46 protein-coding genes (2 of these 46 running past the window's edge) are annotated in these 57,671 nt (G+C 72.6%); 23 read left to right on the top strand and 23 right to left on the bottom strand.

Going from position 1 to position 57,671, the window contains the following annotated elements:
• Positions 1-354, top strand: partial view of an aldo/keto reductase gene (locus tag VIS07_06430; protein ID HEY8515128.1) — the final stretch only. Its footprint begins 957 nt before the window's first position; the window shows 354 of its 1,311 coding nt (coding positions 958-1,311); its start codon lies beyond the left edge, outside the window; its stop codon occupies positions 352-354.
• A 50-nt stretch (positions 355-404) separates the two neighbouring features.
• Here VIS07_06430 and VIS07_06435 read toward each other — a convergent pair whose 3' ends face one another.
• The 4 genes from VIS07_06435 to egtB all read right to left on the bottom strand — a co-directional run bounded on the left by VIS07_06435 (position 405) and on the right by egtB (position 5,524).
• Entirely contained in the window at positions 405-1,259 is an 855-nt protein-coding gene (locus VIS07_06435; protein HEY8515129.1) for an SMP-30/gluconolactonase/LRE family protein, read from the bottom strand.
• A complete protein-coding gene (locus VIS07_06440) occupies positions 1,256-2,092 on the bottom strand; it encodes an SDR family oxidoreductase (GenBank protein HEY8515130.1) in 837 nt (278 codons plus the stop codon). Before VIS07_06440 ends, VIS07_06435 begins: the two co-directional genes overlap by 4 nt.
• 95 nt (positions 2,093-2,187) lie before the next feature.
• Positions 2,188-3,093, bottom strand: a complete 906-nt coding sequence (locus tag VIS07_06445) for a hypothetical protein (protein ID HEY8515131.1) — start codon at positions 3,091-3,093, stop codon at positions 2,188-2,190.
• Between the two features lie 154 nt (positions 3,094-3,247).
• Complete coding sequence (egtB, locus tag VIS07_06450) at positions 3,248-5,524, bottom strand: ergothioneine biosynthesis protein EgtB (GenBank protein ID HEY8515132.1); 2,277 nt, start codon at positions 5,522-5,524, stop codon at positions 3,248-3,250.
• Positions 5,525-5,918: 394 nt separating this feature from the next.
• On the opposite strand from egtB, the gene VIS07_06455 reads away from it, so the two are divergent.
• Together VIS07_06455 and ligA are read left to right on the top strand one after the other, a co-directional pair.
• Positions 5,919-6,455 carry a HEAT repeat domain-containing protein gene (locus VIS07_06455; GenBank protein HEY8515133.1) on the top strand — a complete coding sequence of 179 codons (537 nt, stop codon included), beginning with the start codon at positions 5,919-5,921 and terminating at the stop codon, positions 6,453-6,455.
• A complete protein-coding gene (gene ligA / locus VIS07_06460) occupies positions 6,452-8,521 on the top strand; it encodes an NAD-dependent DNA ligase LigA (GenBank protein HEY8515134.1) in 2,070 nt (689 codons plus the stop codon). The genes VIS07_06455 and ligA overlap by 4 nt, the downstream gene beginning before the upstream one ends.
• Before the next feature lie 105 nt (positions 8,522-8,626).
• Here the strand turns inward: ligA and VIS07_06465 are convergent, their stop codons facing one another.
• Both VIS07_06465 and VIS07_06470 read right to left on the bottom strand, forming a co-directional pair.
• On the bottom strand, positions 8,627-9,037 hold the full coding sequence (locus tag VIS07_06465; GenBank protein ID HEY8515135.1) for an Hsp20/alpha crystallin family protein: 411 nt from the start codon (positions 9,035-9,037) through the stop codon (positions 8,627-8,629).
• A gap of 49 nt (positions 9,038-9,086) precedes the next feature.
• Positions 9,087-9,539 (bottom strand): Hsp20/alpha crystallin family protein, encoded by a 453-nt coding sequence (locus VIS07_06470; protein ID HEY8515136.1) that lies wholly within the window; start codon positions 9,537-9,539, stop codon positions 9,087-9,089.
• Between the two features lie 165 nt (positions 9,540-9,704).
• On the opposite strand from VIS07_06470, the gene VIS07_06475 reads away from it, so the two are divergent.
• A complete protein-coding gene (locus VIS07_06475; protein HEY8515137.1) occupies positions 9,705-10,259 on the top strand; it encodes a thioredoxin family protein in 555 nt (184 codons plus the stop codon).
• 37 nt (positions 10,260-10,296) lie between these two features.
• On the opposite strand, the gene VIS07_06480 is transcribed toward VIS07_06475, so the two are convergent.
• Genes VIS07_06480 through VIS07_06490 form a run of 3 tightly spaced genes read right to left on the bottom strand, consistent with a single transcriptional unit; the run spans position 10,297 to position 12,740 of the window.
• The gene (locus VIS07_06480; GenBank protein ID HEY8515138.1) at positions 10,297-11,226 is read right to left on the bottom strand and encodes a cyclopropane-fatty-acyl-phospholipid synthase family protein; all 930 of its coding nucleotides are present in this window, start codon (positions 11,224-11,226) and stop codon (positions 10,297-10,299) included.
• 30 nt (positions 11,227-11,256) lie between these two features.
• Complete coding sequence (locus tag VIS07_06485) at positions 11,257-12,390, bottom strand: NAD(P)/FAD-dependent oxidoreductase (GenBank protein HEY8515139.1); 1,134 nt, start codon at positions 12,388-12,390, stop codon at positions 11,257-11,259.
• Positions 12,387-12,740 carry a hypothetical protein gene (locus VIS07_06490; GenBank protein ID HEY8515140.1) on the bottom strand — a complete coding sequence of 118 codons (354 nt, stop codon included), beginning with the start codon at positions 12,738-12,740 and terminating at the stop codon, positions 12,387-12,389. Before VIS07_06490 ends, VIS07_06485 begins: the two co-directional genes overlap by 4 nt.
• Before the next feature lie 132 nt (positions 12,741-12,872).
• Here VIS07_06490 and ettA point away from each other — a divergent pair, with 132 nt between their 5' ends.
• Positions 12,873-14,555 (top strand): energy-dependent translational throttle protein EttA, encoded by a 1,683-nt coding sequence (gene ettA / locus VIS07_06495; protein HEY8515141.1) that lies wholly within the window; start codon positions 12,873-12,875, stop codon positions 14,553-14,555.
• Between the two features lie 146 nt (positions 14,556-14,701).
• On the top strand, positions 14,702-15,766 hold the full coding sequence (locus tag VIS07_06500; GenBank protein ID HEY8515142.1) for a class I SAM-dependent methyltransferase: 1,065 nt from the start codon (positions 14,702-14,704) through the stop codon (positions 15,764-15,766).
• 77 nt (positions 15,767-15,843) lie between these two features.
• On the opposite strand, the gene VIS07_06505 is transcribed toward VIS07_06500, so the two are convergent.
• Entirely contained in the window at positions 15,844-17,103 is a 1,260-nt protein-coding gene (locus tag VIS07_06505; GenBank protein ID HEY8515143.1) for a M6 family metalloprotease domain-containing protein, read from the bottom strand.
• Positions 17,104-17,209: 106 nt separating this feature from the next.
• On the opposite strand from VIS07_06505, the gene VIS07_06510 reads away from it, so the two are divergent.
• The 6 genes from VIS07_06510 (at position 17,210) to VIS07_06535 (ending at position 24,889) form a co-directional block, all read left to right on the top strand.
• Positions 17,210-18,247 (top strand): glycosyltransferase family 2 protein, encoded by a 1,038-nt coding sequence (locus VIS07_06510; GenBank protein HEY8515144.1) that lies wholly within the window; start codon positions 17,210-17,212, stop codon positions 18,245-18,247.
• Positions 18,244-19,443 carry a glycosyltransferase gene (locus VIS07_06515; protein HEY8515145.1) on the top strand — a complete coding sequence of 400 codons (1,200 nt, stop codon included), beginning with the start codon at positions 18,244-18,246 and terminating at the stop codon, positions 19,441-19,443. The genes VIS07_06510 and VIS07_06515 overlap by 4 nt, the downstream gene beginning before the upstream one ends.
• Complete coding sequence (locus VIS07_06520) at positions 19,440-20,369, top strand: glycosyltransferase family 2 protein (protein ID HEY8515146.1); 930 nt, start codon at positions 19,440-19,442, stop codon at positions 20,367-20,369. The genes VIS07_06515 and VIS07_06520 overlap by 4 nt, the downstream gene beginning before the upstream one ends.
• Entirely contained in the window at positions 20,369-21,508 is a 1,140-nt protein-coding gene (locus VIS07_06525) for a glycosyltransferase family 1 protein (GenBank protein HEY8515147.1), read from the top strand. The genes VIS07_06520 and VIS07_06525 overlap by 1 nt, the downstream gene beginning before the upstream one ends.
• Entirely contained in the window at positions 21,505-23,406 is a 1,902-nt protein-coding gene (locus VIS07_06530; GenBank protein ID HEY8515148.1) for a hypothetical protein, read from the top strand. The genes VIS07_06525 and VIS07_06530 overlap by 4 nt, the downstream gene beginning before the upstream one ends.
• 70 nt (positions 23,407-23,476) lie before the next feature.
• Positions 23,477-24,889 carry an amidase gene (locus VIS07_06535; GenBank protein HEY8515149.1) on the top strand — a complete coding sequence of 471 codons (1,413 nt, stop codon included), beginning with the start codon at positions 23,477-23,479 and terminating at the stop codon, positions 24,887-24,889.
• A gap of 7 nt (positions 24,890-24,896) precedes the next feature.
• Here VIS07_06535 and VIS07_06540 read toward each other — a convergent pair whose 3' ends face one another.
• On the bottom strand, positions 24,897-26,585 hold the full coding sequence (locus VIS07_06540) for a CopD family protein (protein ID HEY8515150.1): 1,689 nt from the start codon (positions 26,583-26,585) through the stop codon (positions 24,897-24,899).
• A 3-nt stretch (positions 26,586-26,588) separates the two neighbouring features.
• The gene (locus VIS07_06545) at positions 26,589-26,969 is read right to left on the bottom strand and encodes a copper resistance CopC family protein (protein HEY8515151.1); all 381 of its coding nucleotides are present in this window, start codon (positions 26,967-26,969) and stop codon (positions 26,589-26,591) included.
• A 183-nt stretch (positions 26,970-27,152) separates the two neighbouring features.
• Here VIS07_06545 and VIS07_06550 point away from each other — a divergent pair, with 183 nt between their 5' ends.
• The 10 genes from VIS07_06550 (at position 27,153) to VIS07_06595 (ending at position 41,745) form a co-directional block, all read left to right on the top strand.
• Complete coding sequence (locus tag VIS07_06550; GenBank protein ID HEY8515152.1) at positions 27,153-28,097, top strand: glycosyltransferase family 2 protein; 945 nt, start codon at positions 27,153-27,155, stop codon at positions 28,095-28,097.
• Between the two features lie 13 nt (positions 28,098-28,110).
• Complete coding sequence (locus tag VIS07_06555) at positions 28,111-29,580, top strand: flippase (GenBank protein ID HEY8515153.1); 1,470 nt, start codon at positions 28,111-28,113, stop codon at positions 29,578-29,580.
• A gap of 129 nt (positions 29,581-29,709) precedes the next feature.
• Positions 29,710-30,429 carry a polyprenol monophosphomannose synthase gene (locus tag VIS07_06560; protein ID HEY8515154.1) on the top strand — a complete coding sequence of 240 codons (720 nt, stop codon included), beginning with the start codon at positions 29,710-29,712 and terminating at the stop codon, positions 30,427-30,429.
• Positions 30,430-30,460: 31 nt separating this feature from the next.
• Positions 30,461-31,666, top strand: a complete 1,206-nt coding sequence (locus VIS07_06565) for a glycosyltransferase family 4 protein (protein HEY8515155.1) — start codon at positions 30,461-30,463, stop codon at positions 31,664-31,666.
• A complete protein-coding gene (locus VIS07_06570) occupies positions 31,663-34,683 on the top strand; it encodes a glycosyltransferase family 39 protein (GenBank protein HEY8515156.1) in 3,021 nt (1,006 codons plus the stop codon). The genes VIS07_06565 and VIS07_06570 overlap by 4 nt, the downstream gene beginning before the upstream one ends.
• Positions 34,684-34,685: 2 nt before the next feature.
• A complete protein-coding gene (locus tag VIS07_06575; protein ID HEY8515157.1) occupies positions 34,686-35,555 on the top strand; it encodes a methyltransferase domain-containing protein in 870 nt (289 codons plus the stop codon).
• A 153-nt stretch (positions 35,556-35,708) separates the two neighbouring features.
• Positions 35,709-36,866 (top strand): amidohydrolase family protein, encoded by a 1,158-nt coding sequence (locus VIS07_06580; GenBank protein HEY8515158.1) that lies wholly within the window; start codon positions 35,709-35,711, stop codon positions 36,864-36,866.
• 8 nt (positions 36,867-36,874) lie between these two features.
• Entirely contained in the window at positions 36,875-38,416 is a 1,542-nt protein-coding gene (locus tag VIS07_06585) for a bifunctional glycosyltransferase/class I SAM-dependent methyltransferase (protein ID HEY8515159.1), read from the top strand.
• 250 nt (positions 38,417-38,666) lie between these two features.
• Positions 38,667-39,530 carry a class I SAM-dependent methyltransferase gene (locus tag VIS07_06590; GenBank protein ID HEY8515160.1) on the top strand — a complete coding sequence of 288 codons (864 nt, stop codon included), beginning with the start codon at positions 38,667-38,669 and terminating at the stop codon, positions 39,528-39,530.
• A 94-nt stretch (positions 39,531-39,624) separates the two neighbouring features.
• Positions 39,625-41,745, top strand: coding sequence for a hypothetical protein (locus VIS07_06595; protein ID HEY8515161.1), 2,121 nt, complete (start codon positions 39,625-39,627; stop codon positions 41,743-41,745).
• Between the two features lie 17 nt (positions 41,746-41,762).
• On the opposite strand, the gene VIS07_06600 is transcribed toward VIS07_06595, so the two are convergent.
• From VIS07_06600 to VIS07_06645, 10 genes are all read right to left on the bottom strand, one after another.
• Positions 41,763-42,494: a polyprenol monophosphomannose synthase gene (locus tag VIS07_06600; protein HEY8515162.1), complete on the bottom strand. Its 732-nt coding sequence runs from the start codon at positions 42,492-42,494 to the stop codon at positions 41,763-41,765.
• A 46-nt stretch (positions 42,495-42,540) separates the two neighbouring features.
• Entirely contained in the window at positions 42,541-43,311 is a 771-nt protein-coding gene (locus VIS07_06605; GenBank protein ID HEY8515163.1) for a class I SAM-dependent methyltransferase, read from the bottom strand.
• Between the two features lie 6 nt (positions 43,312-43,317).
• Entirely contained in the window at positions 43,318-44,634 is a 1,317-nt protein-coding gene (locus VIS07_06610) for an MBOAT family O-acyltransferase (GenBank protein HEY8515164.1), read from the bottom strand.
• A complete protein-coding gene (locus tag VIS07_06615) occupies positions 44,631-45,716 on the bottom strand; it encodes a hypothetical protein (protein ID HEY8515165.1) in 1,086 nt (361 codons plus the stop codon). Before VIS07_06615 ends, VIS07_06610 begins: the two co-directional genes overlap by 4 nt.
• A gap of 70 nt (positions 45,717-45,786) precedes the next feature.
• A complete protein-coding gene (locus VIS07_06620) occupies positions 45,787-48,030 on the bottom strand; it encodes a hypothetical protein (GenBank protein HEY8515166.1) in 2,244 nt (747 codons plus the stop codon).
• Positions 48,027-50,498 carry a sulfatase gene (locus tag VIS07_06625; protein ID HEY8515167.1) on the bottom strand — a complete coding sequence of 824 codons (2,472 nt, stop codon included), beginning with the start codon at positions 50,496-50,498 and terminating at the stop codon, positions 48,027-48,029. Before VIS07_06625 ends, VIS07_06620 begins: the two co-directional genes overlap by 4 nt.
• On the bottom strand, positions 50,495-52,582 hold the full coding sequence (locus VIS07_06630) for a hypothetical protein (GenBank protein HEY8515168.1): 2,088 nt from the start codon (positions 52,580-52,582) through the stop codon (positions 50,495-50,497). The genes VIS07_06625 and VIS07_06630 overlap by 4 nt, the downstream gene beginning before the upstream one ends.
• Positions 52,579-53,226 (bottom strand): class I SAM-dependent methyltransferase, encoded by a 648-nt coding sequence (locus VIS07_06635; protein ID HEY8515169.1) that lies wholly within the window; start codon positions 53,224-53,226, stop codon positions 52,579-52,581. The genes VIS07_06630 and VIS07_06635 overlap by 4 nt, the downstream gene beginning before the upstream one ends.
• A complete protein-coding gene (locus VIS07_06640; GenBank protein ID HEY8515170.1) occupies positions 53,223-53,657 on the bottom strand; it encodes a DUF2304 domain-containing protein in 435 nt (144 codons plus the stop codon). Before VIS07_06640 ends, VIS07_06635 begins: the two co-directional genes overlap by 4 nt.
• A gap of 30 nt (positions 53,658-53,687) precedes the next feature.
• Entirely contained in the window at positions 53,688-54,419 is a 732-nt protein-coding gene (locus tag VIS07_06645; protein HEY8515171.1) for a glycosyltransferase family 2 protein, read from the bottom strand.
• Between the two features lie 205 nt (positions 54,420-54,624).
• Between VIS07_06645 and VIS07_06650 the strand changes: the two genes are divergently transcribed.
• On the top strand, positions 54,625-57,024 hold the full coding sequence (locus VIS07_06650) for a hypothetical protein (protein ID HEY8515172.1): 2,400 nt from the start codon (positions 54,625-54,627) through the stop codon (positions 57,022-57,024).
• On the opposite strand, the gene VIS07_06655 is transcribed toward VIS07_06650, so the two are convergent.
• Positions 56,964-57,671, bottom strand: partial view of a hypothetical protein gene (locus VIS07_06655; protein HEY8515173.1) — the 3' portion only. Its footprint extends 144 nt past the window's final position; the window shows 708 of its 852 coding nt (coding positions 145-852); its start codon lies off the right edge, out of view; the stop codon is at positions 56,964-56,966. The two genes, VIS07_06650 and VIS07_06655, sit on opposite strands and share 61 nt — an antisense overlap.

The raw sequence follows: 57,671 nt of genomic DNA on the forward strand, positions 1-57,671 counted from the left end.
GCGCAGGTCGACGAGTATCTCGTCGCGTCCGGGCAGCAGCCGACCGACGCCGACATCGCTCTCCTCGAGCGCTACGACCGCCTGGTGCGCGCCGAGTACTGCCGTCCCGGCTGCGGCATCTGCCTTTCGTCCTGTCCGCACGGCGTGCCGATCGACGACGTGCTGCGCTTCGCGACCTACTACGAGGGCTACGGTCAGCAGCGCGTCGCGATGGAGGAGTACGCGCGGCTCTTGCCGGAGGCGAACGCGTCGCGCTGCGCCACGTGCGCGGCGCCGTGCGAGCCGGCGTGTCCCTTCGGGCTGCCGATCCGCCGCAAGCTGCGCGCCGCGCACGAGCTCTTGCGTCTCGCGTAGCTTCTACGGCGCGATCCCGCGCCGCCGCAGCTCGTGGCTATCGACGCGCGTCAGGGAATCCCCGCGCCCGCGACGTCGACGCGCGTCTTGCGGATCCAGCCGTTGCCGCGCTGCGGGTTCTTGTGCGGGCTCGAGTCGACCGCCTCGAGCAGGAACAGCGTCTTGCGATCGGCGCCGCCGAGCGCGCACGCGTAGCCCGCGTGCTGCGGCATGTCGATGCGGTCGACCACCTCGCCGCCTTCCTTGACGCGCAGAAAGCCGCCCGGCGCGATCGGGTTCGCGAGCCACACGCAGCCTTCCTCGTCGAGCGCGATGCCGTCGGGGTGCACGTCGAGGTTCGCCCAGACGCGGCGTCCGGCGAGCGTGCCGTCGTAGCGGATGTCGAACGCGGTGAGACGCTTGCCGAAGCTCTCGGCGACGATCAGCGTGCCGCCGTCGGGCGTCACCACGGAGCCGTTCGGGAACAGCATGTCGTCGGCGACGACGCTCGCGTGACCGTCCGGGCGGACGAGCACGAGGCAGGTGTCGCGCAGCTTGGCGCCGCCGTGCAGGTCGAAGCCGAAGTTGCCGACGTACGCGTTGCCGTGGCTGTCGACGACCATGTCGTTGAGGTGGAAGGGCGCCAGCTCCGAGAGGTCGGCGTGCACGACCAGGCGTCCGTCGTGCTCGCGGCGCAGCAGGCGACGATCCTCCATCGACACGATCAGCAGCCGTCCGTCGGGCAGCCAGCCGAGTCCGGAGGGGCTGTTCTCGAGCGTGACGATCGTCTCGCGACGCCCGCTCTCGTCGACCGCCACCACCTCGTGCGCGTGCATGTCGGAGAACCACAGCCGGCCGTCGTGCCAGCGCGGGCCCTCGGGGAAGATCAGATCGTTCAGCAGCAGCTGCGGCTCTTCGTGGCTCATCGCGCACCTGCCTGCTGACGCGCCCGGTACTGCTCCTTCACGGCGCGGCCACGCTCCTCGAGGATCGGCACGAGCACCCGCTTGAGCGCCGACAGCGCGCTGCCGACGCGCGCCATGTAGCCGGTGAGCACCGGGATCGTGCGCTCCGCGGCGCCGTCCTCGGCGCAGTCGAGGATCAATCTCGCGACCTCGTCGCAGGTCGACATCGGGTTCGCGAACACCAGGTCGGGGACGTGATCGAGGTCGTCCATGAGGAAGCTCGTGTCGACCGGGCCGGGCGACACCACCGACACCGTGATCCCCGAGCCCTCGAGCTCCTCGCGCAGCGCGAACGAGAAGGCGCGCAGGCCCGACTTGCTCGCCGAGTACGTCGCCTCGTGCGCGACCGGGATCTGTCCGGCGATCGACGCGACGTTGACGATCGCCGCGCGCTCGCGCCGGTGCAGGTAGGGCAGGGCGAGGCGCGTGAGCACGATCGGTGCGGTCAGGTTGACGTCGATGATCTGCGCGAGGTCCTCCGGGCGCTGGTCCTCGACGCGTCCGCGGTGGTTGGCGCCGGCGTTGTTGACCAGGATGTCGATGCCGCCGAAGGCGTCGGCGACGTCGCGCAGCAGGGCTTCGCACGCGGCGCGGTCGCGCACGTCGGCCGGGTAGGCGCGCGCGACGCCACCCGTGCCGCGGATCTCGCCCGCGACCCACTCGAGCGTCTGCGCGCCGCGCGCGACGAGCGCCACGCTCGCGCCCTCCGCGGCGAACTGGCGTGCGGCCGCGCTGCCGATCCCGCTCGACGCGCCGGTGACGATCACCACCTTGCCCGCGAAACGATCGCCCATACGTCTGATCTCTCCTGCCTCGTTCCGAAACCTGAACCTGACCGGGCGCGTCGCCCGGTGCAAGCGCATCCGGTCATCATCCTCGGCGACGCTGGTCAAGCGCCGAAGCCGGGACCTTCGCGTGGCGTGATGCGTTCCGGTCGCGCGGGAGGAGCGTCGGCGACGCCGATCGGCGCGACGTCGTTCGGCGCATCCGGGCAGAGCAGCGCGGCGAGCGCGTGGAGCTGCGTGCGTCCGACGGAGACCTCGAACATCCCACCAAAATAGCACACGACGCCGTGCGCTCCGCACCAGGCAATCGCATCGAGCGCTTCGAGGACGCCGCCCATGCGTGCGGGCTTGATGTTGATCGCGGCCGGCTTCACCGGCAGCGTCGCGAGCGTCGCCGCCGAGGTCACCGCAGCGTCGAGGGAGAGACGGGAGAGAAGCTCGGGCGACCAGCGTGCGTCGCCGGGCCGCGGATCTTCGAGCAGGGCATCGGGTACGAGACGGTGCACGCGCTCGTGATCGGCGACGTCGCCCGAGAGCTTGAAATCGAGCACCGCGGCGCGACGCAGCTCGGCGAGTCGTGCGAAGGTCTCGTCGCTCCAGGCGGGATCGACGTCGATCTTGAGGCCGAGCTCCGCACGCGCGGCGAGCTCGCGCCGGGCGCGCGCCACCGGATCGTCGCAGCGCTCGAACGACAGCACGTAGCGCACGGCACGCGGTGCGGCGCCGGCGAGGTCGGCGAGCGAGGCGTTCGCCTGGCGCAGCGCGAGGTCGATTGCCGCGGCCTCGAGCGCGGCACGGTCGTAGGCGTGCTCGAGCGTTCGACGCAGGGAACGGGACAGCTCGTCGAGCGTCGCGCAGCGCGCGAGGTCGAGCGTCGCGGCCCGCCGCGCGAAGGCCGCGTGCTCGTCGAGCGTCCAGCCGACGTGCTCGCCGCGTCCGCTCGCGCCGGGTCCGTGCAGCGTCACCACCGTGCTCGGACGCAGCTCGGCGCCGTACGACGGCACGGGCACGCCGCGCGTCTCGCAGCGCACCGCCTCGACGGCGATCGGCAGCGCACCGAGCGCCGCGCGCAGCCGCGCGGCGCGGCGCGCGGTCTCGGCGTGCGGCTCGCGCCGCGGCTCCCGGGGCGGCTCCGTGGCGTCTCGCCTCCGCGTGCTCGGTCGCCTACGCGTCCGCGGCGCAGCGGAAGCCGGCGAAGATCTGCCGGCGCTGCGGCAGGTCCCAGTTGCGGAAGGTGTTGCGGATCGCGACCGGTCGGGTCACGAACGAGCCGCCGCGCAGCACCTTGTACCCGTGGCCGAAGTGCACCTCGGAGTACTCGCGGTACGGGAAGGCGACGAAGCCCGGGTAGGGCGCGAAGTCGCTCGCGGTCCACTCCCAGACGTCGCCGATCATCTGCTCGCAGCCGAAGAAGCTGCGGCCGCGCGGGTAGGCGCCGATCGGCATGGGCGCGAACAGGCGCTGGTCGAGGTTCGCGTGCTCGTGCGTCGGCGCGGCGTCGCCCCACGGGTAGCGCCGCGCGATGCCGCGCTCGGGATCGATCGCCGCCGCGACCTCCCACTCCTGCTCGGTCGGCAGGCGCTTGCCCGCCCAGCGCGCGAAGGCGTCCGCCTCGTACCACGAGACGTGCACCACCGGACGCGTCGGGTCGAGCGGTGCGACGCGGCCGAAGCTGCGCTCGAGCCAGCCGTCGCCGTTCGCGAGCCAGCCGCCGGGGTGGCGGACGCCGCTCTCCTGCAGCCAGCACCAGCCGTCGTCCGACCACAGCTCGCGCCGCCGGTACCCGCCGTCGAGCATGAACTCCAAGAAGCTGCCGTTCGTGACCGGCGCAGCGTCGATGCGGAAGCGCTCGAGGCGCACGACGTGCAGCGGGCGCTCGTTGTCGTACGCCATCCGGCGATCGTCGGTGCCGATCGGGTAGTCGCCGCCCGGGACGAGGACCATCGTCCGATCGAGCCCGTGCGGCGGGACGACGCGCAGCCGCGCCTCGTCGTCGACGCGCACGTGCGGCTCGTAGTCGAGCGCCGCGAGCTGGATCGTCTGCAGGATCGTCTCCTGGTGCTGCGCCTCGTGCTGCGCGATCATCCAGAAGACGTAGCCGTGCGCGTTGAGCGGATCGTCGGCGTGCCCGAAGTCCGCCGTCGACAGCGTCAGGCGCGTTCGCTGCCGGACGCGCGCCAGATACGCGATGCACTCCTCGCGCGACGGCAGCGGCAGCGCCGCGCGCGTACGGCGCGGGTGGCGCATGGCGTCGTACAGGTGATCGCGGCGCGCGCGCTCGCCGTCCTGGCTCGCGTCGCGCAGCGCGCGCGCGACCCACTGCTCCTCGTAGTTCGCGATGTGCGCGAGGTCCCAGACGATCGGGCTCATGAGCGGGCTGTGCTGCCGCTCGAGGTCGGCGTCGCGCAGCGGCGCGACGAGGTCGAGCGTGCGCGCGCGTCCCGCTTCGAGCTCGCGCCAGACCTCGCGTCGCGCGCGCTCGGCGTCGTGCCGTGGCGCGGTGAGGCGGAAGAGCAGCAGCGCGAAGCGCCGCTCGTCGTCGGTGAACGTGCGCACGGTCTCGAAGCCGTGCCGCGCGAGCCGCTGCGCGACCTGCTCCGGACGAAACTTCCGGCTGATCTCCGTCTGCACCATCTCGCCGGCCGCGATGCGGAACGACTCGCCGAGCAGCGGCAGGTGCAGGACGGCTTCGCGTCGGAAGCGTGCGAAGATGTCGATGCGCTCCTTGCGCTCGTTGTAGTGCGCGACGTGCTCGATCGCGTCGAGATCGAGCTCGGTGCCGAGCTCGCGGTTCATCCGCTCGAAGAGGTTGCGGGTGAAGCAGGCGGTCACGCCGGCGGCGTCGTCGTACGCGGCCTCGAGCGCGCGCACGTCCTTCACCAGGTCGACGCCGAGCAGCAGCTGATCGCCCGGCGCGACGTGACGCGCGACGCGGTCGAGGAAGTCGTCGAGCTCGGCGTCGTCGAAGTTGCCGATCGTGCTGCCGAGAAACGCGAGCACCAGCGGCGACAGCGAGCCGAGCCACGGCATCGCTTGCTCGTAGGAGCCGACCACGCCGCGGACGTCGAGCTGCGGGTACTCGGCGCGCAGCGTGTCGGCGGCCGTTTCGAGCATCGGGCCGCAGATGTCGACGGCGACGTAGGTGCTCTTCGGATCGCGCCGCGTCCAAGCGTCGAGCAGGTGGCGCGTCTTCGCGGAGGAGCCCGAGCCGAGCTCGACCAGCGCGGTCGCGCCGGCGAGCGCGCGGATCTCGTCCGCGTGGCGCGCGAGCAGCGCGGCCTCGCTGCGCGTCAAGTAATATTCCGGCTGTCGGGTGATGGCTTCGAAGAGCTCGGACCCGCGCGCGTCGTACAGATAGCGGCACGACAGGCGGCGCGGATGGCGCGAGAGACCTTGCGCGACGGAGACCGCGAACACCTCGGTGTGGAGGCCGTCTTCCATCAGGCGAAGCATGCGCGGCAGGCGCCGGATCGGCGGCGGGGTGGGAACGGCGTCGCGTCTGCGCGGCCGGGGGCTGGTCGGCAAGCGCGCGAGGCTCATCGATGCCACTGCTCCGTAGGTGCGCTCCAGTGCATCACGGGGTTCCTCCCTGGACGAGCCGCGCTCGGCGTGCGGCGTGCCGTGCGGCGGGTTGCGGCAGGCGCCAGTTGATCACAGGTCGATGGTCATGCAAACCCGGGTCGTGCATTCGATCGGTCTTCGTCACGCGATGCGAACGTCACGCGCGCTCGCCGTGCTCGCGTTGGCGTCGCTCGCGCTCGCTTGCCAGGACGCAAACTCTCCCGCCGCGCGCGAAGCGCGGCGTGCCAAGGTCGAAGCGGCCTACGAACGGCTCGTGACGGGCGACGTCTACGAGCGTGGACGCGCGGCGCAGGAGCTCGTGGAGCTCGGCCCCGACGCGCTGCCGGCGCTCGACCGTGCTCTCGATCATCCGTCGACCGACGTGCGCGAGTCGGCGGTGCGCGCGCTCGCGACCATGGGCGGCCCCGGCGCGGTGCCGCTGCTCGGCAAGGCGCTCGCGGACGATCGCTCGGTGGTGCGCGAGCCGGCGGCCGCCGCGCTCGCGACCTACGGCGCGCAGGCGCTGACCGCGTTCGACGCGGCGCTGCGCAGCCCGAACCACTACGTCCGCGAGGACGCCGTCGACGCCCTCGGCGGCTACGGTCCTGAGGCGCTGCCGCTGCTGCGCACGGCGCTCGGCGATCACGACGTGCGCGTGCGCCGGCGCGCCGTCGAGGCGCTCGGGCGCATCGGTCCGGACGCGATGCCGCTCCTGCGCGAGGTCGAGGAGGGCGAGGACCCGGTGCTGCGCAGCGAGGCCGAGCGTGTCCTCGACCGCATGCGCGGCGATCCGCAGGACGCGCGCGCGTGAAGGACGAAGCGCTCGAGCGGCGCGCCGCGACGCTGCGCGCCGCGATCCACCACCACAACTATCGCTACCACGTCCTCGACGATCCGGAGATCTCGGACGCCGAGTTCGACGCGCTGCTGCGCGAGCTGCGCGCGCTCGAGGAGGAGCATCCGGAGCTCAGGACGCCGGACTCGCCGACCCTGCGCGTCGGCGGCGCGCCGCAGGAGCGCTTCGCCAAGGTGCGCCATCCGGTTCCCACGCTGAGCCTCGGCAACGTCTTCGACGACGACGAGCTCTACGCGTGGAACGAGCGCGCGCTGCGCCAGCTGCCGCAGGGAACGACGCTGTCGTACGTCGTCGAGCCGAAGATCGACGGGCTGAGCGTCGTCCTGCACTACGAGCACGGCGTGTTCGTGCTCGGCGCGACGCGCGGCGACGGCGAGGTCGGCGAGGACGTCACCGCCAACCTGCGCACGGTCGACACGGTGCCGCTCGCGATCCCGGTGGGTCGCGACCCGAGCGAGGCGCCGAAGCGGCTCGTCGTGCGCGGCGAGGTGTACATGCCGCTCGCCGACTTCGAGCGCTTCAACGAAGCGCAAGCGGCGCGCGGCGAGAAGGTGTACGCGAACCCGCGCAACTTCGCGGCGGGCTCGCTGCGTCAGCTCGATCCTGCCGTGACCGCGTCGCGACCGCTCCGTCTGTGGGCGTACCAGGTGCTGGCGCACGAGGGCTTCGAGGCGAGCACGCAGTGGGAGGTGCTCGAGCGGCTGCGCGCGCTCGGCTTTCCGGTGTCTCCGGAGTGCAAGCGGTGCGCGACGATCGAGGACGTCGCCGCAGCGGCGGCCGAGTTCCGCGAGCGTCGCTCCGAGCTGCCGTACGAGACCGACGGCATGGTGGTGAAGATCGACTCGCTCGATCTGCAGCGCCGTCTCGGCGCGGTCGGCAACGCGCCGCGCTGGGCGGTCGCGTACAAGTTCCCCTCCACCGAGGTCGTGACGAAGCTGCTCGACATCGGCGTCAACGTCGGGCGCACCGGCGTGCTGATGCCGTACGCGATCCTCGAGCCGACGGCGGTCGGCGGCGTGATCGTGCGCCAGGCGACGCTGCACAACGAGGACTACATCCGCGAGCGCGACATCCGGATCGGCGACCGCGTCGTGGTGAAGCGCGCGGGCGACGTCATCCCGCAGGTGCTGCGTCCGGTGCCGGAGCTACGGACCGGCGAGGAGCGCGAGTTCAAGCTGCCCGAGCGCTGTCCGGCGTGCGGTGAGGCGGTCTCGCGCGTCGAGGGCGAGGTCGCCACATACTGCGTCAACTCCGCCTGTCCCGCGCAGCTCGTGCGCTCGGTCGAGTACTTCGTGTCGCGCGGCGCGATGGACATCGACGGCTTCGGCATCCGTCAAGCGGAGCAGTTCGTCGAGGCCGGTCTGCTGCGCGACGTCGCCGACATCTTCTTCCTGCGTCCCGAGCAGCTCGAGGGCCTGCCGGGCTTCCAGAAGAAGCGCATCGACAACCTGATGGCGGCGATCGCGCGGGCGAAGGAGCGTCCGGTGTGGCGCGTGCTCGCGGCGCTCGGCATCCGCGGCGTCGGCGAGGTGGTGGCGCAGACGTTGATCGAGCACTTCGGCTCGATCGACGCGCTCGAGAAGGCGCGCGTCGAGGACTTCGAGGGCGTCGCCGGCATCGGCCCGATCCTCGCGCAGAACGTCGTCGACTGGTTCGCGAGCCCGCACAACCGGCAGATCATCGAGAAGCTGCGCGCCGCCGGCGTACGGCTGGCTCAGGACGCAGCCGATGCGGAGCCGAAGGGGCCGCAGACGCTCGCCGGGCTCACCTTCGTCATCACCGGCACGCTGCCGACCTACAGCCGCGAGGAGGCGGCCGCGATGATCAAGGCGGCGGGCGGCAAGGTGACGGGCTCGGTGAGCGCGAAGACGAGCTACCTCCTCGCGGGGGAGGCGCCGGGGAGCAAGCTCGACAAGGCGACGAAGCTCGGCGTGCCTGTGATTGACGAGGCGACGCTGCTCGCGATGATCAAGAACGGGCCGCCGGCGTCGGAGTCGTCCGAGTCGTCGTCGGAGGGGTGAGGCTGCCGCGGCCGGCAAGCGGCGCCGCGGCGGGGGAAGCCGACGCGCGGCCCCGGCCCGGGCCGGAGCCGCGGTCGAAGGTGCGCGCCGTACCGCGCGCCACGCTCACGCCGCCTGCACGGTGATGCGTCGCGGCCGCACGTCCTCGCGCTTCGGCAGCGTCAGGTAGAGCACTCCGTTCTCGAGCTTCGCTTCGATGCGGTCGCGGTCGATGTCGTCGGCCAGGCCGAAGCTGCGGCGGTACTCGCGGCTGCGGAGCTCGCCGAAGCGCAGGCGCATGCCCTCACGCTGCGGCATCTCGACGCGTCCGACGATGGTCAGGCGATCCTTCTCGACGCTCACGTCGAGGTCCTTCTCGGCGACGCCCGGTACGTCGGCGCGCAGGTGATAGGCGTCCTTGGTCTCGTAGACGTCGACGTACGGCGCGACGACGCGGACCCGCTCGCGGGGGCGCTCGACGGGGGCTGGCGCCCGGTCGCTGCTCAGATTCGCGGTCTTCTCTGCCGTGGTGCTCATGGGGTGTCGTTCCTCCGTGCTTTCGTTCTCTGCGATCCGAGCGCTGCCCTCACGCGGCGAGCACCGGGATCTTTCTCGGCTTGTCCGCGGCGGCCCGCGGCAGCGTGACCTCGAGGACGCCGTTGGTGTAGCGGGCGTCGACCGCGCCGACGTCGATGCGGAAGGGCAGGCGGAAGGTGCGCGAGAAGCGTCCGTAGCCGCGCTCGCGACGATGGAAGGTCGCGCCCTCGGGCACTTCGCTCGTGCTGCGCTCGCCCGCCAAGGTGACGGTGTCGTCGTCGACCGAGATGTCGATCTTGTCGGGCGCGACACCCGGCAGCTCGGCGCTGATCACCGCCTCGTCGTCACCCGTCCACACGTTCACCGGCGGGTAGCCGGGCGCGTACGAATCGTTCGCGGCCGCGAAGGAGCGCTCGAGCAGCCGCTCCATCTCCGTGTGAAGGCGGTCGAATTCCCGCCACGGGTCGAAGCCGAGCGGGCCAGCAAGATGGCTCCAGTTCATGGTCGTCGTTCTCCCTTCGGTTTCCATGTGGACCGGCGTTGCCGAGTCCAGCGAACTCTTGTTTGAGACGCTTTCGAGGTAAGCACGACCCCGAGAGCGTCAAGGGGACGACCTCGACCGCAGACCGCGTTGTCACCCGGGGAGCGGTCTCGTATCCTCGATCACATGGTGCTGCTCGAGTCGCAGTCGATCGAACTGGGTGCGCCCTGTCCGGACTTCGCGTTGCGGGGCGTGGACGGAAAGCGCTGGGCGCGGGACGACTTCGCGCAGAAGGACGTGCTGGTCGTCATGTTCATCTGCAACCACTGCCCCTACGTGAAGGCGGTGGAGGACCGCATCATCGCGCTGCGCAAGGAGTTCGCCGACCGGCCGGTCCAGTTCGTCGGCATCTGCTCGAACGACCCGACCGACTACCCGGACGACGCGCCCGCGCGGCTCGCCGAGCGCTGGCGCGAGAAGGGGTACGGATTTCCATACTTGATCGACGACACGCAGGAGGTCGCGCGCGCGTTCGGCGCGGTCTGCACGCCGGACATCTACGTCTACGGCCCCGACCGCCGGCTCGCGTACCACGGCCGCATCGACGACAACTGGAAGGAGCCGGACAAGGTGACGCGCCGCGAGCTCAAGGAGGCGATCGAGGCGCTCCTCGAGGGTCGGCGGCCGTCGGCCGATCAGAAGCCGACGATCGGCTGCTCGATCAAGTGGAAGAAGTCCTGACGCGGGACGCGTCGCGCCGACGCTCGGCGTTCAGCGCTCAGCGCATGCCGGACGCGCGCGCGAGCGGCACCTGCGCGGGCTCGGTGTAGATCGCTTCGCGCGTCGTCGGCACGGCGCGCACGCCGGGCTCGAGCTTGGCGCCGAGGATCTGGTGCAGGTTGATGCTCGCCTGCTCGAAGCCGAGCGAGGACGCCGTCAAGTAGAGCAGCCAGGTGCGGTACTTGCGCTCGCCGACGAGCTTGATCGCCGCGTCCTGGTTGGCCTTCAGGCGCTCGGCCCAGTGCCGGCAGGTGCGCGCGTAGTGCGCCCGCAGGCTCTCGACGTCCACCACCTCGAAGTGCGCGTCCTCCATCACCGACGCGATGTGGCTCACGTTGGTCAGCTCGCCGTTCGGGAAGACGTGCTCGATCAGGAAGTCCCACTGCGGCGTCTTCTTCCAGTAGCGGTTGCGCGTGATGCCGTGGTTGAGGAACAGCCCGCCCGGCTTGAGCAGCCCGTAGACCTCGTCGAAGTACGAGCGGTAGTTCGCGACGCCGACGTGCTCGATGATGCCGATCGCTGAAATTTTGTCGTACGGCTGCTCGTTGCCCAGGTCGCGGTAGTCGCGGTACTCGACGCGGCACACCTGCGAGAGGCCTTCGCGCGCGATCCAGTCCTGCGCGAACTTCGCCTGCTCCTTCGACAGCGTCACGCCGAGCGCCTGCACGCCGTAGTGCTTCGCCGCCCAGATCACGAGGCTGCCCCAGCCGCAGCCGATGTCGAGGAAGCGCTCGCCGGGCTGCAGGCGGAGCTTGCGGCACACGAGGTCGAGCTTGTCGCGCTGCGCCTGCGCGAGGTCGCCGTCCGGCGTCCGGTAGTACGCGCAGGTGTAGACCATCATCGGGTCGAGGAAGAGCGCGTAGAACTCGTTCGAGAGGTCGTAGTGGTGCTCGATGGCCTTCGCGTCGAACTCACGATCCTTGGACATCGTTTCCTCCGTTCGTGGCCTTCCCGCGGATCAGCCCATGCCGAAAGCGCCCTCGAAGAGCAGCCGGCGGCGTAGATACGGTGTGCGACAGACGAGACGGGCGATCGCCTCGGTGACGCGGTGGGGCAGGGACGAGAGCAGCCGCTCGGCGGCTCCCGGACGTCCCGTGCCGAAGCGCGCGTTGATCGCGTCGATGTGGCGCTGCGCGACGACCTCGCGCGAGCGCGTGCCGTTGGCGGAGAGGATCGCGTCGGCAGCCATGCGGCCGCTCTCCACCGCCGGACCGATTCCCTCGCCGCTGACGCCGCGCGCGAGCCCGGCCGCGTCGCCGACGAGCAGATAGCCTTCCCCCGCGACGCGTCGCGGGTGATCGATGCGGATCGCGTACGCGTGCCCGCGAAACGGCTCGAGCTCGAGCCCGGCCGGCAAGCGGCCGTCGGCGCGCAAGCGGTCGAGGAACGCGTTCGCGCGCCGGTGCAGGTCGCGTCCGTCGCCGAGGCAGCCGATGCCGACGTTCAGGAAGTCGCCCTTGGTGAAGTACCAGGCGTAGCCGCGGAAGTCGGGCTCGGCGAAGAGCTCCGGCGTGCCGTGGCGGCGCGTGAGCTCGCGCAGCAGCGACGCGCCGACGCGCGTCTCGCTCTCGCGCGTCACCACCACCGCCTCGCGCTCGTCGATCTCGCCGAGCGCGCGCGACACCGGACAGTTGTGGCCGCCCGCGCCGATCACGAACGGCGCGCGCAGCGGGCCCGCCGTGGTCTCGAGGACGACGTCGTCGCCTTCGCGGTGCGCGCCGGTCACGCGGACGCCCTCGCGCACCTCCGCGCCGGCCTTCTCCGCGCGACGCAGCAGGTACTCGTCGAACTCGCGCCGCACGATGCCGTAGCTGACGACGCGCGGCCAGGTCGTCTCCAGCACCTCGCCGTCGACGTCGAGCGTCGCCTGCGAGAACGGCTGGATGGTGAGCGGGTACGTGTTCGGATCGAGCTCGAGCGCGCGCCACACCTTCGGCGTCACCCAGCCGGCGCACAGCTTGACGCGCGGGAACTTCGCCGCGTCGACCAGCAGGACGCGCGCGCCGCCGCTCGCGAGGCGCCAGGCCGCGGTCGAGCCACCCGGCCCACCGCCGACCACGATCGCGTCCCAGGCGGCTGCGGCGGCCGTCATACGCGGCGCAGGTCCTTGTAGATGGCGAGCTTTTCGAGCAAGCCGAGCCGGAGATCCTCGAGCTGGTTCGCGACCCGCAGCGCCTCGAACAGGTCGCCGTCGACGTCGATCTTGTTGTCGATGAACGCTTCCGCCATCAGACGCGTGTTGTTGCTGCTGAACGCGCGGCGGAACGCCTCGCGGTCGCGAATCACCAGCGTGAAGGAGCCGTCCGGGTTGCCGATCTGGCCCTCGGTGCCGTCCCACAGGCGGTAGCGCACGCCCGGCTTGACGCCCCCGAACACCCGCCGCAGCACCCCGGCCGCACCCTTGCGGCTACGCGCGGCGGCCCTCTCGGATGTCGCTTCCATCACGGATGACCCTCCGATCGCCCCTGTTTTTGTCTCCTACGGAACTGGCGCCGAGGCAAGTCCGGCGCGCGCCGCGCGACGCTGCGCGCCGTCGACGTGCCGCGGTCACGAGCGTCCGTTATCGAGCGCGACGTGGCGAACTTCATCTACACCCTGCGCGAGCTGCGCAAAGTCTACCCACCCGATCGGGTGGTGATCGACAACATCTCCCTCTCTTTCTACTACGGCGCGAAGATCGGCGTGCTCGGCCTGAACGGCGCCGGCAAGAGCACGCTGCTGCGCATCATGGCCGGCCTCGACACCGACTACTCGGGCGAGGCGCGGCTCAGCGAAGGCTACACGGTCGGCTACCTGCCCCAAGAGCCGCAGCTCGACCCGACGAAGACCGTCCGCGAGGTGGTCGAGGAGGGCGTGGCCGCGACGCGCGCGCTGCTGACGCGCTTCGAGGAGATCTCGAACGCGTTCTCGGAGCCGATGTCGGACGAGGCGATGGAGAAGCTCCTCGCCGAGCAGGCGGCGCTGCAGGACAAGATCGACGCCGCCAACGCGTGGGAGCTCGACCGCACGGTGGAGATCGCGATGGACGCGCTGCGTTGCCCGCCCGCCGACGAGGGCACGCAGCATCTTTCGGGCGGCGAGCGTCGCCGCGTGGCGCTGTGTCGCCTGCTGCTGCAGGCGCCCGACCTGCTGCTGCTCGACGAGCCGACCAACCACCTCGACGCCGAGTCCGTCGCCTGGCTCGAGCGCTTCCTCGCCGAGTACAAGGGCACGGTCGTCGCCGTCACGCACGACCGCTACTTCCTCGACAACGTCGCCGGCTGGATCCTCGAGCTCGACCGCGGCCGCGGCATCCCTTGGGAGGGCAACTACTCGTCGTGGCTCGAGCAGAAGAAGCAGCGCCTCGCGCTCGAGGAGAAGCAGGAGTCGGCGCGCCAGCGCACGCTGCAGCGCGAGCTCGAGTGGGTGCGCATGTCGCCGCGCGCCCGTCAAGCAAAGGGTAAGGCACGTCTCGCGGCCTACGAGAAGCTCCTCGCCGAGGGCCAGACCAAGCGCGAGAGCACGGCCGAGATCACGATCCCGCCCGGACCGCGGCTCGGCGACGTCGTGGTCGAGGCGAAGGACATCAGCAAGGCCTACGGCGACCGTCTGCTGATCGACAAGCTGAGCTTCAGCCTGCCGCCCGGCGGCATCGTCGGCGTGATCGGCCCGAACGGCGCCGGCAAGACGACGCTGTTCCGCATGATCGTCGGCGAGGAGAAGCCGGACTCGGGCACGCTGCGCATCGGCGAGACGGTGCAGCTCGCCTACGTCGACCAGTCGCGCGACGCGCTCGACCCGAACAAGACCGTCTGGGAGGAGATCTCCGACGGCCAGGAGAAGATCCTGCTCGGCGGCAAGCGCGAGGTGAACTCGCGCGCGTACTGCGCGTGGTTCAACTTCCGCGGCGCGGACCAGCAGAAGAAGGTCGGCGACCTGTCGGGCGGCGAGCGCAACCGCGTCCACCTCGCGAAGCTGCTCAAGCGCGGCGGCAACCTGCTGCTGCTCGACGAGCCGACCAACGACCTCGACGTCGACACGCTGCGCGCGCTCGAGGACGCGCTGCTCGAGTTCGCCGGCTGCGCGGTCGTCATCAGCCACGACCGCTGGTTCCTCGACCGCATCGCGACCCACATCCTCGCCTTCGAGGGCGACAGCCACGTCGAGTGGTTCGCAGGCAACTACCACGACTACGAAGAGGACCGCCGCCGCAGGCTCGGCGCCGAGGCGGACCGTCCGCACCGCATCAAGTACCGTCCGCTGCGCCGCGACACCTGACGGTCGGACGCGGTCGCGACTCGGTAGTTTCTACAGCGCGCGCGGACGGACTTACCGCGAGTCCGTCCGCGTCGCGCGGCGCAGCGCGCTGGAGGCTCCGTGCGGCGCTGCACGGGCGCAGCACGGAAGTTGCTCGGCAAGCCCGCGTGCCGGGAACGCACGTCAGCGAGCTCGCCCCGCGCGGGCAGACGAACGGGCAGCGCGTCGTCCCCTGCGTCGCCTGCGGCGGGACGCAGGTGCGCGTTCTGCTGACGCCCGACGATCTGCGCGCCGAGCAAGCGTGGCTCGAGCGCTTCCACGCTGCGCGCGTCGACCGCCCGGCGCACGAGGCGAAGGACCTCGCGAGCTTCACGCAGAACGACGCGACCAACGTCGTCGCGTGCGTCGCCTGCGGCACGCTGCTGCGCGATCCGCAGCCGACCTGCGAGCTCCTCGGCGAGCGCTACTCCGACGACGAGTACGGACGCGAGACGCTCGAGGCGCTCGCCCGCAACCAGGACCGCTTCTTCGCAGCCGCGCTCGAGCGGCTCGCCGACGCGCTGGGCGAGCTCGACGCCGGTGCACGCGTCCTCGAGGTCGGAAGCTTCGTCGGCGGCTTCCTGCGCGCCGCCGCACGGCGCGGCTGGCGCACGACCGGGATCGACGTCGGCGAGGAGACGACGCGCTTCATGCGCGAGGATGGGCTCGACGTCCTCGCCGGCGATCTGCTCGAGCTGTCGCTGCCCGAGGGCGCCTTCGATGCGGTCTTCGTCTGGAACACCTTCGACCAGCTCTGCAATCCGACCGACGTCCTGCGTCGCGTGCACGCGCTGCTGCGTCCCGGCGGGCTCGTCGTGCTGCGCGTGCCGAACGGACGCTTCGAGACCGCGTGCCTCGAGCTGCGCGCGCGCAACCGCGGAACGCGGCGCGAGGAGCGAATCCTCGCCGCGCAGGCGTACGAGAACTTCGTCACCTTTCCGTACCTCGCGGGCTACACGCCGGAGTCGCTGTGCGGCTTGCTCGCGGCGCACGGTCTCGGCTGCGTCGCCGTGCGCGGCGGCACGATCCTCGACCTCGCCGACGAGAGCACGAAGTCGTTCGCCGTGGCGGAGGAGGCGCGCTCGAAGCGCGGCGTGCTGCGCGCCTGCCGCGCCGCGCAGGGCGCGACCGGGCTCTCGTTCCACCCGTGGATCGACGTCGTCGCGCGCCGCGGCCGGGGACGCGCGGCGTGACGCGCGCCGTGTGACGCGCGGCGTGACGCGAGCACGATGCACTCGAGCGCCGGCGCCCGACCGCGCCGCGCGATCGCTCAGCGACCCGAAGCCGCGTCGTCCTCGAAGATCACGTCGAAGGTCATGACCTCGCCCGGCGGCGAGATGTTCTCGATGCGGAAGCGGCCGCGCGTGCCGTCGTAGGCGTTGGTGCTGGGCTGGGTGTCGGGGCCGGGGCCGTGCTTGCGGTTCGCCCACGGGTCGCCCTTGTCGCCGCGGTTGCCGCCGTGCGCGTGCCCGATGTCGAGGTGCGACGGCCACGAGTCCGCGGTCAGCAGGTCGACGCGCTTGTGATTGACGTCGTCCTGCGAGCGACGGTAGCTCGTCAGGCGCTCGTCGACGTGCCAGATCAGCAGACCCGGCGCCGGGATGCGGCGGTCGGCGCCGCGCTGCTCGCGGTTCTCGATCAGGAAGTACTCCCAGGGCTCGTGCGGCCCCTTGGCGTAGATCTTCACGACCTGCGCCGAGCGCGAGACGCTCGGCAGCTCCACGCGCTGCGTGCGGTCGACGATGATCGGATCGACCCAGCCGAGCGTGAGCTTCGACCACGCGGAGAGGTGCGGCGGCGAGTCGCCGAGCCCGACCCAGGTGCCCTGACCCATGAGCCCCCAGATGCCGATGCCCTCGTGACGCTTGTTCGGCGCGTAGAGCTCCGGCAGCCCGAGCACGTGGCCGAACTCGTGCGCCATGACGCCGAACGGCGAGAGCGGCGGGAACGGGTCCTCCGCCACCACCATGCCGCGGCTGATCAGCTTGTCGCCGGCGCGCGCGAAGCCCGGTCCCTCGACCGCGTTCGACCACGGCAGACCCTTCGCCTGCTTCTTGATGTCGGACTCGGCGCCCGGTCCGGCGAACAGCACGACGACGATCTCCGGCCGCGCCGCGTGGACCAGCTCGCGCTCGCCCTTCGGCTCGGGGGCGCTCGCGAGCTCGAGCGCGTCGCGGATCATCGCGCCCGGCTGGCTCACGTACGCCGCGCGCTTGCGCGGCAGCGTGTACACCTTCTTCGCGACGATCGGCTCGATGTGGAAGCGGCGCGAGGAGACCTCGTCGTAGTACGAGACCAGGCGGTCGATGTAGCCGCTGCGGCTCGCGTTCTGGAAGTCGCTCCACGGCCGCGTCGACGGCTGGTCGGGGAAGTCGACGCGCAGGAAGAGCACGCGCGCGTTCGCGGGGACCGGCGTCCGGCGCGGGGTCGGCGCGGCGCTCGCTTGCGGATCGCCTTGCGCCGCCGCGGCCGCCGCGCCTGCCGACGGCGCTGCGGCCTGCGCCGTCGCCGTGCTCGCCGTCGCCAGCACGAGCGCCGCGACCAGCGCGGGAAACGCGCGCCGGAGGCCGCGTTGACAAGCTCTCCACCCGCATGCCAGCAACGCGACAGGACCGCAGGAGGAGTGCGGTCGCACGATGCCCAAGCTCATCATTCAGATTCCGTGTCTCAACGAGGCGGAAACGTTGCCCGAGACGGTCGCCGCCCTGCCGCGCAAGCTACCGGGCATCGACTCGATCGAGATCCTGGTCATCGACGACGGGTCGGAGGACGGGACGGTGGAGGTGGCGCGACGCCTCGGCGTCGACCACATCGTGCGGTTTCCGCAGCATCAGGGGTTGGCGAAGGCGTTCTCGGCGGGAATCGATGCAGCTCTCAAGCTCGGCGCCGACATCATCGTCAACACGGATGCCGACAACCAGTATGAAGCGCACGACATCCCGGCGCTGGTCAAGCCGATCCTCGACGGTCGCGCCGACATGGTCATCGGCGACCGCGGGCCGGAGAGCCTCGAGCACTTCAGCCCGCTGAAGCGCGCGCTGCAGTTCTACGGCAGCTGGGTGGTGCGCGGCCTCTCGGGGACCAACGTGCCCGACGCCGCGAGCGGCTTCCGCGCGCTGTCGCGCCGCGCCGCGCTGCGCCTCAACGTGATGTCGGACTTCACCTACACGCTCGAGACGCTGGTCCAGGCGGGCAAGAAGCAGCTCGCGGTGACGCACGTCCCGGTGCGCACGCGCAAGACGCGCCCGTCGCGCCTGTTCTCGAGCATCCCGACCTACCTGCGGCGCTCGTTCGTCACGCTGGTGCGGATCTACTCGCTGTACGAGCCGATCCGGGTGTTCTGGACGCTCGGCGCGGTGATGGTGTCGATCGGCATCCTGATCGGGCTGCGCTTCCTCTACTACTACTTCTTCGAACCCGCCGGCGCCGGCAAGGTGCAGTCGCTGATCCTCGCCGCGGCCCTGTCGATCATCGGCATGCAGACCATCCTGATGGGGCTCGTCGCCGACTTGATCGCCTCGAGCCGCTCGCTGATCGAGGACACGCTGCTGCGCGTGCGCAAGATGGAGCTGCGTCTCGGCGAGGCGCCCGACACCGAGCCGGGCTACCATCCCGAGCAGGAGGAGCTCGAGCCGCTCGAGGTGCAGCGGGGGACGGGCGCGGCGTCGCGGTGATCGCGCTCCTGTTCGGGACGTACAACTCGCGACACGCGGCGAACTCCCTCCTCGCGTCGGACCTGCGCGCGGCGGGATTCGAGGTGCGCGAGTGCCACGAGCCGCTGTGGGAGGCGACGCGCGACAAGGACGCGCCGTACTTCGCGCCGCTCGGTCTCGCGCGTCTCGCACTGCGCTACCTCGCCGCGGCTGCGCGTCTCGCGCGCCGCTTTCCGGCGAGCGCGCGCGGCGCGTCGCTCGTGGTCGCGGGCTTCAACGGCCAGCTCGACGTGCTGCTCGCGCGCGCTCTCGCCGGCGGGCGTCGCGTGCTGTTCGCGCCGCTCGTGACGGTCAGCGAGACGCTGATCGACGATCGCGCGACGTATCGCGACGGCACGCTCGCCGGACGTCTCCTGCGCGCGCTCGATCGCCGGACGCTGGCCGCGGCGGACGTCGTGCTGATCGACACCGCGGCGCACCGCGACTACCTGATCGCGCGCCTCGGCGCCGAGCCGGCGCGCGTGGTCGTGCAGTACCTCGGCGCCGAGCCGGCGTTCGCCGCGGCCGAGGCCGCAGGCGACGCCGCGGGGGAAGCCGACGTCGCGAACGCCACCGACGTCGCGAGCGCCGCGCGGCCGCTGCGCGTCCTCGGCTACAGCCAGTACCTGCCGCTGCACGGCAACGAGGTGATCGCGCAGGCGGCGCGCCTGCTGACCGACGACCCGAGCATCGCCTTCGAGCTCGTCGGCACCGGACCCGAGCGCGCCCGCGTCGAGCCGCTGCTGCGCGCTCTGCCGAACGTCACTCTCGTGGATTGGGTTCCCTACGAGGAGCTGCCCGCGCGCATCGCGGCGGCCGACGTGGCGCTCGGCGTCTTCGGCACGACCGACAAGGCGCGCATGGTGATTCCGAACAAGGTCTACCAGGCGGCGCAGGTCGGGCGGGCGATCGTCACGGCCGACACGCCGGCGATCCGCGAGGTGTTCGTGCACGGCGAGTCCGCCTGGCTCGTGCCGCCCGAGCCGCGCGCGCTCGCCGACGCGCTCTTGCGGCTCGCGCGCGATCCCGACCTGCGTGCGCGCCTCGGACGCGGCGCGCGCAGCGCCGTCGAGCGCGCGGCCGGACCCGCGGTGCGCGCCGAGCGGCTGCGCGCGGCGCTCGCGCAGCGCGGGCTCGTCGCGGCTGCGGCGCCGCTCGTGGAGGGAGTCGCGTCGTGAGCGAGCCGGTCGTGGCTGCGGTGGTGGTGACGTGGAACGGCGGCTCGACCACGGACACCTGCATCGAGACGCTGCGCGAGAGCGAGGGCGTGCGCCTGCGGATCATCGTCGTCGACAACGCGTCGCGCCCCGAGGAGCGCGAGCGCCTCGTCCGGCAGTACGGCCAGGCGAGCGACGTCGAGCTCGTGCTGCTCGACGAGAACCGCCACTTCGCGGGCGGCGTCAACGCCGGCGCGCGGCGCGCGCTCGAGGGCGAGGCGACGCACCTGCTGTTCCTCAACAACGACACCATGCTCGCGCGCGACTGCATCCGCCTGCTGGTCGAGACGGCGGAGTCGCACCCCGAAGCCGGCATCGTCGGGCCGGCGCTGCTCGACCTGAAGCCGCCGCACCGTCCACTGTCGCTCGGCGAGCGCTACGCCGCGTGGTCGCTCGCGGTGCCGCGCACGCTGCTCAAGGTGCGCTCGCGCGGCGACGGGTCGCCGTACCGCGTCGGCGGCATCATGGGATCCGCGATCCTCGTCACGCGCGAGTGCTTCGAGCGCGTCGGACCGTACCGCGAGGACCTGCTCGTCTACTACGAGGAGGTCGACTACTGCCTGCGGGCGCGCCGGCTCGGCTACCAGCCGCTGCTCGTGCCGGGCGCCATCGTGCTGCACGACGGCATGCGCGGCTTCGTGACCGGGCTGCAGCCGTACGCGGCGCACCTGAAGACGCGCAACCAGCTTCTCTTGATGCGCGACCACGGCAGCGCCGCCGCGTGGCTCGCGTTCGTGCCGATCTACCTCGGGCTCGTCGTCGGCAGCTCGGTGATCTACGGGCTGCGCGGCCGCAGCGACGTCGTCTCGGCGCTGTGGCGCGGCGTCCGCGAGGGCCTGCGTCACGTGCTCGGCCGGCCGGCGGCCGCCGCGGGCGACGCTGCCTGATGCCGCTCCACGTGGCGATCGGCGCCGTCGTCGGCGTCACCGGCGGTCCCGCGACGTACGCGGTCGAGCTCGTGCACGCGCTCGCGACGCTCGACGATGGGCCGGCGCTCGAGCTCACGGTGCTCACCGACCGCCCGGATCTGTTCGCCGATCTCGCGGGCGTGCGCGTGGTCGACGTCCCGCTCGCGTCGTCGTGGCGCCAGCCGTGGTGGGACAACGTCGCCGTGCCGCGCCACCTGCGCGCGCTCGCGCCGGACGTCTACCACGGCACCAAGCACGCGCTGCCGCTGCTCGCGACGCCTGCGCGGACGGCGCAGGTGGTGACGATCCACGACCTCGCCGTGCTCGCGGAGCCCGAGACCTTCGCGCGCGCGCAGCGTCTGCAGCTGCTCGTCCACCTGCGGCACGCCGCGCGCGCCGCGCAGCGCGTGATCTGCGTCTCGCGTCACGCCGCGGGCGACGTCGAGGCGCGCCTCGGCATCCCGGCCGAGCGCATCGCCGTCGTGCCGCACGGCGTGAGCGCGCGCTTCCGGCCGCTGCAGGACCAGCGGCGCCGCGAGGCGGTGCGGCGCGCCTACGGCGCGGCAGAGGGCTTCCTGGTCTCGTTCGTCGGCACCGCGCAGCCGCGCAAGCGCATCGAGGTGGCGGTCGAGGCGGTCGCGCGCCTGCGCGCGGAGGGGCTGCCGATCGTGCTCGTCATCGCGGGGCGCCGGCGGCCGGGCTACACCGCGCCCTGGCTCGAGCAGCCGCCGCCGTTCGTGCGCCTGCTCGGCGAGGTCGACGCCGAGCGGCTGGTCGAGCTCTATGGCGCGTCGGACGCGATGGTGAGCCCGTCGAGCTTCGAAGGTTTTGGCTTGACGTTCGTCGAGGCGATGGCGTGCGGCTGTCCGGTGATCGGCGTCGCGGCGACGTCGGTGCCGGAGGTGGTGGGCGAGGGCGGTCTGCTGGTCGAGCGTCCGGACGCGGGGCTGGTCGCGGACGCGCTCGCGCGCCTGCTCCGCGACCGCGAGCTCTGGGCCGCGAAGTCGCGCAGCGCGCTCGCGCGCGCGGGCGAGCTCTCCTGGCGACGCGCCGCCGAGCGCACGCGCGACGTCTACCTCGCCGCCGCGGCGGCGCGACGCGACGGGTCGCCGGCGTGAAGGGCGACGGGGCGCGCGCCGGAAGCGTCGTCCTCGAGACGGCGCTCGTCTTCCTCGCGACGCTCGCCTACCTCTGGCTCTTCCGCCTCTACGGCTTCGACCTGGTCGACGAGGGAACGCAGCTCGCGCAGATCGACCGCGTGGCGCGCGGCGCGCGTCCGTACCTCGACTTCGAGACCGGCTACACGCCGGGCTACTTCGCGCTCGCCGTCGCGGTGTGGCGCGCCGGCGCGGGCGAGCTGGTGGCGCTGCGGACGTTCGGCGTGCTGCTGCACGCGACCACGGTGGCGCTGCTGTTCGCGTGCGCGCGTGCGTGGCTCGGCCGCGGGCTCGCGGTCGTGCTCGCGGCGTTCCACCTCGCGTTCCTCCTGCCGGTGTCGCCGCGGCAGGGGGCGCCGTTCAACACGCCGTACCCCGGCTGGATCGCGGCCCCGCTGGCGCTCGTCGCGCAGGCGCTGGTGGCGGGCCTCGCGGCACGGCGCGCGCTCGGCGGGGACGTCACGGGTGTTGCTCGTACCACGAGCGTCGCGAGCGCGGCGCGCGTGCTCGGCGCCGGGGTCGCGGCCGGGGTCGCGTTCTCCGTCAAGCCAAACGCGGGGCTGCTCGCGCTCGCCGGCGCCGGGCTCGCGCTCGTCCCCGGTTGGCCGGCCGCGGAAGGCTTCTCGCGGTGTCTCGCGCTCGCCGTGCGCGCCGCGGCGGTGCTGTCGGCGCTCGTCCTGCTCGGCGGCGCGGCGCTCGAGCCAGGCTACACGCTCGCGCTCGTGCTGCCGGTGGTGCTGGCGGCGGTGTGGACGGCGCCGGTCGCGCCGCAGACGGCGTCGCGTCCGCTGCTCGACGCCGTGCTGCTCGTCGTCGGCTTCGTGCTGCCGGTCCTCGTCTGGCTGCCGCCGCTCGTGCACGAGCTCGGCTGGGCGCGCTTCGCGCGCGAGGTGCTCTTGCTCGACGGCGGCGGCGTGGTCGCGGCGTACCTGCTGCCGTTCGCGCTGCCCGAGGCTCCGGCCGCGGCGCTGTGCGCCGGCGTCGGGCTCGCGCTCGTGCTGCTGCGCGTGGCACCCCGCGCCACGGCGGTGGCGCTCGTCGTCGGTCTCGCGACGCCGCTCGCGCTCGACGCCGATGCGTCAGCGCGCATCGTCGCCGAGCAGGCGTGCCTGTGGCTCGGGCCCCTCGTGCTGGCGCTCGGGCTCGTGCTCGTGCCGTCCGCGCGCGACACCGCGGGGACGCACGCGCTGCTCGCCTTCGCGGCGCTGTTCGCACTGCAGCTCTTCCCGCGTCCCGATCTGATCCACGTCGCGATGAGCGCGCCCTCGGTGCTGCTCGCCGCGGGTGCGGTGGTGCAAGTGTTGCTGCGTCGGATGCCTGCGGATCGCGCGCGTGCGGAGCGTGCGCACCGCGCGCCGTGGCTGCGCGCCGCCGCGGCGGCGCTGGTGCTCCTGCTGTGCGCGGCGCGCGCGTATCCCGCGCTGCGCGCACGCCTCGCCGAGCCGCTCGCGCCGCTCGACCTCGGACCGCGCGCGCCGCTCGTGATCGCGGCGCCGTACCAGGCGCAGCACGCCTGGATCGGCGACGCGGCACGCGCGATCGCGTCGCGCACCGAGCCGCGCGACGCCGTCTTCTACTTTCCGGACCTGGCCGGGCTCGGCTTCCTCGCGGACCGACCGTCGCCGTTCTTCTACGTCTACTTCGTGCCCGGGCGCCCCGACCGCGAGGGCGAGCGGCGCACGCTCGACGAGCTCGAGCGCTTGGCGCCGCCGCTCGCGGTGACCGGCGCGCCGCGCGTCCCGGCGTTCGCCGGCGCCGAGCGCTACTTCGAGGCGATCGTCTCGTACCTCGAGCGCCGCTACGCGACGCCGGTCCAGGTCGGCGAGGTCGAGCTGCGCGAGCGCCGGCTCACCCCGTGAGCGGCGCGTTTGCGCGCACCCTTCCGAACAGTAAGACACGAGCCCTCATGAACGGGACGAGGCAAGGATCGTGAGCACGGAGCACTGGCGCGCGTCGGCGAGCGAGCTCGCACGACGCATCGCGGCGCGCGAGGCGAGCTCGCGCGAGGTCGTCGAGGCGCACCTCGAGCGCATCGAGAAGATCAACCCGGCGCTGAACGCCATCACCGTCGTTTTCGCCGACGAGGCGCTCGCCGCGGCCGACGCCGCGGACCGCAAGCTCGCGTCCGGCGAGCCGATCGGGCCGCTGCACGGCGTCCCGTTCACCGTCAAGGAAAACATCGACGTCGCGGGCTCCGCGACCACCGAGGGCGTCGCGGCGCTCGCCAACATGGTGCCGCCGATCGACGCGCCGATCGTCGAGCGCATGCGGCGCGCGGGCGCGATCCCGATCGCGCGCACCAACATGCCGGACTTCGGGCTGCGCATTCACACGCACAGCTCGCTGCGCGGCCTGACCAAGAACCCGTGGCATCCCGAACGCACGGCCGGCGGCTCGAGCGGCGGCGAGGCGGCGGCGCTCGCGACCGGGCTCACGCCGCTGGGTCTCGGCAACGACATCGGCGGCTCGCTGCGCAACCCCGCGCACTGCTGCGGCATCGCGTCGCTGAAGCCGACCACGGGACGTCTGCCGCGCGCGAGCGCCGGGCCGGTCGAGGATCCGACGATGTCCTCGCAGCTCATGTTCGTCGACGGGCCGATGGCGCGGCACGTCGAGGACCTGGGCCTCGCGCTGTCGGTGATCGCCGGGCCGCATCCGCGCGATCCGTTCTCGGTGCCGGCGCCGCTCGTCGGACCGCCGGTCGGCAATCGCGTGCGCGTCGCCGTGCTCGAGGAGTGGCCCGGCGGCACGACCGAGCCCGGCGTGACGGCCGCCGTGCGGCGCGCCGCCGACGCGCTCGCCGACGCCGGCTACGACGTCGCGGTCGCCACGCCGCCGCTCGTCGAGCGCGCGGTCGAGGTCTGGGGCGCCTGGCTGGTCAGCGAGCTGCGGCCGACGCTGCCGCTGCTCTCCGGGCTGATGGGCGAGGAGGGCCGCAAGGTGCTCGACTACTGCGCGCGCCGCTTCCCGCCGATCGAGCTCGACGGGCTCGTGCAGCTGCTCGCGGAGCGGCACGGCATCGCGCGCGCCTGGAGTGCGTTCCAGGTCGAGCGTCCGCTGCTGCTGTGGCCGGTGTGGACGCGCACCGCGTTCCCGCACGGCGCCGACATCGCGAGCGAGGAGGAGGCGTTCGCGACCTTCGACCTGCTGCGGCCGGCGCTGCCGCCGAACCTGCTCGGGCTGCCGGCGGCGTGCGTGCCGGCAGGCGTGGCGGACGGGCTGCCGGTCGGCGTGCAGGTGATCGGGCCGCGCTTCCGCGAGGACCTGTGCCTCGACGCCGCGGCCGCGATCGAGGCGCGGCTCGGGCGCTTGACGCCGATCGATCCGCGCACGGAGGTCTGAGCGCGCGCTAGACGAGCTCTCGGTACGACAGCGTCATGAACAGGCCGATCGCCAGCACCAGCGTCGGCCACAGGAACGCCGCGAGCCGCTGCGGCACGAGCTGGCGCAGCTGCAGCCAGCGCACCATGCCGGCGAGGACGCCGAGCCCGCCCAGCACCGCGTGCTGCACGTTGATCAGCGTGGTCAGCGAGTCGCTCGCCGAGAAGCTCGAGTGCGCGTGGCCGAGCAGCAGCAGGCTGCCGACCACCATGACGATCGGCAGCGCGTGCCCGAGCGGACGGTGGGGTCCGCCGCGCCGCGCCTCGCGCAGCCCGAGCCACGCCAGCACGACGATCATCAGCGCGCCGACGCGGTGCTCGAGCACGATCGGATCGGTGAGCGCGACGAGCGGGCTCACGGTGCCGAGCGGCCACACCTCGGGATCGCTCGCGATCGCGACGAACACCGCGAACGGGACGAACGCCGCCGGCCACACCCAGGCGGCGATGCGCGCCGCGAGGCTGTCGCCGCCGACCGACTGTACGAGCCAGGCGAGGCCGAGCAGGATGACGAGCGCGCCCGACCACTGGTGCATGAACTCGGAGTACTTGAGGTCGTCCTCGGTGCGCGTCGCGCTGCCGACCCAGGTCGACGGATCGACGATGTCGGTGCGTGGCATGCGCGGCTCGAGGATCGCCGCGGTCTGCGCCTCGGTGAGGCGACCCTCGCCCTGCGGCGTCGGCGGCGACACCGAGGCGAGGATGCCCGCGGTGATCACCAGCACCAGGCCGACGCTCACCTCGAGCTCGATCGTGCGCACCAGGCGGCGCAGCACCTCGGGCGGAGCTCCGGTCGTGAGCGGCCCGGTCGCGGACGGCTCGGCGAGGCGCAGCAGGGCAGGGCGTACGTAGCGGTAGTTCACGAAGCCGCCCGCGACGAGCGGGACGAGCAGCCCGAGCTTGGTCGCGAGCGTGAGCCCGTAGGCCGACGTCAGCACGGCCGTCGGCGTTCCGAGGTAGAGCCAGGTCGCGACGCTGCCGGTCACGAGCAGCGCGAGACCCGCGGTGAGCGCCATCGGCGAGAAGCGGCCGACGATCGCGGCGACGAGCCGCACCTGCTCGGCGTCGGTCGCGCCGAGCAGCGCGCGACGCGTGAGGAAGAGGTGGCCGAGCACGCCGAGCCAGCTCGCCGCCGCGACGACGTGCAGGAAGTGCAGCGCGATCGCGCCCTCGCGTCCGGTCGGCTGCGCCGCGGCGTGCGTCACCAGCGCCGTCGTCACGGCGGCGCCGATCCCGACCGCGAGCAGCGGCAGCCAGACGACCCGACGGCGCGCGCGCTCGACGTCGCGCGAGAGCCACCAGGCGAGCGCCGCCGCCAAGAGCAGCAGCGAGCCGCGCGTGACCGTCAAGCGTCCGACGGTGGTCGCGGTCGCGAAGCGGAAGACCAGCGACGGCTCCGCGCCGGCGAGCAGCGTCACTCCCTCGAACTCGGCGACCTGCACGATCAGGTTCAGGAAGCAGGCGACGCCGCCCACCGCGGCGACGAGCGCGGTGGAGCGCGCGGTGCGCACCAGCAGGTCGTCGTCGAGCCGTCCCGCGGTCGAGGTGAACGCGGCGACGTCGCGCGCCGGCAGCAGCACGATCAGCGCGAGAAGCGGGGCCGCGAGGGTGAGGAGCACGCCGACGAGCTGCGTCGCGTGCAGGGCAGAGTGCTCCAAGACTCAGTCCTGCTTGCCGACCGAGAAGCGGACCCGGCCGCGCGCGCTGTGCCCGTCACGCGACAGGACCTTCCACTGCACCACGTAGTCCCCCGGCGCGAGCGGCCTGAGGTCCGTGACCAGGTGGGTTCGGTCGCTCGGATCGACCTGGGGCTTTCCGGTCGCGAAGTTCTCGTCGTCGGCGGGGCCGCCGTCCGCGTTGGCGCGATGGACGGCGACGTCGTTGAAGTCGTCGTCGAGCAGCTCGTTGAACCAGAGGTCGATCTTGGCCGGCGGCGTGGCCAGCGACGAGCCGTCGGACGGCACGGCGCGCGTCAGACGGGCGTGCGCGGCGGCGTCGGTCGCGAATGCGAACGGCAGAGCGGCCGCAAGCGCGAGCAGCACGAGCGCACGGCACGAGCGACGGGCGCGTCGGGCGGCGCCCGCGAATGAGCGTCGTCGCGAGACGGCGAAGGTCATCCCACCTCGTTTGCCAATCGACCTGCGTGTCCGCAAGCCGCTCGCGCGCGCGGCCGGACGTCGTTCGCTCGCTTGACCGTCGTCGGGGACAACCCGTATCGCCCGGGCGTGGCAGGGGAAGGCGAGCGCGACGAGCGACCGCGGGTCGCCGTGGTGGTGCTCGACTGGAACGGCGGCGAGGACGCGCTGGCCTGCGTCGCGAGCGTTCTGGAAAGCCGCTACCGACCGCTCGACGTCTGGCTGGTCGACAACGCGTCGCGCGCGCCGGTGCTCGAGGAGGCGCGACGCCGTCACCCCGAGCTGCGGACGATCGCCAACCCGCGCAACCTCGGCTACGCGGGAGGCAACAACGTCGGCATCCGCGCGGCGCTCGAGGAAGGCGCGCAGTACGTGCTCGTGCTCAACAACGACGCGCGCGCCGAGCCCGACACGATCGCGGAGATGGTCGCGGTCGCACGGCGCGATCCGAAGATCGCCGCGGTCGGCGCCAAGGTGCTGCGTCTCGACGACCCGACGCGGCTCTGGATGGCGTGGGGCGAGGTGACCTACCGGCAGAGCCTCGTGCGGCTCGTCGGCGAGGATGCGCCGGACGGACCGCAGTTCGACGTGGAGCGCGACGTCGACTGGGTGTCGGGCGCCGCGATCCTGCTCGCGCGCCCGGCGCTCGAGGCGATCGGGCTCTTCGACGAGGAGTTCTTCGCCTACCACGAGGAGGTCGACTGGTGCGCGAGCGCGCGCGAGCGCGGCTTCCGCGTGGTCTACGCGCCGCGCGCCGTCGTGCGTCACCGCGGCGAGTCGAGCTCGGGCGGCCGCAGCTTCGTCAGCCGCAAGCAATACTTGACGGCGCGCAACATGGTGCGCTTCGTGCGCAAGCACGCGTCGCGCGCGCAGCGCTGGCGGTTCGCGGCGTTCGTCGCGGCGACGCTGCCGCTCTCCTACCTGCGACGCCTGCCGCGCGGCGAGGCGGAGGGCGTCGTGCTCAAGCTCCGCGGCTTCGCCGACGCGCTCTCCGGACGGCCGATCCCGCGCGCGCGGCTCGGGCTCGACGGTTGACGGGCGTCGTCTGATGGAGCTGCGCTCGTTCGCGCGCGGGGGGCTGCTCGGTCTGCTCGCGCTGGTGGTGGAGAAGGCGGTCGCGCTCGTCCTGGTGATCGGGCTCGCGCGGCTGCTGAGCCCGGTCGACTACGGCCGCTACAGCTTCCTGATCGCCTACCTGACGCTGTTCCAGGTGCTCGCGGAGCTCGGCACCGAGCAGATCTTGCTGCGGCGTCTCGGCGCGGCGCGCGAGCGCGCGGAGCGCGACCGGCTGGTCGCGGGCGCGCTCGGGCTGCGCGTCACCCTGGCGCTGGTCGCCTGTGCGTCGGCGGTCGCGCTGGCGCCGCTCGCCGGCGGCGGCGACCCCGCGCTGCTGCGGCGCACGGCGCTCGCCGGCGCGGCGCTGCTGTTCACCGCGCAGCCGGGCTACCGGGCGCTGTTCCGCGCCGAGCTGCGCATGGGCGCCGTGCTCGGCTGCGCGGTCGCGACCAACGCGCTCGTGCTCGCGCTGGTCGGCGTCGCGCTCGCGGCGGGCTTCGGGCTCGACGGCGTCCTGGTCGCGCTCGCCGCGGCGAACCTCGCGGGCTTCGCGGTCGCGGCGTTCGTCGGGCGCGACCTGTTCCGCTTGCGGCTCGCGGTCGACCTGCCGCTGTGGCGCGAGCTCGTGCACGACGCCTGGCCGGTCGGCGCCAACGTCTTCGTCATCACGCTCGCGCTGCGGATGGGGCCGCTGCTGCTGATGCGGCTCCGCGGCCCGGTCGAGGTCGGCTGGTTCTCGTCGGCGTCGCGTCTCGTCGACGCGCTGAACCTGCTGCCCGACGCCGCGATGCTGACCGTCTACCCGCTGTTCGTGCGCTTCGCGACGACGCGGCCGGACTCGCTGCGCGCGCTCGCGGAGATCGTCGCGAAGCTGCTCGCGGTGGCGCTGCTCTGTGTCATCGTCGTCGTGAGCCAGGTCGCGAGCGAGGTCATGGGCGGGCTCTTCCGGCCGGAGTTCGCGGTGGCGGGCGGCGCGCTCGCGCTGCTCTCGTGGTCGGCGCTGCTCGCGGCGCTCGGCGCGGTGTACGGGAATCTTCTGATCGCGGTCGGACGGCAGCGGGTGCTGTTCCGGGTGAACTGCGCCGCGGTCGCGCTCCAGATCGTGCTGCAGCTCGTGCTGATCCCGTGGCGCGGCGTCGACGGCGCGGCGCTCGCGGTCGTCCTGACCGCGGTCGCGAGCCACGCGACGCTCTACGCGCTCGCGGCGACGCGCACCTGGGTGCGGCCGTGCGTGCACGCGGCCGCCGCCCCGACCGGGCTCGCGCTCGTGCTGCTCGGCGTCGGGGGGATGCTGCCGGGCGGCTCGTGGGCGCGCGCCGCGGTGCTCTTGGCCGCGTTTCTCGCGCTGCTGCTCCTGACGCGCCTCGTCGGCGCCCGCGACGTCCGCGTGCTGCGCGAGCTCCTGCGGACGCACGACGAGGAGCCCGTCGCGACGCCGCCCGTCCCGGCGCTCGAGCCGTGAGCGCCCCGAGCAAAGATCCCCGCTTGGGTTGCGTCGGCGTCCTCTGCTAGGGACAAACCCCGTCCGTCCGTACGCATCCCTGCGCAGCGCGCGAATCCCACGAACTCTCCGAGGTCAGCAAGAGCTCCCGTGCCCGAGAAGATCGTCGTCATTCCGACCTACAACGAGCGCGGCAACATCGAGCGTCTGCTGCCGCAGCTCCTCGACTTCGACCCGGAACTGGAGGTGGTCGTGGTCGACGACCAATCGCCGGACGACACGGCGAGCGCCGCCGAGGAGATCGGCCGGCAGCGCGGTCGCGTCCACGTCGTCCGCCGCGGCCCCAAGCAGGGCATCGGGCCCGCCTACCGGGCGGGCTTCAAGCGCGCCCTCGAGCTCGGAGCCGAGTACATCGTCCAGATGGACGCGGACTTCTCGCACCCCATTGCCTCGCTCCCCGACCTGTTCGAGAACGCCAAGCGGGAGTACGACGTCGTCCTCGGCTCGCGCTACTTGGACGGCATCACGGTGGTGCGATGGCCGATCGAGCGCCTGCTGATCAGCTACTTCGGCAACTACTACGTGCGGAAGCTGACCGGGCTGCCGGTGCGCGACACGACGGGCGGCTTCAAGTGCTGGCGCCGCTCCGCGCTCGCCGCGATCGACCTCGATCAGGTGCGCTCGAACGGATACTCGTTCCAGATCGAGATGACGTACCGCGCGTGGTGCAAGGGCATGCGCATCCTGGAGGTACCGATCATCTTCATGGACCGTGAGGTGGGCACCTCGAAGATGTCGAAGAAGATCGGCCTCGAGGCGCTGTGGATCGTCTGGGAGCTCAAGCTGCGGCGCGCGCTCGGGCGCCTCTGAGGACGTCGGACCGGGTCGCGTGCGCGTCCTGATGCTCAACGAACGGGACCTGAGCCACCCGCTGGCGGGCGGCGTCGAGGTCCACCTCGAGGAGATCGCGAGCCGGCTCGCGGCGCGCCACGGCATCGAGATGACCGTGCTGTGCGCCGCATTCGAGGGCGCGATCCCGGACGAGCGGCGCAACGGCATCCGCTACGTGCGCTTCGGCGACCGCGGCTTCAGCTACTACGCGGCGCTGCCGCGGCGCGCGCGCGCCGAGCTCGAGTCGGGCGGCTACGACCTGATCGTCGAGAACCTCTGCAAGCTGCTGTTCTTCTCGAGCGTCTACCTGCCCGGCGTGCCGAAGCTCGCGCTGGTGCACCATCTCTTCGGGCTGAGCGCGTTCCGCCAGGTGTCGGTGCCGATCGCGAGCTACGTCGTCGCGACCGAGGCGCTGCTGCCGATCGCCTACCGCGGCTGGCCGTTCGTCGTGGTGTCGCCGAGCACGCGCGACGATCTCGTCAAGCGCGGAATTCCGCGGCGCAACATCCGCGTCGTGCCGAACGGGCTCGACCACGAGCGCTACCGGCCGGGCGCGTCCGTCCCCGAGCAGGACCTGGTGGTCTTCGTCGGCCGGCTCGAGCACTACAAGGGCGTCGACCTGCTGCTCGACGCGTGGCCGCGCGTGCTCGCGACGCGTCCCACGGCGCGTCTCGTGCTGATCGGCGAGGGCACCGCGGGTGCGGCGCTGCGCGAGCGGGCGCGCACGCTGCCGTTCCAGGACAGCGTCACGTTCACGGGGTTCCTGCCCGAGGAGGAGAAGGTCGCGTGGTTGCAGCGGGCGACCGTGCTCGTGCAGCCCTCGCGCAAGGAAGGGTGGGGGCTCACGGTGCTCGAGGCGAACGCGTGCGGCACGCCGGTCGTCGCGACCGACGTGCCCGGGCTGCGCGACTCGGTCCGTCACGGACGCACGGGGCTCCTCGCCGCGCCGAACGCGACCTCGCTCGCGGGCTCGCTCTCCGCCGTGCTCTCCGACGGCGCGCTGCGCGCACGCCTCGCGCGCGGCGCGCGGCAGTGGGCGCTGCGCTTCACGTGGGATCACGTCACCGAGGCGTTCGCCGAGATCCTGCGCGCGGCGGCGGCGCGCCAGCCGCTGCCCGAGGTGCGCGACTTCCTCGCCATGGGGCGCGACACCGACGAGCGCGCGCCGGGCGCCGACGCGGTCGCGGCGGTGGAGCGCGTGCAGGTGAGCGGATGAGCGGCGGCGCCGTCGCGGCGGCGCCCGAGCGGCGCTGGGCCGACGCCGTGCGCGCGGGCTCCGCCGAGAGCGCCGCACACGGCGCGTGGGCCGCGACGCTCGCGGTCGGCGGGCTCAGCGGCGCGCTGTTCCTGCTCTTCGTCGGCTACGGCTACAACCTCGAGGACGAGGGGACGGTCCTCTACCAGATCCTCCGCACCTTCCGCGGCGAGCGTCCGTACCTCGACTTCCACACCGGCTACACGCCGGCGGTGTTCTACCTGAACGCCTGGCTGTTCGAGGCGTTCGGCGTCTCGGTGCTGCCGATCCGCGTCGTGCTCGCGGCGGTCAACGCGATCGCGGTGATGCTGATCTTCCGGCTGTCGCTGCGCGTCGCGCCGCCGCTCGAGTCTGCGCTCGCGGCGCTGACCTACGCGATCTTCATGCCCTTCTTCCAGGGGCAGTTCGCGTCGTTCAACATCCCGTACCCCGCCTGGTACGCGGTCGCCGCCTGGCTCGGGGCGCACCTCGCGAGCGTCAAGGCGGTCGAGAGCGGGGGCTCGCGCGGCTGGCTCGCCGCGGCGGGCGCGCTCGCGGGCGTCGCGTTCTCGTTCAAGCCGAACACCGGCGTGCTCGCGCTCGGCGCGGTCGTGCTGGCGCAGATCCTGGTCGCGGCACCGCTCGCCGGCGCGCTCGGGCGCGCGCTCGAGCTGCTGGTCCTGGCGGTCGCCGCGTTCGCGGTCTTCGCGGTGCTCGCCTTCGACGTCGTGACGCCGCAGTTCGCGCTGCTCGGCGGGCCGATCCTGGCGCTGGCCGCGGCCGGCATCTGGATGCGCTGGACGCGGCGTCCTCCGGGGCGCGAGCGCACGCTCGGCGCCGGCGTCGTCGACGCGTGCGTGATCGTCGCGGCGTTCGTCGCCGTCAACCTGCCGTGGCTCGCGTACTTCCTGCCGCAGCTCGGGCTCGCGGGCTTCGCGCGCGAGGTGCTGCTGCTCGGCGCGGGCGTCGAGCGCATCTACCTGCTGTACTTCCCGCGTCCGAGCCCGTGGGGCGTGGCGGTGATGATCGGCCTCGTCGTGGTCGCGGTGCTGCCGTGGCTGCTCGCGCGCGGCACGGTCGGCATGCGCACCGTGGTGGCGCTCGCCGCGATCGCGACGATCGGCGGCGTCGCCGCGCTCGCCCTCTTCGGCCTCGCGCCCGAGGGGCTGCTGGTCTCGATCATCCTGCAGCTCGAGGTGCTGAGCTTCCACCTGATCCCGCTGCTGCTGTGGACCGCGGTGCTGGCGATCGTCTGGCGTCTGCGCTCGCTCGAGCGGGCCGACGACGGGCGCTTGCCGCAGACCTTCGCGGTCGGCGTGGTCAACGCGGTGTTCGCGCTGCTGCTCTTCCTGCAGCTCTTCCCGCGCATCGACTTCATGCACGTCGTGATCAGCATGCCGTCGGCGCTGGTGGTCGGCGCGGGCGCGCTCGCGCGGCTCGAGCGCTGGTGGGGCGAGCAGCTCGGCGGCGCGTACGGCTGGGACGAGGCGCGCCGCCGTCGCGCGGCGCGCTGGACGCGGCTCGCCGCCTGCGCGCCGATCGTGCTCGCGCTCGTCATCCGCGCGGTGCCGTTCGCCGACGCGCGGCTGCGCGTCACGCCGGACGTCGCGCTGCGCGCGACGACGTCGCTCGGGCAGGACGCGATGCCGATCGTGATCGAGGAGGACCGCGACCGCGACCTGCGCGAGCTGCGCGCGGTCGCCGACTTCGTCGCCGGCGCGACGCGGCCCGACGAGCCGATCTTCGTCTTCCCGGCGCTCGCGATGGTGCCGTTCCTCACCAACCGGCACACGCCGGTGCCGCACGACTACTTCTTCGCGGGGCGTCCGTCGCACGCCGACGAGGCGGCGATGGTGGCGGCGATCGAGCAGGCGAAGCCGCCGCTCATCGTCACGCTGAACGACCGTCTCGGCTACTTCTCGTCGTCGCCCGCGTACTACTTCATCCTCCGCGACTACGCGCAGCGGAACTACCAGCTCGTGCGCCGCATCGGGCGCTACGACGTGCTCGCGCGCCGCGACCTGCTCGACGCGCACCCCGAGTGGCGCGAGCCGGTGCAGGAGGCGGGTCTCTTCGACGCGACCTACGCGCGCGGCAAGTACGCGAGCGAGCTCGCGGTCGCGGGTCGCATCGCGGAGAGCGGCACGCCGCTCGACTTCGCGGGCTTCGCGCCGCGGCTCGCCGACGTCGATCGCCGCGTGCGGCAGGCGGTGGCGGCGGCGATCGACGCCGTCGCGGCGCGCGACCCGGGCGGCTACGCAGCGATCGAGGAGGTCATCGCGACCACGCGCTCGGCGAAGCTGCTCTATCTCCGCACGCTCGGCGAGTACGGCGCGCCGGCGGCGCTCGGCTACCTGCAGGACGTCTTCCTGCGCGAGCGCGGCCGCATCCGCTGGGAGGCGGCGCGCTCGATCAACTTTTTGCTTGCAAGGCAGCTCTCGGCGCGCTTCAACCTGGTCGAGCCGGTGCGCGGGCCGCTGCTCGAGCTGCCGCCAGAGCTCGCGGTCGACGCGCTGGTCGCGCCGATCGACGACTTCGTCGAGCGTCAGCGCATCGGCCCGCTCGCGGCGCTGGCGGCGGCGCGCGCCGGACGGCAGGACTTGAAGCCGCAGCTCGACGGCTACTGGGACCGCGACGAGACCACCTGGTGGAAGATGCTCGCCGCGTTCGCGCTGTTCCAGCTCGGCGACGACCAGCGTCTGGTCACGCTGTTCGATCTGATGAACGAGGGCACGCTGCCCGGGCAGTTCGTGCCCTCGATCCTGCTCGATCCGCAGGTCGTGGCGCCCGACGTCGCGGCCCGAGCGGTCGTCGACCGCATCGCCAACGGCAGCGCGGAGGAGCGCGAGACCGCGGTCTGGATGGTGCCGTTCCTCGCCGCGAACGGCGCGGACGGCGCCTGGGCCGCGGTCGAGAAGGCGGTCGGCGACCCCGACCCGTGGGTCCGCAACGCGGCGCGCTGGGCGCTCGAGCAGCGCGCCGCGAAGGAGGGATCTTGAGCGTGCAGCAGCAAACCGGCGGCGCCCCGGCCGCGGACGCGACGGCGGCCGCCGCGGCCGCGCGGGCGTCCGCGTGGCAGGTGCCCGAGGCCTACACCGGCGAGCGGCTCGCCGCCGAGGACGCGCGCTTCGCGCCCGACATGGCGCGCCACCTCGCGGCGTACCACCTGGTCGCGCCGTTCGTCGCGGGCAAGCACATCATGGAGGCCGGCTGCGGCGAGGGCTACGGCGCGGCCTTGCTCGCGCAGCACGCCGCGCACGTCGTCGGCGTCGACTACGACGCGGACGCGCTCGCGCTCGCGCGCAAGCGGCATCAGGCGCCGAACCTCGAGTTCCGGCACATCAACCTGCTCGAGCTCGCGCGCCGTCAGCCGGGCGAGTTCGACGTCGTGACCAATTTTCAGGTGCTCGAGCACCTCGACGATCCCACACCCTTCCTCGAGGCCGCCGCGGCGTGTCTCAAGCCGGGTGGGCTGCTCGTCCTGACCACGCCGAACCGGCTCGCCAGCGTGTCGGAGAACCCGTACCACGTGCACGAGTACGTGGCCGACGAGCTGCGCGCGCTGCTCGCGCGCTTCTTCGCGCACGTCGAGGTGCGCGGCATCGTCGGCAGCGAGCGCGTCTACGCGTTCGAGCGCGCGCGCGGCGCGCAGGCGCAGCGCATCCTGCGCCTCGATCCGCTCGGCCTGCGCAAGCTTCTCCCGCAGCGCTTCGTGCGCTGGGCGTTCGCGCGTCTCGCGCTCCTCGTGCGCTCGCGCGTCGCCGCGCAGAACGCGGATCTCGTCCAGCTCACCCCCGCCGACTTCACGATCGCCGAGTCCGAGCCGCCGCAGTGGATCGATCTCCTGGCGCTCGCCCGTCGGGGGTCTTGACGCGCGGGCGAGGCGCGGGCAACAAACGTTCGTTCGCCTTTCGCGGGCGGGGGCGCCGGCACGCCGCGTCCAGCGCTTCGCTGGAATTCCAAGGGAGACACTGTACCCTCGCGTCTCAGCGACCGAAGGGACGTATCGGGAGAAGGAAGGGAAATGGACGCCAATCAGCTCATCTCGGCGGACTCGCACGTCGTCGAGCCGCCCGACCTCTGGAAGAAGTGGCTCGCGCCCGAGTTCCTCGATCGCGCACCGAAGCTGGTGAAGGACTCCGCGGGTGGTGACGCGTGGCAGTACCGCCCGGGGACGCCGCCCGTGCCGCTCGGGCTGGTCACGACGTACCGCGGTCGCACCTACGAGTCGTTCCGCTGGGAGGGCGCGCGCTACGACCAGGTCAACGCGGGCGCCTGGGACGGCGCGGCGCGCCTCAAGGAGCAGGACGAGGACGGCGTCTCGGCCGAGGTGCTCTACCCGTCGCAGCGCACCATGCGGCACTTCATGCTCGACGACGACGACGAGTTCCACCTCGCCGGCATCCAGGCGTACAACAACTGGATGGCGAAGGAGTTCATGGCGGCCGACCCGAAGCGCCTGATCGGCCTCGCGCAGATCCCGAACCTCGGCGTCGAGGCGGCGATCAAGGAGATGCGGCGCGCCAAGGAGCTCGGCATGCGCGGCGTCATCCTGTCGTCGTGGCCCGCGGGCGCGCCGTCGCTGTCGAAGGAGGACGACGAGTTCTGGAAGGCCGCGGTCGAGCTCGACATGCCGTGCTCGATCCACCTCGGAACGGTGTCGAAGGCGTCGGCCGCGAAGGCGACCACGACGACCGGCAAGTTCGAGCCGACGGGGCTCCTCACCTCGGGCCAGAAGACGGTCGCGACGTACTCGATCGCCGGGCTCGACTCGATGCCGCCGATCATCGCCGAGACCATCATGTCGGGCCTCTTCGACCGCTTCCCGAACCTGATCTTCGTCTCGGTCGAGGCCGGCGCGGGCTGGGTACCGTTCCTGCTCGAGCAGATGGACGACCGCTGGTGGCGCAACCGTCACTGGGCGAAGGTCGAGCTCGAGATGCTGCCCAGCGAGTACTTCCGGCGGAATTGGCGCTTGACGTTCGTGCAGGACTTCTACGGCGTCCGCAACCGGCACGACGTCGGCGTCGACAACATGATGTGGTCCACCGACTATCCGCACCACATCTCGGACTGGCCGTACTCGCGTAAGATCGCGAACGAGATGTTCGCCGGCGTGCCCGAGGAGGAGCGCTACAAGATCTGCGCGGGCAACGCGGCGAAGCTGTACAAGCTGATTTGAGGCGGCCGATGCGTGCCGCGTCCTCCATCGTGACGGGCGCGGCACGCGCCGCCAGCGACATGGAGCCGAACCAAGTCCTCTCCGCAGCACCGCGCCGGCCGACGTTGAGCGTCATCGTGCCGGTGTACAACGAGCGCGCCACGATCCGTGAGATCCTGCGCCGTGTCGCGTGCCGTCCAGAGGTCGACGAGCTGATCATCGTCGACGACTGCTCGACCGACGGCACGACCGAGGTGCTGCGCGACGAGCAGGCGGCGGGCTGGCCCGCGCTGCGCGCGCCGAACCGTCCGCTGCCGCGCATCAAGCTGTTCCACCACGAGGTCAACCAAGGGAAGGGCGCCGCGCTGCGCACCGGCTTCAAGCACGCGACCTGCGACGTCTTCCTGACCCAGGACGCGGACCTCGAGTACGACCCCGCGGACTACGAGAAGCTGATGCTGCCGATCTACGACGGCCGCGCCGACGCCGTCTACGGCAGCCGCTTCGCCGGCTACCCGCGTCGCGTCCTCTTCTTCTGGCACTCGCTCGGCAACAAGGTCCTGACCACGCTGTCGAACATGCTCTGCAACCTGAACCTGACGGACATGGAGACCGGCTACAAGGCGATCCGTCGGGAGATGGTGCAGGCGATGGTGCTGACCTCGAACCGCTTCGGCATCGAGCCGGAGATCACGGCGAAGCTCGCGCGGCTGCGCGCGCGGATCTACGAGGTGCCGATCTCGTACAGCGGCCGCTCCTACAGCGAGGGCAAGAAGATCGGCTGGAAGGACGCCGTGTCTGCGGTGTGGACGATGCTGCGCTGCGCGCTGACCGACGACCGCGAGGCGATCGATCCGCTGCACGCGACGCTGCGCCGCATGGCGGCGCTCGACCGCTACAACGCCTTCCTGTTCGAGCAGATCCGCCCAGCGATCGGGCAGCGCGTGCTCGAGGTCGGAGCGGGCACCGGCAACTTGACGCAGTTCCTGCGCGACCGCGACGTCGTGGTCGCGACCGACGTCGACGCGGACTACGTCGAGCTCCTGCGGCGGCGCTTCGAGCACCACACCAACGTCGACGTCGCGCTGTTCGACCTCGGCGCCGAGCCGCCGCAGCGTCTCAAGAGCACGCGCTTCGACACCATCATCTGCTTGAACGTCCTCGAGCACGTCGCCGACGACCGCGGCGCGCTCGTGCGCCTGCGCGAGCTGCTCGAGCCCGGCGGACGGCTCGTTCTGCTCGTGCCCGCGCACCAGGCGCTGTACGGCGCGATCGACGAGGCGATCGGCCACCACCGTCGCTACCAGCGCGACGCGCTGCTGCGGTTGCTCGACGAGACCGGCTTCCGCGTCGAGCGCCACATGCACGTCAACGCGACGTCGATCCCGGGCTGGCTCTTGAACGGCAAGCTGCTCAAGCGGCGCAGCGTGCCGGGCATGCAGGCGCGGCTCGCGAACCGGCTGGTTCCGCTCTACCGCCTCGAGCGCAAGCTCAACCTGCCGTTCGGCCTGTCGGTGATCGCGATCGCGCGGCGCGACGATGCGCCGGCGGTCGCGGCGGCCGGGTCCTGAGCGGCAGATGCCGTGGCGCAGCTCGAGCCTCCGCGCGCACCGCTTCTGGCGCGGCGCGCCGGCTGCGGAGGCCGAGCCGGCGTCGCGCGCGCACGTGAGCGCGCGTCGCGCGGTCGCCGGCGCGGGCGCAGGCGCGTTGAGCGGTGGTGCGACGCCTGCGTACCTCGACGACGAGCCGGCACACGAGCACGAGGCTGAGCACGACCACGAGCGCGCGGACGCTTCTTCGCCGCCTCCTGCACCGCCCGCCGTGGCGCCGCTGCGCTGCCGCGCCTGCGGCGGCCCGGGCACGGCGCTGTTCGTCAAGCGCGGCTTCGTCGTCGCCGCCTGCGCCGACTGCGGCTGCCACTTCGTGCCCGATCCGGTGCCCGCCGCCGCGACCTACGACGAGGCCTACTTCGCGGGCGAAGGCGAGTGCGGCTACGGCGACTACCTCGCCGACCGCGAGCTGATCCTCGCCAACTTCGCGCGCCGCGCGCGCTGGATCGCGAGGCTGGCGCCGGGCGGGCGCGTGCTCGACGTCGGCGCCGCGTACGGATTCTTCGTCGCGGCGGCGCGCGCCTGCGGTTTCTCGGCGTGCGGCCTCGAGCCGGTCCCCGCGTGCGCCGCGTTCGCGCGCCGCGAGCTCGACGTCGACATCTTCACCGGACGCATCGAGGACGCGCCGCTGCCCGCGGGCTCGTTCGACGTCGTCACGCTGTTCGACGTGATCGAGCACCTGCCGCAGCCGCTCGTCGCGCTGCGCCGCATCCGCGAGCTGCTCACGCCGGGCGGCATCGTCGTCGTCGAGACGGGCGACCTGGGCGGTCTCCTCGTGCGGGTCATCGGCTCGCGCTGGTACTACTACGACCCGCCGCAGCACCTGACGTACTTCAGCGTCGAGAGCCTCGAGCAGCTGCTGGCGCGCGCCGGCTTCGCGCCGCCGTGCGAGGTCGGCTACCTCGGGCGTGCAGTGTCGGTGCGCAACTTCTGCCACCAGCTCGGGCGCGCGCTCGGCGACGGCGTGCTCGGCGCGGCGAGCCGGCTCGTGTCGCGCTCGCCGCTCGCCCACTGGACGTTTCCGGTGACCGACCGCGGCAACGCGTTCGTCGCGGCGGCGCGCCGCCTGGCTTGACGGACGTGGCCGGCGCGTCGCGCGCACGACGCCGGCCCGGCGCGCGCGAGCGGCGCCGCGGCGGCGACCGGGTTCCGGGGAGCACGGGGAGCTGATGGCGCGGCTCTTTCTCGCCTGGACCACGGCGCTCGCGATCGCGTCGTGGCTCGGCGTCACGCTCGCGGAGCTCGAGGCGTTCTCGCCCTGGCCGCCGCTCGTCGCCGCGGCGCTCGCCTTCGTCGCGTGCGTGCTGCTGCTGCGCGGCGGTGGAGCAGGGTGGCTTCCCGAGCGCGCCGCGGCGCTGCCGGTCGTCGCGCTGCTGCTCGGCGCGACGCTGTGGCCCGTCGTCGACACGACGCTGCTCAGCCAGGACGCGAGCGTGCACCGCGCGAGCGGCCGCTGGCTCGCGCGCACCGGCTCCCTCGCCATCCCGGACGACACCTTCGCGGCGCTCGACGAGGACGGGCGGCTGAAGCTCTTCGGCGGCGCGAGCGTGAGCCCGAGCCGCGTGTCCTTGACGCGACTGCCGGGCGGCATCGTGCTGCCCGACACGCACGGCCACGTCGCGTACCCGAGCTTCTCGCACCTGCTCGCGGTGTGGATCGCGATCGCCGACGGGATCGGCGGTCCGGGCGCGATCGATCTCGTCGGACCGCTGTTCGCGGTGACCGCGTGGTGGGCGGTCGGGCTCGTCGCGCTGCTCGACGCGGGGTTGCTCGCTGCGCTCGCCGCGCCGCTGCTGCTCGCGGCGCTGTTCCCCGAGCACTGGTTCGCGCGCTTCCTGATGCCGGAGATCCTCGCGCAGGCGCTGGTGTGGTCGGGCGTCGCCGCGGCGCGCCTCGCCGTGCGGGCGGAGGAGCTCGGCGCGGAGCACGGACGCGCGCGCTGGGTGGCCGCGGCGGCGTGCGGGCTGCTGCTCGGCGTCGCGGGTTTCGCGCGCCTCGAGCTGTTCTGGGTGTTCGTCCCGGCGCTGCTGGTCGCGCGCGCGCTCACGCGCGGCGACCACCGGCTGTTGCCGCGCGGCGCGCTTCCGGTGTTCGTCGTGGTCGCGCTGCACGCGGTGCTGCACCTCTTCGTCGTGCCGACCGACTACGCGAACCGCATCTTCAAGCAGGTCGTGGGCGCGACCTTTCCGCTCGTCGTCTTCATCAACGACCTGACCGGGCAGAACGGCCCGCTCACGCTGTTCCTCATCTTCTACGTCATCCCGGCGCTGCTGCTCGCGGGTGGGGTCGCGTTCCTGTGGTTCGCGACGCGCGTCGAGCGGCGGCGGCCGGGATTCCGCGTGCGCGCCTCGGCGGCGCTGGTCGGCCTGCCGTGGCTCGCGCTGATCTACCGCCACGGATTGCCCGAGCACTTCCCGGCGCTGCGCTCGCTGGCGCTCTACGTGCCGTGGCCGACGTGGCTCGCGGTCGGCCTCGGCGCGCTGCGCCTGCCGCGCTGGACCGGGCTCGATCTCGCGCTGCTGCTGCTCGCGCTCGATCAGGTCGTGCACGCGCGCGTCACCGACCTGCAGCCGTGGGCGTCGCGCCGTCTGGTGACGGTGGTGTTGCCGCTCGTCGTGCTGGCGGCGGTGCGGGCGCTCGCGTCGGATCGCGCGCGAGCGCGCTTCGACGAGCAAGGGGAGGGCACCGTGCACGGGTCGACGACGGTCACCGTGCCGCCGGCGGCGGGGCCGCTCGTGCGGCCCGCGCTCGAGCGCCGCGTCGCCGCCGCGCTGATCGCGCTCGCGACCGTCGTCGCCGCGCTGCGGCTCGCGCCGGTCGTCGGACGCGAGCTGCAGTCCGGCGGTCGCGCGCTCGCGGCGCGCGTCGCCGAGGCGCTGCCCGACGCGAACCGCGCCTACGTGATCCTCGCGCAGCCGCTCGACTGGGTGCACCTCGCGGCCGCGCTGTGGCTCGGCGAGGGGCCGATGACGCTGGTCGCGCGCGAGCAGCCTTGGTTCGAGGGCGCGCTGCACAGCTTCCTCGCGCAGCCGCTCGACCGGCCGCTCTACGTGCTCGCGGGCGAGGTCGCGCCCCCCGGCGCGGCGCCCGATCCGTCCGCTGCCGTGCCGCCGCTGCCCGACGCGCTCGAGCTCGAGCCGATCGAAGATTTTGCTTGGCGGACGTCCTTCCTGGCCACGGCGACGGAGCGCCGGCCGAGCGAACTCGAGGAGCGCAGCCTCGCTATGCGCCTCTACCGCGTGGTGCCGCCGTCCTCGACGCCGGACGGCTCGACCGCGGCCGCGCCCTGATCCGCGCGCGCTGCGCGTCAGACCTTCGGTCGCCTGCGCGACCCGCCTTCCCACAGGCCGAGCCGCATCTTCCACGGCGTCACCATCGAGCGCGCGATCTCGGCCTTCGAGATCTTCGACGTGCCGGCGCGCCGCTGCGTGAACACGATCGGCACCTCGACGCCGCGCAGCCCGGCGTGCACGACGCGGTACTTGAGCTCGACCAGGAACGAGTAGCCGTCGGTCTTGATGCTCTCGAGCCCGATCTCGCGCAGGGCGCGTGACGTCAAGCACTGAAATCCGCTCGTGCAGTCGCGAAACGGCATGCCGGTCACGACGCGCGCGTAGGTGTTGGCGAGCTGGCTCAGGATCAGCCGCGACAGCTCCCAGTTCACGACGCTGATGCCGTTCATGTAGCGCGAGCCGATCACGAGGTCCGCGTTCGCCGCGCCGCCGACCAGCGCCGGCAGGTACTGCGGGTCGTGCGACCAGTCGCCGTCCATCGAGATGACCGCGTCGTATCCCTCCTCGAGCGCGCGCTGGAACGCCTGCCGGTACGCGCTGCCGAGCCCGAGCTTGCCCGGACGGTGCATCACCTTGAGGCGCGGCTCGGCGGCGGCGAGCTCGTCGGCGAGCTGCCCGGTCCCGTCCGGCGAGTTGTCGTCGACGATCATGTAGTCGGCGCCGATCGGAGACGACAGGACGGCCGTGCAGAGCGCCTGCAGGTTGTCGCGCTCGTTGTAGGTGGGGGTGACGACGAGGATTCGCATGCGGGCGCCCAACCGTCGCATATCGGCAAATGCGCCGCCAGCGACGCTAGCCGCTGCGCGTCGCGTGGACCACGACGTACGACCAGCGCGAGCGCGGCAGCACGCGGGACACCGCATTCTCCAGCGCGTGGAGCATCCGCACGACCGCCGCAGACGTGCCGAGCCGCGGCAGGCCGAAGCGGTGGTGCAGCACCAGGCGGTCGAGCGGCAGCGGCGCCGCCTCGGTGAACGCCACGTCGCGCAGCGGTAGCCCGCCGAGCAGCTCCCGCAGCCAGCGCGCGTCGGAGCGCGCCGCGCCGCGCTCGGCGGGCACGAGCGCCATCTGCAGGCGGATCAGCGGATTGCGCGCGTTGGGCTCGATCAGCACGAAGCGTCCCGCCGGACGCAGCACGCGGCACGCCTCCTCGAGCGCGCGGCGCGGCTGCGGCAGGTGGTGCAGCAGGTCGCGGATCAGCACGGTCGCGAAGCTACCGTCGGCGAACGGCAGCGCCGCGGCGTCGCCGCACGTGAAGCGCGCCGCGGGCACCTCGCGCGCCGCGAACGCGAGCTTGGCCGCGAAGGCGTCGAGGCCGAACCAGCGGCCGCCGTGCGACGCCGTGCTGCCGTCCGCGGTCAGGTGCAGCAGGTTCGCGCCCTCGCCGCAGCCGACCTCGAGCAGCGGCGCCGCGCAGCCGCGCAGCACGTCGCGCACGAAGGCCGCCTCGCGCGGCGCGAAGCCCGGACCGCGCGTCTGCCAGAGAAAGTGCTCGACGTCGGCGGTCGCGAAGTGGGCTCGCTGACGCGCGAGGAACGCGTCCGGTCGCTGCTCTCGGGTCATCGCGCCTCAGGTGATGAACAGGACGCGTAGCAGGATCTGCCAGCACTGGCTCACGTCGACCCACGGCGGCAGGAAGAACGGCACCCAGGCGATCGCGACGAAGCCGAACGCCATCGCCTGCGCCGCGCGCAGACGGAGCTCGGAGGGTAGCCTCGTCGCGAGCGCGGCGCGCACCGGCTCGAGCGCGGGCGCGTTCGCCCACCAGCGCCCCGCGACCACGGCGACGCCGTTCATCAGGCCCCAGACGATGAAGCCGAGCCACGCGGACGGCGGGTACGCCTCGAGGCCGAGCACCTTGAGCGCGCCCCAGACGTGCCACAGCCCGCTCACCAGGAACGTCGCGAGCACGTTGAACGCCGCGTGACGGCGGTTCCCGCCGAGCGGGATGTAGATGTACTCGCGCAGCCAGATGCCGAACGAGATGTGCCAGCGACGCCAGAACTCCGCGACCGAGCGCGAGCGCCAGGGGCGGTCGAAGTTCTCCATCACGTCGAAGCCGAGCGGACGCGCGAGCGCGAGCGCGACGTCGGTCCAGCCCGAGAAGACGATGTAGAAGGTGAAGTACAGCTCGACGATCCAGAGCCAGATGCGCGGGTGCGACACCGCGAGACCGCCGGTCGCGAAGATCGTGTCGTTCTCCTGCGCGAGGTAGAGGACGCCGAGCATGACCTTCGTCGAGCCCCAGAGGAAGCGGACGAAGCTTCGCCCGAGCAGCCGCAGCCAGTCGCGCAGCTCGCTCCACGTTCCGACCGCGGGCCCGGGTCGGCGGTGCGCCGCGAGCTGCTCGGTGCTCTCGATCGGACCGTTGATGAAGGTCGGGAAGAAGAGCGTCGCGAGCAGGTACTCGCGCAGCGTGCGGCGCGGCGTGCCGCGCGCGCGCCGGTCGACGACGTACGCGATGCAGCGCAGCCACCACACGTTGGTCGCGAACGACCAGAACTCGCGCATGTGGCTCGTGTTGCCGGCGAGCGCGTCGCCGAGCAGCCAGGGGTAGGCGGCGAGCGCGATCAGGAGAACGACGGAGAGCGCGACGCCGCCGCGTCCGGGCACGTGCTCGACGGTCGTCCAGAGGCAGACCGAGTAGACGAGCGCCGCGAGCCCGACGCCGAACGAGCCGAGCAGCATGATGCTCGCGACGCCGAGCGCGACGATCACCCACTCGCGCACGCGGCGCTCGAACGGCGTCGCGACCAGCGCGAGCGCGAACAGCACGATGCCGTAGAGCGCGTAGTGCGCGAACAGGCTGTGCCGCGCCTCCCAGAGGCCGAGTCGAAGGTCGACGAGCTCCGCGGCGAGGCGCGGGCCGATCTGCTCCAGGCTCATAGGCGATGCGCGCGCACCACGGTCGGGGGCCAGAGCCCCTTCTCGGCGAGGAGGTTCCAGATCTCGTGGCTCGCGAGGAAGTGGCCGTCGCGGCCCCAGCGCGCGTCGCCCGGGATGCAGAGCTCGGCCTCACCGCGGGAGCTGCGCTCGAGCTCGGCGAAGCCGCGCGTCAGGTCGACGCAGGGTGCGACCTCGCTCAGCGCGTCGCAGAGCGACGCGCCCTCGGCGGGCGGCGCGAGCGACGGACAGCGCGGCGTGATCGCGATCGCGAGCTTGGCGCCCGCCTCGCGGCTCACCTCTGCGATGCGCGCGACGGTGTCGCGCAGCCGTGCGAGCGCTGCCGCGCGCTGCTCGGGCGATGCGAGCGGCGTCGGCGGCTCGATCTCGACCGCCGTGCCCGCGCGCACTGCCGGCCGTCGCGCGGCCCAGCGCGCGAGGCCGGAGAGGTCGATCAGGCCGCTCGCGGGAGGCACGTCGCCGGGCGCGAGCCGCGGCTCGGGCGGATCGAGCGCCGCGGCGAGGTCGTGCTCGGGATCGATCAGCAGCACGACGACGTCGGGCGACCAGGCGAGCCCGCGGCGCTCGAGGAAGCGCAGCGACTCCGCCGCGCCGTAGCCGGGGATCGTGGCGTTGATCGCCGCCACCTTGGCGCCGCGCCGGCTGTCGGAGAGGTGTGCAAGCCGCACCGAGAGGCGGTCGGTGCGCGTGAGGCCGACGCCATCGGCCACCTCGCCGCCGAGCAGCAGCACGCGCACCTCGCCCGGACCCTTGGCGAGCGGCCACTCCTGGTCGTGCAGCCCCTGCGAGTTGATCGCGAGCGGCGCGCTCCAGCGGCGCGGGGCGGCGAGCGACCCGCACGGGTGCAGCGTGACGGTCAGCCCGGGCGTGAACGTCCAGCCGACCTCGGGATCCGCCGCGAGCAGCAGCGCCTGCTCGTCGGCGCAAACCGGCGGACCCTCGATGCGCGCGACGACCTCGGCGGACAGCAGCGCCAGCACGAGGCCGAAGCCGGCGACGACCAGCCGCGGCGCCCGCGCCTGCGGACCCACGATGCCGCCGCTGCTCGCAGACCCGGCTCGCATGGAGCGCGACACTAGGTTCCGGACGTGGGGGTTCGCAAGCGCGCCGCGGTGCGCGCGCGGCGCGTCGTCTCTACTTGACGCCATCGCGTCGCGTCTGCTCGCGCTGGCGCGGCTCGCGCAGCACGACCGGCACCGTCACGCTCGCGAGCGGCGCGTCGAGCCCGTCCTGAACGAGCTGCACGTCGAGCTGCCAGGTGCCGAGCTCGCCCGCGGGCGGGGTGACGAGCAGCGTGGTGTCGAGCGTCGAGCGCGGCTCGACGTCGTGCAGCAGGCGCGACGGCGGTCCCGGCGGCTGCTGCGCGCCCGACGGCGACGTCCAGCGGTAGGTCAGCGCGACCAGCCCCTCGCCGCGCACGCCGAGCGCCGGCCAGCGGCAATCGCTGTCGTTGGCGATCGTCACCGGCACGCGGCGCGGCAGCGGGACCGGCATCATCTGCGGTGGGGCGGCGACGGAGACGAGGCGCGCTCGGCGGCACGCGGGAGCGAGCGGCGTGGTCGGCGTGCCTTGCAGGGTGTCGGCGGCGGGCTTGCGGCTGCGCGCCAGCACCTCGTCCGCGAGCGACGGTCCGCTCGCGCGCGTGACGCGGTAGACGTCGACGTCGCCGAAGCTTCGCACGAGCTCGAGCCCCGGCAGCTCGCGCTCGCGCCACGGCTGCGCTTCCTCGCGCGTCATCTCGTTGCGGTGCACGATGACCCACTCGAGGTCCGAGACGCGCGACAGCAGATCGATCGCGTCCGGGCGCGGCATCTCGCGGATCCCCGCGGCGAGGAGCGGCGCCGACGTCGGCGGGTACGCGGTGTAGCCGTTCACCAGCGGACGCCAGTGGATCGTGCTCGCGACCATGTAGCGGCCGTTGCGCAGGTTGCCGACGACGTCGTCCGCGCTCGCGTTGCTCGGCACCTCGAGCACGGACCCGGACCCGGGCTGCGCCGCGAGCCAGCGGTAGACCTCGGGCGCCGCGTCGCCGAGCCGCGCCGGCACGACGGGCGTCGGACGCGGCGCCGCGGCGACGACGCAGCCGAGCACGAGGGCGAGCGCCAAGCCGGTGCGCGGCGCAGGCGAGACGCTTCGCGTCCAGCGCGCGAACGCGAAGCCGGCGAGCGCGGCGAGCGCCATCGCGATCAGGATCACGAAGCGGAGCGGGACGCGCACCGACGAGAAGCCCGGCACGAGCTCGTAGAGCGCGAGGTACGGCATCGGGATCGACAGCCCGCCGATCTCCAGCACCGGGCCCGTCGCGAGCACGGCGGCGGTCGCAGCGACCACCCAGAGCGCGCGCTCGGGCGCCGTGAGACGCCGCGCCACGCCCGTCAAGCGGCTAGCGAGCCGCACCAGCAGATCGCCGAGGACGAGCGCGAGCGGCACGAGGCCCGCGCGCTCGAGGAAGCGCGAGGAGAAGTAGTCCCAGGGCGGCAGCGAGAACGCCCGGATCATCGCCGGGTCGTGCGCGGGGATCATGCCCTCGGCGCGCGCGCGCAGGTAGGGCAGGGCGACCGGCACGAGCGCGAGGAGGCCGCCGGCGAAGGCCACCGCGAGGCCCGCGACGGCGCCGGCGCGACGCTCGCGCATCCCGAGCAGACGCACGGCCGCGTACACCGGCACCGCGATCAGCGTGAAGAAGCCGACGTAGACGCAGGCCAGCGCCTGCAGCGCGATCGACGCCGCGAGCCCGACGAGCATCACCGCGCGCCGCCGCTCGAGCCAGAGGTCGACGAACAGCAGCGCGAGCGGCAGGTACTGGATGCCGAGGTACTGCGGCTGCGGGATGGTCGCGGCGCGGAACGAGGTGAAGGTGTAGGCCGCGCCCGCGAGCAGCGCCGCCGCGAAGCTCCGCGTGTGGTGGCGGACGAAGAGGAACATCCCGACGCCCGACAGCACGAAGCTCTCGAAGACGAGCGCCTTGAGCATCGTGAGCGCGTTGCCCGTGAGCGCGAGCACCGGCGCCGTCACCGGCAGGTGCGCGAGCATGTTCTCCGAGCCCGCGATGGTGTTCGGCGCCGGGTGGAAGATGTTGCCGTCGTAGAGCGCCGCCGGATTCGTCAGCACCGCGTGCGCGATCCACGCGAGGATCCAGACGTTCAGGTAGAGGTCCGCGTCGGCCATCGTGCCGTACGGACCCGGCGCGTGCGGAAACGCGTCGCGCGCGAGGAACCACGGACGCAGCACCCACGGCGTGGCGAGCGCGTAGAGCAGCGCCGCAAGGAGCGCTTCGCCGACCACGCGGGCGCGCGACGCGCGCGGCGGCGCCGCGTCGCGCGGCCCGTGCTCGCGCGGGACGTCGCGCTGCGCGTGCCGCGGCGAGCCCTGGGTCATTGCAGGTAGCCGAGGGCGCGCAGCTTCTCGCGCAGCTCGGGATTCTCGATCTCGGGCATCTCGCCGAGCTTCTCGCCGGGGTAGCGCCAGACGCAGACCCGCACGCCGCTCGGCGGCGCCTCGCAGTCCGGCTCCGTGGTCGTGGTGAACGCCGGATCCGCGACGTTGACCACGTCGCTCGACGCCGCGGTGCCGTTCGGGCCGAGCGCCAGCACGGCGCGCGACACCGGCGAACCCGAGACCAGAACCTCGAATCTGATCTTGTCGTCGCGCTGGATGTTGCGCGGGCTCAGCAGGCGGTCGAAGCGGAAGCCGGTGCCGCGCGCGTCGACCGTCGCCTTGGCGGTGAGCTTCTCGCCGTCGGCGGACAGCGTGAGCCGCGGGTCGCCGTGCGGCGAGGTGCGGTCGAGGGTGAGGAACGTGCCGCTGCGCGGCTCGCTCGAGAGGCGTACCTCGACCGGCACGCTGCCCGACTGCGGCCCGACCACCTTCACCTGGTAGCCGCGCTCGCGCAGCACCTGGCGCGCGGCGTCGAGCTTCGCCTGCAGCGCGGCGACGTCGTCCGGACGCTGCGCCGCGAGGTCGTGGCGCTCGTCCGGGTCGCTCGCGAGGTCGAAGAGCTCGCGCTTGCCGGTGTCGAGGCTCTCGATCAGCTTGAGGTCGCCGCTGCGGACCGCGTAGCGCGTCGGGAACTGCGCCTGCGTCGCGGTCGCGACCATCTCGTCCGCCGGCAGGTCGGCGTTGGCGACCACCTCGGCGAGCGCGCGTCCGGTGAACGTCGCCGGACGCTCGAGCTTCGCCCAGTCGAGCAGCGACGGCCCGACGTCGAGCATGCGCACCGGACGCTCGACGACCGTGCCCGGCGCGCCGAGCCCCGGCACGCGGACGATCAGCGGCACGTGCAGCAGCTCGTCGTACAGGCTCTGCCCGTGGAAGAAGCGGCCGTGATCCCAGAACTCCTCGCCGTGGTCGGCGGTGACGACGATCGCCGTGCGGTCGAGCTCGCCGCTCTTCTCGAGGAACTCGATCACGCGCGCGATCTGGTCGTCGATGTAGCGCAGCGCGCTGTCGTACAGCGCGATGATCTTTTGCTTGTCGGCGTCGTCGTATCGGCCGGCGTCGGCGCCGTCGACGTCGGAGAAGGTGTCGCCCACCTTGCCCTGGTAGGCCGGGTCGGCGAACGCGCGGATCTGGTCCGCGGGCGGGCCGTACGGCGTGTGCGCGTCGAGGAAGTGCAGGTAGAGGAAGAAGCGATCGTCGCGGTGCGTCTCGAGCCAGGTGAGCGCGCGGTCGACGATCGCGCGCGCGTCGAGGTCGCCCGAGATCATGACGTCGAAGGTGCCGGGCGGCTCGGCGTGCTTGCCCTGACCGAGCCAGAGCGGGATCCAGACCTGGTTCACCACCGCGGCGCTCGGCACGCCGGCCTGCGCGACCGGCTCGAGGAACGTCTCGTCGTCCTTGGTCGGGAACAGCGTCGAGGTGAAGAGCTGCGGGATCGAGGGCAGCGTCATCGGCGCGTTCGCGTAGGCGCGCGCGAAGCGCACGCCCTCGGCGGCGAGGCGATCGAGCGTCGGCGTCGTCGGCCGCGGGTAGCCGTAGGCGCCGACGTGGTCCGCGCGCAGGCAGTCGATCGTGATGAGCAGCACGTTGAGGCCGGGCGCGGCGTCGCCGGCGCGCGTCACGATGCGCGGCGTCGAGAGGTAGACGTTGGTCTCCTTCGCCTTCGCGGCGTCGCCCTCGTTCAGCACGCGGAAGGTGAGCGTCGCCTTCTTGCCGGCGAAGGGCGCGAGGTCGATGCGCTCGTCGAACCAGCGACGGTCCGTCGGAACGTTGCGGATGTCGATGCGGCGGTCGTAGAGGACGTGCGTCTTGCCGTCGGCCTCGGCGAGCTCGATCTGCACGCGGCCCGGCTCGGCGAGCTCCGGCAGCTCGGTCATGAACGCCGCCGCCTGGAAGGTGACGCCGAAGACCAGCTCCGCCTCGGGCGGCACCTCGACCGGCATCGACATGCTGCTCGGCGAGGCCATGCGGACGCCGGCGCGCGTCTCCTTGTGCGCGCCGCGGTAGACGAGCTGAACGCCCTCGGGCGGCTGGCCCGCGGCGGCGAGGGCGACGATCAGGTCCCAGGACGTGCGGCGCTCGGCCTTCGTCGCGGACGCGCTCGCTTTCGCGCCGGCGCTCGCGGCCGGTGTGGCTGCGGCGCTCGCCTGCGGCGCGGAGGTCGCGGCCGTCGCGGACGCGGCGCTCTCCGGCGCGCCGCTGGCGCTGGCCTGCGGCGCCGGCGGCGTCGTCGCGCGCGCCGACGCGCCGATCGCAAGCAGCGTGAGGAGCAGGAAGAGGGTGCGTACGGCCCGGCGCCGAAGCATCCGCGCGACGCTACCATGGTCCGCCTTGCCCGGCGACCCGCGCGTGACCGAGCCCGGACGCGAGCGCGCGTCGCGGATGATCCGTGCGGCGAGAGCGCTCATGGGTCGACCACCTCCACCGTGCGCGTCGCGAGCACGACCTCCGGCTCCTCGGCGCGCGCGATCGCGAGCTCGTACGTGCCCGCCTGCTCCGGCGTCGGCAGGTCCATCGGCACCTCCAGCTCCGCGCCCGGCGCGATCGCGAGCGGCAGCAGCTCGCGCGCGCGGATCTCCTGCGCGAGCCGTCCGTCGGCGTGACGCCAGCGCACCACGAGCTCGGAGGGGACGAGCGGGTCGGGGTGGCGGAAGATCTCCGCGCCGCGGTTCGCGAACGGCACGTCGAGGGTGACGCGCGCGCCGCGGCGCTCGACGCGCAGCGGCTCCGCGGGCGCGGGCGCGAGCAAGGAGAAGTCGGTGCGCACGGGAGTCGGTGTCGAGAGGCGGTAGGCGAAGAAGCGCGCCGAGCGGCCGACCGGGCGCATGCGCTCCCAGTTGTCGAGGTCGCGCAGGCCGTCGAGCAGCCCCTGCAGCGCCGCCGGCAGGAGGCGATCCTTCTCGACCATGACGGTGCCGAAGCCGAGCGCCGCGAGCGCGTCGGAGGCGCGGCGGTCGGGAAGCTGCTCGGCGAGGCGCTTCACCTGACGCAGCGCGGGCGTGACGAAGGAGTTGTAGCAGGCGGCGGTGGCGCGCGGGTCGTACGCGTTGAGCAGCAGGTGCTGCGCGAGGCTGATGCTGTTGCGCCCCTCCATCTCGGGAAAGGGCACGTCGAGCACCGCGCCCTCGGCGACCCGTCGCAGCAGCGCGACGTCGCGCGCGTCTGGGCTCGCCTGCCAGGCGGCCAGGCGGAACGAGGGCGTGGCGTACATCGGCCCGGCGAAGGGCGGGAAGTAGAGCGACAGGAGCGCCAGCGCGGTCGCGACCGCGGCGCTCCCGATCGCGAGCGCGCGTCCGCGCCGCTCGATCAGGACCAGCATCCCGTAGCCGGCGAGGAAGGCCCACGCGAGGTTCGACACGATGCCGACCGCGGTGAGCGCGCGCACCGCGCTCAGCCCGGGCACGTAGGGCTTCAGCGCCACGATCGGCGACGGCACGAGGACGTCCGTGAACGGGATCGGGATCCCCCTCGTCGACGCCCACACCAGCACGAAGCCGCAGAGCAGCATCGCGAGCCGCGGGTCGTCGCCGCGCAGCGGGCGCGCGCGGCGCAGCCGGTCGACGATGCCGAGCGCCGCGAGCCCGAGGACGAGCGCGCCGGGGAAGTAGATCGATCCCCAGCGGTAGTCGCGGAACTGCAGCATGGTCGAGCTGCGGCCCTCGAGGAGACCCCAGGTCGCGCGCGTCTCGAGGTAGGGGCCGAGGACGACCCAGGCGGTCGCGAGCACGAGCGCGGAGGCGACCGCGATCTTCGGCAGCAGCGCGACGAGCCGCGTCCGGCTCCGCCACGCGAGGTGGGTGCCGTAGATCAGCACCAGGAACGCGCAGGCGAGCAGCGGATAGAGGCTCTCCATCACCTCGAGGCTCAGGAAGAGCGCGAACAGCACCGCGTCGCTCAGGCGTCCGACCGTGAACAGGCGGTGCAGGAAGAGCAGCATCAGCGGCGCCCACAGGTCGCCGTGCACGTAGGGATGCGACGGGTCGACGATGCGGCTCGGCACCAGCTCGAAGAGCAGCCCCGCGACGAACGCCGCCGCCGCGTTGCGCGTGAACGCCCACGACAGCGCGTACATCGTCAAGCCAGGAATCCACAGCGTGAGCCAGAGCGTCAGGTTGTAGGTGAGGATCGGATCCCCGGTGAGAGCGTACGGCAGCGCGGCGAGCAGACCCGTGCCGAACATGTGCTCGCCGAGCGTGTACGAGCGCGGCATCGGGTAGCACTGCCCGAAGCCGTCGAGCAGGTTCCACGGCTCGCTGGTCAGCAGCGCCGCGTTGCGGATCACCACCGACACCACCATCGACTGGTCGCGGTGGTCGAGGCGCGTCAGATCGGCCTTGGGCGTCGAGTTCCAGTCGAGCAGCTCGGGGTACGGCAGCAGCCGTCCGGGCGACGGCAGCACCGCACGCAGGACGAACAGCGCGACCAGGCCGTAGGCGATTGCGGCGAGCAGCGCGCACCACGTCGCGCTGCGGCCGGAGCCGGGCAGCTTCAATCCTTCTCCAGCACGACGAGTTGCGAGATCGCGATCAACGGCACGCGATAGGGGAGGCGGGTGAGCAGCCGGGCGATCGGCAGCGGCGTGACGTTCGGGAAGAGCAGCCCGCAGCGCTGCGGTCGCGCGCGACGTCCCGTCGCCGCGTGCACGAGCCGACGCAGGTGTCCCGGCGAGAACAGCAGCGAGCGCCGCTCCTCCTCACGCGTCAGCCCGAGCACGATGTGACCCGGGTTGATGCGGTTCGGCTCGAACACGACGAGCCGCCGCCGCGTGACGCGCCACATCTCGCGCAGCGCCGCGACCGGATCGTCGAGGTGGTGCAGGAGCTCCCAGCAGGTGACGACGTCGAAGCCGCCGTCGTCGAAGGGAAGCTGCGTCGCCGAGCAGCGGACGCGGTCGCGCACCGGGTTGCCGGTCAGCATCCCGGAGGCGTAGTCGCACGCGACGACGCGGATGCGCTCGGGGTAGTAGGCGCTCGAGAAGCCGCTGCCGGCGCCGACGTCGAGCAGGCTCGCGACGCCGTCGAGCGCGCCGCGCGCCTCGAGGTACTCGACGCGCTGGCGCGCGAACAGCTCGACCACCGGGTGGTCGCTCGGGCGGTAGCGTCCGCCCGTCTCCCAGAAGGCGAGCTGCTCGGTCATTGCTCGCCGGCGGCGCGCTCGCCGTCGCCGCCGGACGTCGCCGCGAGCTGCTGGCGCAGCAGCGCCACCTCCTGCGCGAGCAGCTTGACCTGCAGGCTCAGGCCCGAGAGGCGCACGGCGTAGTTCAGGCACACGGTGAGCAGGAAGACGAGGCCGAAGAAGAACAGCGTCGAGCTCGGCGTCCAGGCGCCGACGAGGCGCGTGAGCAGCCGCACGGCGTCGAACCAGATGCTGAGCACCATCGTGCCGACCGCGACCACCGTCCAGATCGGCGTGTACTCCTCGCGCAGCCGCCCGCGCCGCACCAGCACCAGCACCGCGACGAGGAACGCGGTGCACAGCAGCAGCGCCAGGATCCTCGTGCTCGTCGCCTCCGGCTGCTCGATGGCGAGCCGGCGCAGAGCGTCGACGTCGATGGTCGTTTGGTTCATGGCGATCCTCTGCCGGTCGTTCGCGTCGGCTCAGTCGGAAGCGAGCTTGACGCGCGGCATGAACATGCTGCGGAACGTCGAGAGCAGCATCTTGTACGGGTAGTAGACGGCGCGCAGCCCGTAGTGCATCGGCTTTCGCTGCGGCGGGCTCGGCGCCATGGTCACCGGGACCTCGCGGATGCGGAACCCCTGGCGGTGGAGCAGCAGCAGGACGTCGATGTCCGGGAAGTCGAACGGGTAGAAGTCCGAGCAGCAGAAGCGCACCACGCTGCGCGACAGCGCCTGCAGACCCGAGGTCGGGTCGGCGATGTGCGGCCCGCCGCACCAGACCAGGACCCGCTGGAAGAAGACGCGGCCCACGGTGCGCGCGCCGCCCATCTGGTAGCCGGTCGCCTCGATGAAGCGCGAGCCGATCACCACGTCGGCCTCGCCCGCGCGCACCGGCTCGAGCAGGCTCGGGATGTAGGCGGGATCGTGCTGGCCGTCGGCGTCCATCTGCACGAGGTGCCGGTAGCCGTTGCGGATCGCGTACTTGTAGCCGGTCTGCAGCGCGGCGCCGTAGCCCAGGTTGAACGGGTGCGACACCACCGTCGCGCCGTGGCGGCGGGCGATCTCGGCGGTGTCGTCGCGCGAGCCGTCGTTGATCACCAGCACGTCGAGCTCGAGGCCGGTCGCGCGCACGCGGTCGATCACCGCACCGATCGAGCGCTGCTCGTTGAAGGCCGGGATGATCAGAAGGGAATCGCTGGAACGGCGGGACATTGGTACGGGCCGGCTCCTACCACAGCGGATCGATCGCAGTCATGCCGGGACCTGCGGGCATGGCCGACGATCCTCGCACAGCGTGCGCGGCGCCCGCAATTGCCGACGTTGCGCTCCGGCAACCACCACGAGCGGGGTTTACGACGGTGCGGAAGCCCGCTACAGAGAGCGGACCTTCGCCGCGGGCGCTTCTGAATTCCTTCGCATGCCACGCAAGCTCTATTTCGAGACCTTCTTCATCTCCCTGGCCGTCATCCTTCTGGAGGTCTCCTACACCCGCGTCTTCTCGTACAAGCTCGTCTACTACTTCACCTACCTGGTGATCGGGATCGCGCTGCTCGGGCTCGGCTCGGGCGGCGTGCTGGTGGCGATCGTCTCGCGGCTGAGGCGCGCCAGCGTCGAGCGGCTCGTGCTCGGCTGCGCGCTGACCGCCGCGATCGCGGTGCTCGGCGGCTACTTCCTGATCGCGCTGCTGCGCCTGAACCTCTTCCGCATGGTCATGTGGATGGTCCAGGGCAGCCACTGGGGCGAGGTGACCCTGGAGCTCGCGAAGCTGACGCTCGTCTGCGCGACGCTGTTCGTGCCGTTCCTCTCGGCCGGCATCGCGCTCGCGAAGATCTTCGCGGCGCACACCGAGCGCATCAGCCGGCTCTACGCGATCGACCTGCTCGGCGCGGCGCTCGGCTGCATGATCGTCATCCCGGCGATCCGCTGGATCTCGCCGCCGGGCGCGGTGTTCCTCGCGGGGCTCGCCTTCGCGTTCGCCGGTCTGCCGCTCGCGCGCGCGACCGGACGCACGGCGACGGTGCCCGCGACCGTGGCGGCGATCTGCCTGCTCGTGGGCGTGCTGTTCCCGGGCGCGCTGCCCGATCCGGTGCGCGATCGCATCAAGGGCGGCGACGCGCCGACGATCTTCTCGCAGTGGAGCCCGGTGTTCCGCGTCGACGTCGTCCCGGTGCCGGGCGCCGTGCCGCCGACGAACTTCCTCGTCCACGACGGCACGCTCGGCTCCTCGATGCTGCAGTACGACGGCGATCCGTCCTCGCTCGGGCGCTACGACAAGATGGATCGCTCGTTCCCGTTCCGTCTCCTCGGGCCCGAGCCCCACGTGGCGATCATCGGCGCGGCGGGCGGCAACGAGATCCTCGCCTCGCTGCGTCTCGGCGCGGGGCACATCACCGGCATCGAGCTGAACCCGGTGACGGTGTCGCTGCTCACCGACCACTTCGCCGACTTCACCGGCAACATCGCGCGTCACCCCAAGGTGACGCTGGTCAACGCCGAGGGACGCTCGTACCTCAAGAGCACGGGCAAGGAGTTCGACCTCATCTGGCTCGTCGCGCCCGACAGCTACGCCGCGATGAACGCGGCGACCTCGGGCGCCTTCGTGCTCTCCGAGAGCTACCTCTACACCAAGGAGATGATCGTCGAGGCGCTCGAGCACCTCGACGAGAACGGCATCCTGTGCGCGCAGTTCGGCGAGATCGAGTTCGCGACCAAGCCGAACCGCGTCGTGCGCTACCTCGGCACCGCGCGCGAGGCGCTCGCCGAGCTCGGCATCCGCGACTTCGACCGGCACGTGCTGGTCGCGGTGTCGCCCGGCTTCGGCCAGCTCGAGTCGGCGACCATCCTGATCCGCAAGCGGCCGTTCACCGAGGCGGACATCGAGACGTTCCTCGACACGGCGGCGCAGATCGAGGGTACGCGCGTCGTCTACACGTGGAAGCAGTCGGACCCCGAGAGCCCGGTCACCAAGGTGATCACGCTCGAGGGCGAGGAGCGCGAGGCGTTCTACGACTCCTGGCCGTACAAGGTCCGTCCGATCACCGACGACTCGCCGTTCTTCTGGCACTTCGTCGGCTTCGACTCCGTGCTGTACGGCAACGACGACATCCGCCTGAACGTCGAGGAGGGCGTCGGCGAGCGGCTACTGCTCGTGCTGCTCGCGATCGGCACCGCGTTCGCGGCGGCGTTCCTGCTGCTGCCGCTCGCGGTGGTGCGCGACGTCTGGGCGCAGATCCCCTACAAGCTGAACGCCGGCCTCTACTTCGCGGGCCTCGGGCTCGGCTTCATGCTGATCGAGGTCTGCCTGATCCAGCGCTTGACGCTGTTCCTCGGCTACCCGACCTACTCGCTGACCATCACGCTGTTCTCGCTGCTGGTCTCGACCGGGCTCGGCAGCCTCGCGAGCGAGCGCTACGGCACCGACCGCAACCGGGTGTTCGCGGCGCTGCTCGGCGCGCTGATCGTGATGGTGGTGTTCTACCGCTTTGGCTTGACGCCGCTGGTCGACGTCGCGGTCGGCTGGCCGTTCGCGCTGCGCGTCCTGATCACGGTCGCGGTGCTGACGCCGCTCGGCTTCTGTCTCGGCGCCTTCATGCCGATCGGCCTGCGCTCGGTGTCGGCACTGACGCCGTACCACGAGCAGTACGTCGCCTGGTGCTGGGCGGTGAACGGCTTCTGCTCGGTCGTCGCCTCGGTGCTGGCGACGATCCTCGCGATGACGGCGGGCTTCAACGCCGTCATCCTCGCCGGGCTCGCCTGCTACCTGGTCGGCGTGTCGGCGTTCCTGCGCGTGCCGTCGGGCGAGGCCAAGGTGGCCTGAGCGTCGCCGCCCTCGCGCGGCACGATGCGCGGATCGCGCCAGCCGGCGAGGTCGCCGGGCGGCTCGACCAGCGTCGGCGTGTCGATCATGAAGACGAGCATGATCTCGCTGCCGGCGAAGGGGTCGAGGTCGACGCGCGCCTCGTGCCAGCGGCGGTCCGCGGGCACGCGGGCCGGGTCGATGCGCTGCTCGAAGACGATTTGACGTCCGCCGCGGTCGTTGCCCTTGCGCGGCGTGAGCACGGCGATCGCGAAGCGGAATGGTCCGCTGCGCACGTCGCTCCAGCGCTCCGGCTTGACGCCGTAGTCGAGCTCGAGCACCGCGCCCGCGGGCGGCACCTGCACCTTGACGAAGCCCGGCTGCGGCTGCGTCTCGAGGCGCACCGACTGCGTCATCACGCGCGGCGTCGACCACGCGGCGCGCTCGAGCAGCCCGCCCGTGGTGAGCAGGTCGAGGAGCGAGACGCCGGGCGCGGGGGAGGCGGCGGGCGGCGGCGTCGGCGCGGCGTGCGTCGCCGTGGCATGCGTCTCTGCAGCGCGCGTCCCAGCAGCGAGTGTCTCTTCGACGCGTGTCGACTCGGCGGACGCCTGCGGCTGCGCGCCGATCGTCGGCGTCGCGGGCGCGGGCGCGCCGTCGCCGGCCGGACC

Source organism: Candidatus Binatia bacterium, assembly GCA_036563615.1.
Taxonomy (GTDB): Bacteria; Desulfobacterota; Binatia; order UBA12015; family UBA12015; genus DATCMB01.

Bases quoted from the DNA above. Each gene is read 5' to 3' on its own strand.
- VIS07_06570 (HEY8515156.1), top strand. From the start codon at position 31,663: ATGAGCGGCGGCGCCGTCGCGGCGGCGCCCGAGCGGCGCTGGGCCGAC.
- VIS07_06465 (HEY8515135.1), bottom strand. From the start codon at position 9,037: ATGAGCACCACGGCAGAGAAGACCGCGAATCTGAGCAGCGACCGGGCG.
- VIS07_06585 (HEY8515159.1), top strand. From the start codon at position 36,875: ATGCGTGCCGCGTCCTCCATCGTGACGGGCGCGGCACGCGCCGCCAGC.
- VIS07_06645 (HEY8515171.1), bottom strand. From the start codon at position 54,419: ATGTCCCGCCGTTCCAGCGATTCCCTTCTGATCATCCCGGCCTTCAAC.
- VIS07_06640 (HEY8515170.1), bottom strand. From the start codon at position 53,657: ATGAACCAAACGACCATCGACGTCGACGCTCTGCGCCGGCTCGCCATC.
- VIS07_06610 (HEY8515164.1), bottom strand. From the start codon at position 44,634: ATGAGCCTGGAGCAGATCGGCCCGCGCCTCGCCGCGGAGCTCGTCGAC.
- VIS07_06620 (HEY8515166.1), bottom strand. From the start codon at position 48,030: ATGACCCAGGGCTCGCCGCGGCACGCGCAGCGCGACGTCCCGCGCGAG.
- VIS07_06600 (HEY8515162.1), bottom strand. From the start codon at position 42,494: ATGCGAATCCTCGTCGTCACCCCCACCTACAACGAGCGCGACAACCTG.
- VIS07_06435 (HEY8515129.1), bottom strand. From the start codon at position 1,259: ATGAGCCACGAAGAGCCGCAGCTGCTGCTGAACGATCTGATCTTCCCC.
- VIS07_06580 (HEY8515158.1), top strand. From the start codon at position 35,709: ATGGACGCCAATCAGCTCATCTCGGCGGACTCGCACGTCGTCGAGCCG.
- VIS07_06555 (HEY8515153.1), top strand. From the start codon at position 28,111: ATGGAGCTGCGCTCGTTCGCGCGCGGGGGGCTGCTCGGTCTGCTCGCG.
- VIS07_06490 (HEY8515140.1), bottom strand. From the start codon at position 12,740: ATGGAAGCGACATCCGAGAGGGCCGCCGCGCGTAGCCGCAAGGGTGCG.
- VIS07_06635 (HEY8515169.1), bottom strand. From the start codon at position 53,226: ATGACCGAGCAGCTCGCCTTCTGGGAGACGGGCGGACGCTACCGCCCG.
- VIS07_06510 (HEY8515144.1), top strand. From the start codon at position 17,210: ATGCCCAAGCTCATCATTCAGATTCCGTGTCTCAACGAGGCGGAAACG.
- VIS07_06625 (HEY8515167.1), bottom strand. From the start codon at position 50,498: ATGAGCGCTCTCGCCGCACGGATCATCCGCGACGCGCGCTCGCGTCCG.
- VIS07_06470 (HEY8515136.1), bottom strand. From the start codon at position 9,539: ATGAACTGGAGCCATCTTGCTGGCCCGCTCGGCTTCGACCCGTGGCGG.
- VIS07_06440 (HEY8515130.1), bottom strand. From the start codon at position 2,092: ATGGGCGATCGTTTCGCGGGCAAGGTGGTGATCGTCACCGGCGCGTCG.
- egtB (HEY8515132.1), bottom strand. From the start codon at position 5,524: ATGGAAGACGGCCTCCACACCGAGGTGTTCGCGGTCTCCGTCGCGCAA.
- VIS07_06615 (HEY8515165.1), bottom strand. From the start codon at position 45,716: ATGCGAGCCGGGTCTGCGAGCAGCGGCGGCATCGTGGGTCCGCAGGCG.
- VIS07_06565 (HEY8515155.1), top strand. From the start codon at position 30,461: ATGCTCAACGAACGGGACCTGAGCCACCCGCTGGCGGGCGGCGTCGAG.
- VIS07_06480 (HEY8515138.1), bottom strand. From the start codon at position 11,226: ATGTCCAAGGATCGTGAGTTCGACGCGAAGGCCATCGAGCACCACTAC.
- VIS07_06605 (HEY8515163.1), bottom strand. From the start codon at position 43,311: ATGACCCGAGAGCAGCGACCGGACGCGTTCCTCGCGCGTCAGCGAGCC.
- VIS07_06595 (HEY8515161.1), top strand. From the start codon at position 39,625: ATGGCGCGGCTCTTTCTCGCCTGGACCACGGCGCTCGCGATCGCGTCG.
- VIS07_06485 (HEY8515139.1), bottom strand. From the start codon at position 12,390: ATGACGGCCGCCGCAGCCGCCTGGGACGCGATCGTGGTCGGCGGTGGG.
- VIS07_06475 (HEY8515137.1), top strand. From the start codon at position 9,705: ATGGTGCTGCTCGAGTCGCAGTCGATCGAACTGGGTGCGCCCTGTCCG.
- VIS07_06525 (HEY8515147.1), top strand. From the start codon at position 20,369: ATGCCGCTCCACGTGGCGATCGGCGCCGTCGTCGGCGTCACCGGCGGT.
- VIS07_06650 (HEY8515172.1), top strand. From the start codon at position 54,625: ATGCCACGCAAGCTCTATTTCGAGACCTTCTTCATCTCCCTGGCCGTC.